53 protein-coding genes (1 of these 53 running past the window's edge) are annotated in these 55993 nt (G+C 66.2%); 24 read left to right on the forward strand and 29 right to left on the reverse strand.

Annotated features, from left to right (window positions below):
- Positions 1-440: 440 nt before the first annotated feature.
- The 3 genes from RT614_RS21830 to RT614_RS21840 all read right to left on the reverse strand — a co-directional run bounded on the left by RT614_RS21830 (position 441) and on the right by RT614_RS21840 (position 2322).
- Entirely contained in the window at positions 441-845 is a 405-nt protein-coding gene (locus RT614_RS21830) for a YchJ family protein (RefSeq protein WP_313624218.1), read from the reverse strand.
- Between the two features lie 103 nt (positions 846-948).
- Positions 949-1221: a GNAT family N-acetyltransferase gene (locus RT614_RS21835; RefSeq protein WP_313624219.1), complete on the reverse strand. Its 273-nt coding sequence runs from the start codon at positions 1219-1221 to the stop codon at positions 949-951.
- A 156-nt stretch (positions 1222-1377) separates the two neighbouring features.
- Entirely contained in the window at positions 1378-2322 is a 945-nt protein-coding gene (locus RT614_RS21840; protein WP_313624220.1) for a 3-hydroxyacyl-CoA dehydrogenase NAD-binding domain-containing protein, read from the reverse strand.
- Positions 2323-2434: 112 nt separating this feature from the next.
- On the opposite strand from RT614_RS21840, the gene RT614_RS21845 reads away from it, so the two are divergent.
- The gene (locus tag RT614_RS21845) at positions 2435-3058 is read left to right on the forward strand and encodes a hypothetical protein (RefSeq protein WP_313624221.1); all 624 of its coding nucleotides are present in this window, start codon (positions 2435-2437) and stop codon (positions 3056-3058) included.
- Positions 3059-3080: 22 nt separating this feature from the next.
- Here the strand turns inward: RT614_RS21845 and RT614_RS21850 are convergent, their stop codons facing one another.
- Positions 3081-4481 carry an MFS transporter gene (locus RT614_RS21850; protein ID WP_313624222.1) on the reverse strand — a complete coding sequence of 467 codons (1401 nt, stop codon included), beginning with the start codon at positions 4479-4481 and terminating at the stop codon, positions 3081-3083.
- A 111-nt stretch (positions 4482-4592) separates the two neighbouring features.
- On the opposite strand from RT614_RS21850, the gene RT614_RS21855 reads away from it, so the two are divergent.
- On the forward strand, positions 4593-5462 hold the full coding sequence (locus RT614_RS21855; RefSeq protein WP_313624223.1) for a LysR family transcriptional regulator: 870 nt from the start codon (positions 4593-4595) through the stop codon (positions 5460-5462).
- An 89-nt stretch (positions 5463-5551) separates the two neighbouring features.
- The gene (locus tag RT614_RS21860) at positions 5552-6967 is read left to right on the forward strand and encodes an amidase family protein (protein ID WP_313624224.1); all 1416 of its coding nucleotides are present in this window, start codon (positions 5552-5554) and stop codon (positions 6965-6967) included.
- A 36-nt stretch (positions 6968-7003) separates the two neighbouring features.
- Here RT614_RS21860 and RT614_RS21865 read toward each other — a convergent pair whose 3' ends face one another.
- The 9 genes from RT614_RS21865 to RT614_RS21905 all read right to left on the reverse strand — a co-directional run bounded on the left by RT614_RS21865 (position 7004) and on the right by RT614_RS21905 (position 16609).
- Complete coding sequence (locus RT614_RS21865) at positions 7004-7789, reverse strand: fumarylacetoacetate hydrolase family protein (protein ID WP_313624225.1); 786 nt, start codon at positions 7787-7789, stop codon at positions 7004-7006.
- 3 nt (positions 7790-7792) lie between these two features.
- A complete protein-coding gene (locus RT614_RS21870) occupies positions 7793-8173 on the reverse strand; it encodes a hypothetical protein (protein ID WP_313624226.1) in 381 nt (126 codons plus the stop codon).
- Positions 8174-8306: 133 nt separating this feature from the next.
- Positions 8307-9587, reverse strand: a complete 1281-nt coding sequence (locus RT614_RS21875) for a glutamate-5-semialdehyde dehydrogenase (RefSeq protein ID WP_409558505.1) — start codon at positions 9585-9587, stop codon at positions 8307-8309.
- 119 nt (positions 9588-9706) lie between these two features.
- Positions 9707-10762, reverse strand: a complete 1056-nt coding sequence (holA, locus tag RT614_RS21880; protein WP_313624228.1) for a DNA polymerase III subunit delta — start codon at positions 10760-10762, stop codon at positions 9707-9709.
- 3 nt (positions 10763-10765) lie between these two features.
- Positions 10766-11428, reverse strand: a complete 663-nt coding sequence (gene lptE / locus RT614_RS21885) for an LPS assembly lipoprotein LptE (RefSeq protein ID WP_313624229.1) — start codon at positions 11426-11428, stop codon at positions 10766-10768.
- Positions 11429-11439: 11 nt separating this feature from the next.
- A complete protein-coding gene (gene leuS / locus RT614_RS21890) occupies positions 11440-14097 on the reverse strand; it encodes a leucine--tRNA ligase (RefSeq protein WP_313624230.1) in 2658 nt (885 codons plus the stop codon).
- An 86-nt stretch (positions 14098-14183) separates the two neighbouring features.
- Positions 14184-15344: an MFS transporter gene (locus tag RT614_RS21895; RefSeq protein WP_313624366.1), complete on the reverse strand. Its 1161-nt coding sequence runs from the start codon at positions 15342-15344 to the stop codon at positions 14184-14186.
- A 122-nt stretch (positions 15345-15466) separates the two neighbouring features.
- Positions 15467-15979, reverse strand: coding sequence for a MarR family transcriptional regulator (locus RT614_RS21900; protein WP_313624231.1), 513 nt, complete (start codon positions 15977-15979; stop codon positions 15467-15469).
- Between the two features lie 171 nt (positions 15980-16150).
- On the reverse strand, positions 16151-16609 hold the full coding sequence (locus tag RT614_RS21905; RefSeq protein WP_057286831.1) for an HU family DNA-binding protein: 459 nt from the start codon (positions 16607-16609) through the stop codon (positions 16151-16153).
- Positions 16610-16962: 353 nt separating this feature from the next.
- Here RT614_RS21905 and RT614_RS21910 point away from each other — a divergent pair, with 353 nt between their 5' ends.
- The 3 genes from RT614_RS21910 (at position 16963) to RT614_RS21920 (ending at position 20583) form a co-directional block, all read left to right on the forward strand.
- Positions 16963-18123: a D-alanyl-D-alanine carboxypeptidase family protein gene (locus RT614_RS21910; protein ID WP_313624232.1), complete on the forward strand. Its 1161-nt coding sequence runs from the start codon at positions 16963-16965 to the stop codon at positions 18121-18123.
- 24 nt (positions 18124-18147) lie between these two features.
- Complete coding sequence (locus RT614_RS21915) at positions 18148-18696, forward strand: hemerythrin domain-containing protein (protein WP_313624233.1); 549 nt, start codon at positions 18148-18150, stop codon at positions 18694-18696.
- A gap of 102 nt (positions 18697-18798) precedes the next feature.
- On the forward strand, positions 18799-20583 hold the full coding sequence (locus tag RT614_RS21920) for a SulP family inorganic anion transporter (RefSeq protein WP_409558507.1): 1785 nt from the start codon (positions 18799-18801) through the stop codon (positions 20581-20583).
- A 15-nt stretch (positions 20584-20598) separates the two neighbouring features.
- On the opposite strand, the gene RT614_RS21925 is transcribed toward RT614_RS21920, so the two are convergent.
- From RT614_RS21925 to RT614_RS21950, 6 genes are all read right to left on the reverse strand, one after another.
- A complete protein-coding gene (locus RT614_RS21925) occupies positions 20599-21366 on the reverse strand; it encodes an ABC transporter ATP-binding protein (RefSeq protein WP_313624236.1) in 768 nt (255 codons plus the stop codon).
- The gene (locus RT614_RS21930; protein ID WP_313624237.1) at positions 21363-23240 is read right to left on the reverse strand and encodes an ABC transporter permease; all 1878 of its coding nucleotides are present in this window, start codon (positions 23238-23240) and stop codon (positions 21363-21365) included. Before RT614_RS21930 ends, RT614_RS21925 begins: the two co-directional genes overlap by 4 nt.
- Positions 23240-24469 (reverse strand): ABC transporter substrate-binding protein, encoded by a 1230-nt coding sequence (locus RT614_RS21935; protein ID WP_313624239.1) that lies wholly within the window; start codon positions 24467-24469, stop codon positions 23240-23242. Before RT614_RS21935 ends, RT614_RS21930 begins: the two co-directional genes overlap by 1 nt.
- A gap of 281 nt (positions 24470-24750) precedes the next feature.
- The gene (rpmG, locus tag RT614_RS21940; protein ID WP_003810296.1) at positions 24751-24918 is read right to left on the reverse strand and encodes a 50S ribosomal protein L33; all 168 of its coding nucleotides are present in this window, start codon (positions 24916-24918) and stop codon (positions 24751-24753) included.
- Between the two features lie 37 nt (positions 24919-24955).
- A complete protein-coding gene (gene rpmB / locus RT614_RS21945; RefSeq protein WP_006390601.1) occupies positions 24956-25192 on the reverse strand; it encodes a 50S ribosomal protein L28 in 237 nt (78 codons plus the stop codon).
- Positions 25193-25506: 314 nt separating this feature from the next.
- Entirely contained in the window at positions 25507-26706 is a 1200-nt protein-coding gene (locus tag RT614_RS21950) for a Bcr/CflA family multidrug efflux MFS transporter (protein ID WP_313624240.1), read from the reverse strand.
- A gap of 169 nt (positions 26707-26875) precedes the next feature.
- On the opposite strand from RT614_RS21950, the gene RT614_RS21955 reads away from it, so the two are divergent.
- The 10 genes from RT614_RS21955 to RT614_RS22000 all read left to right on the forward strand — a co-directional run bounded on the left by RT614_RS21955 (position 26876) and on the right by RT614_RS22000 (position 35904).
- Complete coding sequence (locus RT614_RS21955) at positions 26876-28138, forward strand: class I SAM-dependent methyltransferase (RefSeq protein WP_313624241.1); 1263 nt, start codon at positions 26876-26878, stop codon at positions 28136-28138.
- Between the two features lie 114 nt (positions 28139-28252).
- Positions 28253-29278, forward strand: a complete 1026-nt coding sequence (locus tag RT614_RS21960) for an ABC transporter substrate-binding protein (protein WP_313624243.1) — start codon at positions 28253-28255, stop codon at positions 29276-29278.
- Between the two features lie 450 nt (positions 29279-29728).
- The gene (locus tag RT614_RS21965) at positions 29729-30730 is read left to right on the forward strand and encodes an ABC transporter substrate-binding protein (RefSeq protein WP_313624245.1); all 1002 of its coding nucleotides are present in this window, start codon (positions 29729-29731) and stop codon (positions 30728-30730) included.
- A 289-nt stretch (positions 30731-31019) separates the two neighbouring features.
- Positions 31020-31877 carry a proline/glycine betaine ABC transporter permease gene (locus RT614_RS21970; RefSeq protein WP_313624247.1) on the forward strand — a complete coding sequence of 286 codons (858 nt, stop codon included), beginning with the start codon at positions 31020-31022 and terminating at the stop codon, positions 31875-31877.
- Positions 31874-33136, forward strand: coding sequence for a glycine betaine/L-proline ABC transporter ATP-binding protein (locus RT614_RS21975; RefSeq protein WP_313624249.1), 1263 nt, complete (start codon positions 31874-31876; stop codon positions 33134-33136). The genes RT614_RS21970 and RT614_RS21975 overlap by 4 nt, the downstream gene beginning before the upstream one ends.
- Before the next feature lie 126 nt (positions 33137-33262).
- Complete coding sequence (locus RT614_RS21980; protein WP_313624251.1) at positions 33263-33637, forward strand: tautomerase family protein; 375 nt, start codon at positions 33263-33265, stop codon at positions 33635-33637.
- 19 nt (positions 33638-33656) lie between these two features.
- Positions 33657-33893, forward strand: coding sequence for a hypothetical protein (locus RT614_RS21985; RefSeq protein ID WP_313624253.1), 237 nt, complete (start codon positions 33657-33659; stop codon positions 33891-33893).
- Positions 33894-34034: 141 nt separating this feature from the next.
- A complete protein-coding gene (locus RT614_RS21990; RefSeq protein ID WP_313624255.1) occupies positions 34035-34907 on the forward strand; it encodes a hypothetical protein in 873 nt (290 codons plus the stop codon).
- A gap of 11 nt (positions 34908-34918) precedes the next feature.
- Entirely contained in the window at positions 34919-35401 is a 483-nt protein-coding gene (locus tag RT614_RS21995; protein WP_313624257.1) for a hypothetical protein, read from the forward strand.
- Between the two features lie 20 nt (positions 35402-35421).
- Positions 35422-35904 carry a hypothetical protein gene (locus RT614_RS22000; protein ID WP_313624259.1) on the forward strand — a complete coding sequence of 161 codons (483 nt, stop codon included), beginning with the start codon at positions 35422-35424 and terminating at the stop codon, positions 35902-35904.
- Here the strand turns inward: RT614_RS22000 and RT614_RS22005 are convergent.
- The 3 genes from RT614_RS22005 to RT614_RS22015 all read right to left on the reverse strand — a co-directional run bounded on the left by RT614_RS22005 (position 35901) and on the right by RT614_RS22015 (position 38681).
- Complete coding sequence (locus tag RT614_RS22005) at positions 35901-36866, reverse strand: tripartite tricarboxylate transporter substrate binding protein (RefSeq protein WP_313624260.1); 966 nt, start codon at positions 36864-36866, stop codon at positions 35901-35903. The genes RT614_RS22000 and RT614_RS22005 overlap by 4 nt on opposite strands.
- A 91-nt stretch (positions 36867-36957) precedes the next feature.
- Entirely contained in the window at positions 36958-37437 is a 480-nt protein-coding gene (locus RT614_RS22010; RefSeq protein ID WP_313624261.1) for a MaoC family dehydratase, read from the reverse strand.
- Entirely contained in the window at positions 37434-38681 is a 1248-nt protein-coding gene (locus RT614_RS22015) for a CoA transferase (RefSeq protein WP_313624262.1), read from the reverse strand. Before RT614_RS22015 ends, RT614_RS22010 begins: the two co-directional genes overlap by 4 nt.
- Positions 38682-38752: 71 nt before the next feature.
- Between RT614_RS22015 and RT614_RS22020 the strand changes: the two genes are divergently transcribed.
- Complete coding sequence (locus tag RT614_RS22020) at positions 38753-39652, forward strand: LysR family transcriptional regulator (RefSeq protein ID WP_313624264.1); 900 nt, start codon at positions 38753-38755, stop codon at positions 39650-39652.
- A 6-nt stretch (positions 39653-39658) separates the two neighbouring features.
- Here RT614_RS22020 and RT614_RS22025 read toward each other — a convergent pair whose 3' ends face one another.
- From RT614_RS22025 to RT614_RS22035, 3 genes are all read right to left on the reverse strand, one after another.
- Positions 39659-40795, reverse strand: a complete 1137-nt coding sequence (locus tag RT614_RS22025) for an AAA family ATPase (protein WP_313624266.1) — start codon at positions 40793-40795, stop codon at positions 39659-39661.
- Positions 40792-41670 carry an RNA ligase family protein gene (locus RT614_RS22030; RefSeq protein WP_313624267.1) on the reverse strand — a complete coding sequence of 293 codons (879 nt, stop codon included), beginning with the start codon at positions 41668-41670 and terminating at the stop codon, positions 40792-40794. The genes RT614_RS22025 and RT614_RS22030 overlap by 4 nt, the downstream gene beginning before the upstream one ends.
- Before the next feature lie 308 nt (positions 41671-41978).
- The gene (locus RT614_RS22035) at positions 41979-43112 is read right to left on the reverse strand and encodes a metallophosphoesterase (RefSeq protein WP_313624268.1); all 1134 of its coding nucleotides are present in this window, start codon (positions 43110-43112) and stop codon (positions 41979-41981) included.
- Between the two features lie 193 nt (positions 43113-43305).
- On the opposite strand from RT614_RS22035, the gene RT614_RS22040 reads away from it, so the two are divergent.
- The 3 genes from RT614_RS22040 to RT614_RS22050 all read left to right on the forward strand — a co-directional run bounded on the left by RT614_RS22040 (position 43306) and on the right by RT614_RS22050 (position 46649).
- Positions 43306-43836, forward strand: a complete 531-nt coding sequence (locus RT614_RS22040; protein WP_313624269.1) for a GNAT family N-acetyltransferase — start codon at positions 43306-43308, stop codon at positions 43834-43836.
- Between the two features lie 182 nt (positions 43837-44018).
- Positions 44019-45599, forward strand: coding sequence for a sensor domain-containing diguanylate cyclase (locus RT614_RS22045; protein ID WP_313624270.1), 1581 nt, complete (start codon positions 44019-44021; stop codon positions 45597-45599).
- 66 nt (positions 45600-45665) lie between these two features.
- The gene (locus RT614_RS22050; RefSeq protein ID WP_313624272.1) at positions 45666-46649 is read left to right on the forward strand and encodes a hypothetical protein; all 984 of its coding nucleotides are present in this window, start codon (positions 45666-45668) and stop codon (positions 46647-46649) included.
- Between the two features lie 39 nt (positions 46650-46688).
- Here RT614_RS22050 and RT614_RS22055 read toward each other — a convergent pair whose 3' ends face one another.
- The gene (locus RT614_RS22055) at positions 46689-47708 is read right to left on the reverse strand and encodes a histone deacetylase family protein (protein WP_313624274.1); all 1020 of its coding nucleotides are present in this window, start codon (positions 47706-47708) and stop codon (positions 46689-46691) included.
- Between the two features lie 228 nt (positions 47709-47936).
- Here RT614_RS22055 and RT614_RS22060 point away from each other — a divergent pair, with 228 nt between their 5' ends.
- The 3 genes from RT614_RS22060 (at position 47937) to RT614_RS22070 (ending at position 52054) form a co-directional block, all read left to right on the forward strand.
- Entirely contained in the window at positions 47937-48452 is a 516-nt protein-coding gene (locus RT614_RS22060) for a sigma-70 family RNA polymerase sigma factor (protein WP_313624275.1), read from the forward strand.
- Positions 48449-49402, forward strand: a complete 954-nt coding sequence (locus RT614_RS22065; RefSeq protein ID WP_313624277.1) for a FecR family protein — start codon at positions 48449-48451, stop codon at positions 49400-49402. The genes RT614_RS22060 and RT614_RS22065 overlap by 4 nt, the downstream gene beginning before the upstream one ends.
- Positions 49403-49567: 165 nt before the next feature.
- Complete coding sequence (locus tag RT614_RS22070; protein ID WP_313624278.1) at positions 49568-52054, forward strand: TonB-dependent siderophore receptor; 2487 nt, start codon at positions 49568-49570, stop codon at positions 52052-52054.
- Between the two features lie 45 nt (positions 52055-52099).
- Here RT614_RS22070 and RT614_RS22075 read toward each other — a convergent pair whose 3' ends face one another.
- Genes RT614_RS22075 through RT614_RS22085 form a run of 3 tightly spaced genes read right to left on the reverse strand, consistent with a single transcriptional unit; the run spans position 52100 to position 55349 of the window.
- Positions 52100-53125: a tripartite tricarboxylate transporter substrate binding protein gene (locus tag RT614_RS22075; protein ID WP_313624279.1), complete on the reverse strand. Its 1026-nt coding sequence runs from the start codon at positions 53123-53125 to the stop codon at positions 52100-52102.
- Complete coding sequence (locus RT614_RS22080) at positions 53074-54138, reverse strand: NADPH:quinone oxidoreductase family protein (RefSeq protein ID WP_313624280.1); 1065 nt, start codon at positions 54136-54138, stop codon at positions 53074-53076. The genes RT614_RS22075 and RT614_RS22080 overlap by 52 nt, the downstream gene beginning before the upstream one ends.
- Positions 54138-55349, reverse strand: a complete 1212-nt coding sequence (locus RT614_RS22085; protein WP_313624281.1) for a CoA transferase — start codon at positions 55347-55349, stop codon at positions 54138-54140. Before RT614_RS22085 ends, RT614_RS22080 begins: the two co-directional genes overlap by 1 nt.
- A gap of 93 nt (positions 55350-55442) precedes the next feature.
- Here RT614_RS22085 and RT614_RS22090 point away from each other — a divergent pair, with 93 nt between their 5' ends.
- Positions 55443-55993 carry the 5' portion of a LysR family transcriptional regulator gene (locus RT614_RS22090; protein ID WP_313624282.1) on the forward strand. Its footprint extends 394 nt past the window's final position, so the window shows 551 of its 945 coding nt (coding positions 1-551); its start codon is at positions 55443-55445; the stop codon falls past the right edge of the window.

Consider the following 55993-nt stretch of genomic DNA (forward strand, 5'->3'; position numbering starts at 1 on the left):
TGTGCGGACTTTGACGGCGTTACGTCAGGCGACTGCATAGCGCGAGCCGCTGCGAATTCAATTTGATTGCACCGACTCTGCGGCAGCACCGAGGCAAGCCGTCCGCGCTGGTGTGCGGACTTTGACGGCGTTACGTCAGGCGACTGCATAGCGCGAGCCGCTGCGATTCAATTTGGTTGCACCAAATCTGCGGCCGCATCGAAGCTAGCCATCCACGACGGTGAGCGGACTTTGGCAACGTAGCGTTAGCCATCAAGGTGGATTCAATCGGTGCTGAATGGAACCGCTGGTATTCCAAGAGCGGGCTATGAGAGACGGCGACTGCCATATGACGGCGTGTCGTCTGCTATCAACGCGTCGCAGATCCCGCCGGAATCAGTTATCCGGTACACCGAAGCACGTCCGCGGAAGCCGAGGCTTCTGGCGTTCCGACACAACGATCAGCGCAGGTCGCCGTCGACGTAGAACCATTGTCCGCCTTCGCGGACGAAGCGGCTGGTTTCGTGCAGGCGGCTGGCTCGGCCGTCGAGGCGGCTTCGGGCGACAAATTCGACGGTGGCGTGGTCGGTGTCCTGATCGGCCGCGGCCTTTACGTCGAGGCCCAGCCATTTGAGGCCCGGCGGGTTCGGTCCAAACGAGGCCGGACGTGTGCTGGGATGCCAGGTGGCAAGCAGGTATGGCAGCTTGTCCAGAACGAAGGCGCTGTAGCGTGACCGCATGAGGGCTTCGGCGGTGGGCGCCTGCAACGCAAGCGCTCCGTCATGCCAGCGGCCGCAGCAGTCGGGGTAGGGACGGGGGATGCCGCAAGGGCAGGGCGATATAGAGGCAGGCTTTTGCTTCGACACGAGGATAAGCGGCGTGGTCAGGCGAACAGGTCGGTTTATTCGGGAGGATAAGCGGCGTGGTCAGGCCAACAAATCGGTTTATTCGGGAGGATAAGCGGTGCGGTCAGGCCAACAGATCGGTGTATTCGGGATGGCGCCGGATGTAGGCGTCGGCGTAGGAGCAATCGGGACGGACTTTCCAGCCATTGGCGCGTGCGGTGACCAACGCCTGGCGGGTGAGTTCGGCCGCGATGCCCCGTCCTCCGACCGCGCTGGGCACGCCGGTGTGCGTGATTGCCATGGCGCCGTTCTGCAATTGGTAGTCCAACACGCACAGCACGCCGTCGACGGTGGCGGTGAAACGGGAGCGTTCGGTGTCGTGAGTCACGGAGATCATCTGGGAACATTCCTTGGTTGTGGGGGCCCGAGCCGGGCTTTCCTGGTTTCCAGGATAACAGCCCTGCGGCGCGGACTCCGGGTTGCCAGCCCGGAGCCCCCAGCCCCGCGCCCCAGCCCCGCGCCCCGGCCCCCGGCCCCCGGCCCCTCCGCCCGTTCAGCGATGCAGGACCTTCAGCAGGGCCGTGAGCTGCGCGTCGCGCGCTTCGACAAGGTCGGCGATGCTGCGGTGGCCGGCTTCGGCGTTGACGCCCTCGATCAGGCGTTGCTGCAGTTCGGGCGTGACTTCGGGCGCGCCCAGGTCGTCCCACCAGGTTTGCACCGGTCCCAGAAGATGGTGCATGAAGTGCGCCATGCCGCCTTCGCCGCCTCCCAGGTTGAACGTCATGTGGGGGCCGAACAGGGCCCACCGCAGGCCGGGGCCTTGCGACACCGCGGCGTCGATGTCCGCCACGCTGGCCACGTTTTCCGCCGCCAAGTGAATGGCCTCGCGCCAGAGCGCGGCCTGCAGGCGGTTGGCGATATGGCCCGGCACCTCCTTGTTCAGGCGGATGGGATGCTTGCCCATGCTGCGATAGAAATCGATGGCGCGGTCGATGGTTTCGGCAGACGTCTGGTCACCGCCAACCACTTCGACCAGCGGGATCAGGTGTGGGGGATTGAAGGGGTGGCCGATGACAAACCGCCCGGGATGGCGGCAGCGGGACTGCAACCGGCTCATGATGAGGCCGGACGAGCTGGATGCGACGATCACGTGCGCAGGCAGGACCGCGTCGATGCGCGCGAACAGATCCGTCTTGAAGTCCTCGCGCTCGGGCGCGTTTTCCTGCACGAAGTCCACGCCGGCCAAGGCGGTTTCAAGGTCGGGCTCGAAGCGCAGGGTGTCGGGCGAGGCGCCATGCCGCACGTGGCCCAGTTCAGTCAACACGGGCCATGCGGCCTGGACGCGGGCGATGGTCTGAGCCTGCGCATGCGGACCGGGATCGCTGACGACGACTTCCAGTCCATGCGCCAGGAACAGCGCGGCCCAACTGGCGCCGATGGTGCCGGCGCCGACAATGGCGACGCGGCGGATGGGACTGGACGTGGCAGGACTGGACATGCGGATCTCCTTGTCATGGTTGTGGTTTCATTGTGAAGCAAACCCGGCGCCGTTGCCACGCGGCCTCCGCGGCGGCAACATATCGGACCTTTTCTGAATGTCTGGAGCCTGCATGAGCACGATGCCCGCCCGAGCAGCCGTACCGTATTTCTGCCAGTGGGAGTCCGCGCATCTGGCCGGCGAGATCATCCGCAAAGAGCTTGATCTGGCCGACGATCCGGCGTGGCGCGATTCCGGCGCGCGGCATCTGGAGGAATACGTGCGGTGGGCGAGCCACGTCTGTGGCATGGCGTGCCTGAAAATGGTGCTGGCCGCGCGCACGGGGCATGCGTATCCCACGTTGGAGCTGGCCCGTCGCAGCATCCCCTATGGCGCTTACGTCGAGGAGCCCGACGGCGGCATCAAAGGGCTGATCTACGCGCCGTTCGTCCGCTACGTCGCCGATGTCTTCGAGCTGCAGGCGCAGGTGCGCGTCGACCTGCCGGCGGCGGCGCTGCCGGCGCTGATGGGGCAAGCCGAGTACTTCATGGCGTCGGTCCACCCGTGGATACGCTGGCCCGACCGCGAACCGCCCAGGAAGGGCGGGCACCTGGTCCTGGTGACGCGGGCCACGGCCGATACCGTGACGTTCCACAATCCTTCGGGTGAGCCGGATACCCAGGCGGATGTCGAGTTGCCGTTGGCCGAGTTCGACAGGTTCTTTGCGCAACGCGGCGTGGCGATCATGCCGCGTTGATGCGGGGCCGTGGGCGGCCGGCTCAGCCGTTGCGGGCCCGGCGCAGATGGCGCCACGTGAGGACAACGGTTAGCGCATAGCTGGCGGTGATCACCCAATAGGCGACGGGCAAGCTGGCGCGCCAATCGGGCAACAGGTGCAGGATGGTTCCCATCACGGCGACGCCGACCAGTGCGCCGGATTGGCGGTTGGCGTTCAGGGCCGCCGCCGCGCTGTTGGCGTGGTGCTTGCCGGAGACCTGCATGACGATGCTGGTCATTGCCGGGACGGCGATCCCCACCCCCAGATTGGCCAGCGCGACGACCAACGCGAAAGGCCAGTAGGCCATGCCGGGTGCAAAGAAGAAGATACCGGCGGCGCTCATCACGGCGGCAAGCGACACGCCGCCGAGGAGCGATGCGGACACGTTCCAGCGCGCGGACACCCGGCTTGAAATGAGATTGCCGATGGAGAACACCGCCAGCATCGGCACCAGTTGGACCCCGGTCTGAAGCGCGTCGGCGCCGCGCGCATGCTGCAGGAAGAGGCTGAGCAGGAAAAGCTGCCCGTACGAGGCGAGATTGATGAGAAAGCCCACGCCGTTGGCGGCGGCGAACTGCGACGTTGCAAACAGCGCGCGGGGAATGATCGGCTCGGCGTTGCGCCGTTCACGCTGCACCAGCAACAGCGCGGCAGTCAAAAACAGCGCGATCGTCGCGGCGATGGGGGCCGATGTCCACCCGTAGGCATTGCCCTGGATCAGCACGAAACAAAGCGAGGACAGCGCTACGACGCCAAGCACGTGGCTTACGGGATTGAGCGCGCGGGGGCGGCGCGGCGCGACTGCGATGCGGCGCACGGCCAACCACAGGCCGGCCAGCCCAAGCGGAATGTTGATCAGGAAGATGGCTCGCCACCCGAACTGGTGGATCAGCACGCCGCCCAACAGCGGACCGGACGCGCCGGCGACCGCAACGATGGCCGACCATGCCGCCAGCATGCGATTGCGGATCTGCTCGTCGTCGTACGCGTGCGTCAGCAGACTGAGCGAACTGGGCATGAACAGGGCGGCGCCAACGCCCTGCAGCATGCGGGCGGCGATCAGCGTGGCGCCGTCCGGGGCCAGTCCGCACAGCAGGGATGCGCTGGTGAACACCCCCAGGCCGGCCAAATAGATGGTCTTGGCGCCGTAACGGTCCGCCAGAGCGCCGGCCACCAGCAGCAGGGCGGCGAAGGTGAGGGTGTACCCGTCCACGATCCAGACCAGGTCCGTCAGCGGCACCGTGAACTGCAGCGCGATGGATGGCAGCGCGACATTGACCACCGTGACGTCCAGCATGGCCATGACGAAGCCGATGGCCAGCGTGACCAGGGGCAGCAGGCCTGCGACGGCGGGTGGAGGGGTCAAGGCGGCGACGGACACGGGGCGGCAGGCGGAAGACATGATGAAGATTCACTTGGCGGCTAGCGAGGATGAAGCTTAGGCCTGATTCGTGATGCAAAAAAGCCGAATAATTGCTTTATAGTCATGCAAAATTGCATCGAGCGAGGCGCCATGGATTGGGACAATGCCAGGATATTTCTGGCGATCTACCGGATAGGCACGCTGCGTGGGGCCGCGTCGGTGCTGCAGATCGACCAGGCCACGGCGGGCCGGCGGCTGACGGCGCTGGAGGCGTCTCTCGATGCTCGGCTGTTCCTGCGCACGCCCGGCGGCTACGTTCCCACCGCGGCGGGCGAACTGGCGTTCGCCGCGGCCGAACGCATGGAACAGGCCGCCGACCAGCTTCAGCGCCAGATGCAGGGACTGGACCACCGCCTTTCGGGCGTCGTCCGCATTGCCACTTCCGAGACCGTGGCGCGGTACTTCATCATGGAAGCCGTCAGGCGGGTCCATGCCGAGCATCCCGACATCCGCGTCGTGCTGTCCACCGGCATCCAGATCAGCAATCTGACGCGGCGCGAAGCCGACCTGGCCATCCGCAACCTGCGGCCCGACAGTCCCGATCTGATCCACCGCCACCTGGCGCGCAAGGAGGTGGGGTTGTACGCGTCCCGCGCCTATCTGGCGGCGCGCGGCGAGCCCCGGCCCGGCACCGCGTTCGCCGGGCATTCGCTGGTCACCTATCAGCAGGCCGTGCTGCCGGGCTGGTCCGACAGCCTTTGCGGCGAGCCCACCAGCAACGGGCGGATCGGGATCGAGGTCAATTCCGGGATGATGCTCATCGAGGCGGTGGTGGCGGGACTGGGCATCGGCGAACTTCCCACGCACATGGCTCCGGACTTTCCCGATCTGGTGCGCATCTGGCCGAGCCGCGCCGAAGCCTACGACCTGTGGCTGGTGATGCACGGCGACCTGAACCGCACGGCGCGAGTGCGCGCCGTGACCGACGCCATCGTCGAGGTTTTCGAGGAAAGCGCGTAGAGGCGTGGGTAAGCGGCGGCTTGTGGGCCGGGACGGTAGGCGCTAAGGTTTGCTTGCCCTCAGGAAAACCACGATCCCAGGAGTTGCGCGTGTCCGAACTTTGGCGTTTGTCCGCAGTTGAGCTTGCCGGCCTGATCCGCAAGCGTGAAGTGTCCGCACTCGAAGCCGCGCAAAGCGCGTTGCAGCGCCTCGATGCCGTCAATCCTGCCATCAACGCGGTGGTTGACCACCGGCCTGAGAGCGTGCTGGCCCAGGCGGAAGAGGTGGACGCCGCCCTTGCCCGCGGGGAAGACCCGGGCGTGTTGGCGGGCGTGCCCGTCACCGTGAAGGTCAATGTGGACCAGGCGGGCTTTGCCACGACCAACGGCGTAAGCCTGCAAAAGGACCTGATCGCCCAGTACAACAGCCCGGTGGTCGACAACCTGCGCCGCGCGGGCGCCGTGATACTGGGCCGCACCAATACGCCGGCGTTTTCGTTGCGCTGGTTTACCGGCAACGCGCTGCATGGCGACACGCTCAATCCCCGCAACCCGGCGCTGACGCCCGGGGGATCATCGGGCGGCGCGGCTTCCTCTGTCGCCGCGGGCATCGGGCATCTGGCCCATGGCACGGACATCGCCGGTTCAATCCGCTATCCGGCCTATGCATGCGGCGTGCATGGACTGCGTCCGTCGCTGGGCCGGGTGGCGGCTTACAACGCCGCATTGCCGGAGCGTTCGATCGGCGGCCAGATCACGGCCGTATCCGGACCGCTGGGCCGCACTATTGCCGACGTGCGCCTTGGGCTGGCTGCGCTGTCGGCTGCTGACCCCCGGGATCCCTGGTGGGTGCCCGCGCCGCTCACCGGGCCGGAAGTGCCCAAGCGCGCCGCGCTGTGCCTGAATCCCGAAGGAATGGATACCGATCCCGCGGTTGTGAAAGCGTTGCAGGAGGCGGCGCGCCGGCTCAGCGAGGCGGGCTGGTCCGTGGACACGCTGGAAGCGATTCCGCCCATGCAGGAAGCCGCGGACCTGCAGATTCGCATGTGGATGGCGGACGGGTACGACGCCATGGTGGCGGCCGCCGAAAAGGAAGGCGACCGGGGTGCGCTGGTGGCGCTGGCCGGGCAGCGCGAAAGGGCCGCGAGTGCCGACCTGTCGAGCTTTTCGGCGGTGCTGACGCGCCGCGCGACGCTGACGCGCCTGTGGGAACTGTTCTTCGCCGAGTATCCCGTGCTGCTGTTGCCGGTATCGGCGGAGCTGCCGTTTCCCGACAACCTGGACCTGCAAGGCGACGCTGCCTACGCGAGGGTCTGGAAGGCGCAGCTCACGCAGATCGGCCTGCCGTTCATGGGCCTGCCCGGGCTGTCCGTCGCCATGGGCAGCGCGACGAGCAGTGCGGGTCCGAGCCCCGTCGGTGTGCAAGTGGTGGCGGGGCGCTTCCGCGAAGACCTGTGCCTGGCGGTCGGGGAAATCATCGAGGCGGGCGGCGAACCCGTGCGCATCGCCGAGCCCGCGCCGCGTTAGCGATACGCGATGAAGCGCCCGCGCAGTGGCGGGGCGCTACTTGCCGAAGCGTACCCGCAGCACGCCCAGGTCGCCGTACGTCAGCTCGATGTCCTTGTTGGCAGGCACGTCCAGGAAGCCGGCATAAGAACCGGTGATGACGTGCTGGCCAGCCACCAGACCCAGGCCTTGTTCGCGCAGGAAGTTGGCCAGCCAGTACAGGCCGGCCTTGGGGTGGTCGTTCGGATGGATGCCGGCATGCTGTTCGATTTCGGCGCCATCGACGGACAGCGTGAGCGTCATGCTGCCCGGCGCGGCGTCGGGCGAGGCAATGCGCGGGCCCAGAACCAGTCCCTGATTGAACATGTGGTCGGCCAGCAGCTCTGGCAGGCTGGCGTGTTCGGGGGATGCGTACCGACAGCCCAAGACCTCGAGCGCCAGTCGGGCTTCGCCAATGGCGGCATCGATTTCGGCGTCGGTGTAGGGGGTGTCGCGCGGGGGCAGGTCGCGGGCGATCTGGAACGCGATTTCGGGTTCGATGCGCACGACATCGGCGCTGGCGGCAACGGGGCCCGCCGAGGCGTCGGCTGTGCCGGATGCATAGATGGGAGCGACGACGGTCTTTTCAGGCGACGGCAACGCGCTCTTCCAGGCGGCGATGCCGTCATGCCGCGTGTTGCGCAGCAGTTCGGCGGTGCGCTGCTGGACGGCAAATGCCTGTCCCAGGGACTGGGGCCGGCAGGCGGCTGGCAGGCGCGGACCGGCGACGCCCGACTCCCGCGCGGCGATCAGGAAACGCGCCGCTTCGATGCTGCCGGGATAGTCTTCGAATCGGATCTGCATGGTTCAGATTCCCAGGAATAGCATGATCCAGAGCACGATCATGGCGATCAGGCCCAGCCAGCACGAACCCCAGAAGCCGACGATCGGCCATTTCAGCGCGAGCGGCGTCTTTTTGGGATCGACGTGCTCCAGAAGGTCGTTGGCATTGCCGATCAGCCAGAAACGGGTACCCGGAAACATCAGGCGAAAGAAATAGTCGAGCATGATCGCCGCCTGGATCGACAGCGGGTACTGCTTGAACGGCCGATGCTGCAGATAGGGGTGTTTCAGCGTTGCGTTGATCTGCTTGCTTTTGAAGAAGAACAGCACGATGCCGCTGAGGGTGCAGGTGATGAAGCACAGCACGAATAGGCTGAAGGCCATGGCCATGACAGGTGAATGCATGGGGGTCTCAAGAATGCGCGGAAGACCGCGTGGGATGAAAAGAAGCCAGGCGAAAAAAGCTGGCCCTATTGTAGAGGGCTTGGCGCGGCCCCGTGTTCAGGGCCGCGTCAGCGCCTGGGTTGCTGCCTGAAGGTCAGCCGCGGGTCTGGCCTTCGCCGTTCAGCACCCACTTCAGCGTGGTCAGGCCTTCCAGGCCCACGGGGCCGCGCGCGTGCAGGCGATTCGTGGAAATGCCGATCTCGGCGCCAAGGCCGTATTCAAAGCCATCGGCAAAGCACGTGGGCAGGTTGACGTAGACGGAACTGGAATCGACCTCGCGCTGGAAACGCTGCGCGGCCGACAAGTCTTCGGTGACGATCGCCTCGGTGTGGCCCGAACCCCAGCGCGCGATGTGCTCGATGGCATCGTCCAGCGAATCGACGATGCGCACGGCCAGGATGGGCCCCAGGTATTCGGTGGCCCAGTCCTCTTCGGTGGCGGCCTTGGCGTGCGGCAGCAGCGCCAGCGTGCGCGGGCAGCCGCGCAGTTCGACGCCGTGTTCGGTAAAGGCCGCGGCCAGGCTGGGCAGGATGGATACTGCCGCCACGGCGTCGATCAGCAGCGTTTCCATGGCGCCGCAGATGCCGTAGCGGTAAGTCTTGGCGTTGAAGGCAATGGCGTGTGCCTTGTCCGGGTCCGCGGCCGCATCGATGTAGATGTGGCAGTTGCCGTCCAGGTGCTTGATGAGCGGCACGCGGGCTTCCTGCGACAGGCGTGCGATCAGGCCCTTGCCGCCGCGCGGCACGATGACGTCGATGTGCTCTGTCATGGTGATGAGCGTGCCGACGGCCGCCCGATCCGCGGTGGCCACGACCTGTACCGCATCCTGCGGCAGGCCGGCGGCGGCCAGGCCGGCCTGCACGATGCGGCCCAGCGCGACGTTGGAGTGCAGCGCCTCGCTGCCGCCGCGCAGGATGGCGGCGTTGCCGGACTTCAGGCACAGGGCGGCGGCGTCGATGGTGACGTTGGGCCGGGATTCGTAAATGATGCCGATCACACCCAGCGGCACGCGCATCTGCGCAACGCGCATGCCATTGGGGCGCACGGTGGTGGCGGTGATGCTGCCGACGGGGTCGGGCAGGGCGGCGATCTGGCGCAGGCCTTCGGCCATGTGGGCCAGCGTCTTGTCCGAGAGCGTCAGGCGATCCAGCAGGGCAGGTTCCAGGCCATTGGCGCGCGCGGCGGCGACGTCTTTCTCGTTGGCGGCCTTGAGTTCGTCATGGCTGGCGGCCAGCGCATCGGCCATGGCCAGCAACGCCTGGTTCTTGGCGGCGCTATTGGCGCGCATCATGGCGCGCGAGGCGCGCCGGGCATTCTCGCCCAGGGCGAGCATGGCTTGTTCAATGGAGGACGAGGACATGGCGGCGTCGATCATGGAAGTGGGACGGCGCGGGCGCCGCCTGGAGAGTCAGTGTATATCCGGCTGCGAGGCCGGGCGAGATCCGGCGATGGGGGCCGGATGGGGGCGGGGTCAAGGCGGCGGCGAGGCCGCCTTCACGGTCGTCCGCCGGCGGCGGCCACGCGCAGCGCCAGTCGGGTCATTTCTTCCCAGGGGTCCGAGAGCCGTCCTGTCACCGATAAGCCTTTGATCAGGCGGTCGACTTCATGGGCGTGTTGGACGGCGGCAGGCCAGACACCGGGTTGCACCCGGTTGAGGGCCTGAAGCGCCAGGCGTTCGTGGGCGCCGAAGATGCGCAGGCGGCGCATCAGTCCGTTGACATCCTGGCCCAGCGCGCGCGCTTCAGCGATGCGGGCAAGCAGGCGGATTTCTTCGCCGACTGCCCACAGCACGAGCGGCAGCGCCTCGCCTTCGGCCCGCAGGCCGTCGATCATGCGGATGGTGCGGCCGATGTCGCCGGCGAGCATGGCGTCGCGCAGGCCGAAAACGTCGTAGCGGGCGACGTTCAGCACGGCGCGTTCCACGTCTTCGGCGGCAAGCTGGCCTTCGGGGTAGAGCAGGCCGAGCTTCTGGATTTCCTGGTGCGCCGCCAGCAGGTTGCCTTCGACTTTGTCGGCCATCCATTGCAGGGTGGCGCTGTCGGCGCGCTGGTTCTGTCGCGCCAGTCGCATCCCCACCCAGGCGGGCAGGCGGCCGCGTTCGATGTTGGCGATGTCCACCGACATGCCGGCGCGGGCCAGCGCCTGCATCCAGCGGCTTTCGCGGGTGGCTTTGTCCAGGCGGGGCAGGGCAATCAGGACCAGCGTGTCGGCATCCGGCTGCTTTTCGGCTTGTTCAGCCAGCTTGGCCAGGGTGTCGGCGCCGGATTTTCCGGGCTTGCCCGTGGGGATCTTGATTTCAAGGATGCGGCGGTCGCCGAAGAGCGACACGCTTTGCGTGGCGGCGATGACCGCGCTCCAGTCGCTGCGCGCGTCCATCACCATGGACAGGCGTTCGGTGTAGCCCGCGTTGCGCGCGGCGGCGCGCAGCGCGTCCACCGCCTCGGTCACCAGCAGCGGCTCGTCGCCAGAAACCGTGTACAGCGGCGCCAGCCGGTTGCCGGGCCGCTGCAGGTGTTCGGCCAGCCGATCCGCATCCAGGGGCTGTGCCATGGGTTAGCGCACGTTGGTCGGATCGGTGACGGACGGCGTCTGCCAGGGCGTGGGCACACGCTGCGGCTGCGGCTCGTTCGGGTTGAACAGCGGAGTGTCGGCGCCTTCTTCGCCTTGCTGCGCGGCTTCGAACGCCTTGTGGACGTCGGGCGCGGTGATACGGCGCAGCACACGCGACACCAGATCGCGCTGCATGGCCTTGAACAGGGTGTCGATCTGGCCCTGCTTGGCCTGCACGACCTGGTCGTCGTACGGCATTTCGCGATAGATGGAGAGCGTCGTGTCGGGAACCAGCGCGCGGCCCTGGGCGTCGATCAGGCGGAACGTGTAGTTGATGCCGAGTTCGTAGGATTCGACCCGGCCTTGCGCGTTCAGCGAGACCTCGCGCAAGGTGCGCGAGTCATTCACCTGCTGGAGAATGGCCTGGGCTTCCTTGGGCGTGTCCACCAGCTTGGTGTTGGGCGAGGCCGCGCGCAGGGCGCGGCGCACGTCGGCGCCGAACTGGGTCGTGTCGGGAATGCCCACGTACATTCTGTCGAACGGCATCGGGGTGACTCCCCGCAGCGTGAAGCCGCAAGCGGAGAGCAGCATGAACAGCGCCAGGCAGGCGCCGCGCAGCAGCCAGGTTTGGCGGGAAAGTTGCGTGTGTTGCCCGGCGAAGTACATGCTTGACCTCATCAGCCTACGACGTTGACCAGTTTGCCCGGCACCACGATGACGCGCTTGGGCGGACGGCCTTCCAGGAAGCGGGTGACCTCTTCCTGGCTGGCGGCCAGCTTTTCGATGTCTTCCTTGGCTGCCTTGGCCGCCACGCGGATCGAGCCGCGCAGCTTGCCGTTGACCTGGAGCATCAGCTCGATTTCGTCGGCGACGAGGGCGGCTTCGTCCACGTGCGGCCACGGCGCGTCGAGCAGGTCGCCAAGTTCCTTGGCGTAGCCCAGGTCCTGCCACAGATGCCAGGTGACGTGCGGCACGACCGGGTACAGCACGCGCAGCAGGATGCCGACGGTTTCGGCGTAAGCGGCGTCGGCCTCGGCGCCTTCCGGCAGCTTGGCGTCGTCGATGGCATTCAGCATCTTCATGCAGGCGGACACGACGGTGTTGTACTGGATGCGCTGGTAGTCGTAGTCGGCCTGCTTGAGCAAGCCGTAGACCTCGCGACGCAGATCCTTGACGGCGGCAGGCGCCTGCGCCCAGTCCGCGCCATGGGCCAGACCGCGCGCCACGGCGTCGCGGCGCGAATAGCTGATGGACCAGAGACGGCGCAGGAAGCGGTTGGAGCCTTCCACGCCGGAGTCGGACCATTCGAGCGTCTGCTCGGGCGGGCTGGCGAACATCACGAACAGGCGGGCCGTGTCGGCGCCCAGCGTGTCGATCAGCGATTGCGGATCGACGCCGTTGTTCTTGGACTTGGACATCGTGCCCACGCCGCCATAGTTGATGGCCGAGCCATCAGACTTCAGCTTGGCGCCGACGATGGCGCCGCGGTCGTCGTAGACGTTGTCGACGTCTTCGGGCCAGAAGTATTCGATGCCGCCCTGGGGCGTCTTGCGCGAATAGATGTGGTTCAGCACCATGCCCTGGCACAGCAGCTTGGTGAAGGGCTCGTCGAAATTGAGCAGGCCCATGTCGCGCATGACCTTGGTCCAGAAGCGCGCATACAGCAGGTGCAGCACGGCGTGCTCGATGCCGCCGATGTACTGGTCCATCGGCATCCAGTAGTCATTGCGCTGGTCGACCATGGCGTTGTCGTTGCCGGGCGAGGTGTAGCGCATGAAATACCAGGACGAGTCCACGAACGTGTCCATCGTGTCGGTTTCGCGACGCGCGGGCTTGCCGCACTTGGGGCACGAGCAGGACAGGAAGGCTTCGTTCTTGGCCAGGGGGTTGCCGCTGCCGTCGGGGATCAGGTCGTCCGGCAGGACCACGGGCAGGTCCTTTTCCGGCACCGGGACGGGGCCGCAGTCCGCGCAGTGGATGATGGGGATGGGGGTGCCCCAATAGCGCTGGCGCGAAATGCCCCAGTCGCGCAGGCGCCAGGTGGTCTGCTTTTCGCCCAGGTCCTTGGCGCCCAGGTCCGCCGCGATGGCGTCCACGGCTTCCTTGTAGGACAGGCCGTCGTACTTGCCCGAGTTGATGGTGCGGCCGGACTGCTTGTCGCCGTACCATTCCTGCCAGGCGTCGGTGGAGTATTCCTTGCCCGCCACGTCGATGACCTGCACGATGGGCAGGTTGTACTTCTTGGCGAAGGCGAAGTCGCGCTCGTCGTGCGACGGCACGCCCATGACGGCGCCGTCGCCGTAGGTCATGAGCACATAGTTGCCGACCCAGACCTCGACTTGTGCGCCGGTGACCGGGTGCGTGACGAACAGGCCCGTGGGCATGCCTTCTTTTTCGCGCGTGGCCATTTCGGCCTCGGTCGTGCCGCCCAGCTTGCATTGTTCAATGAACGCGGCCAGTTGCGGGTTGGACTGCGCGGCGTGCGTGGCCAGGGGGTGCTCCGGCGCGACGGCGCAGAAGGTCACGCCCATGATGGTGTCGGCGCGGGTGGTGAAGACGTACAGCTTGCCGTCCTGGATGAGCTGGCCGTCCTGGCCGGCGATCTGGTGCGGGAAGGCGAAGCGCAGGCCTTCGGACTTGCCGATCCAGTTTTCCTGCATCAGGCGCACACGCTCGGGCCAGCCGGGCAGGTCGTTCTGGACGGCGCCCAGCAGTTCGTCGGCGTAGTCGGTGATGCGCAGGTAATAGCCGGGGATCTCGCGCTTTTCGACAAGCGCGCCCGATCGCCAGCCGCGGCCGTCGATGACCTGTTCGTTGGCCAGCACGGTCTGGTCCACAGGATCCCAGTTGACGACCTGGGTCTTGCGGTAGGCGACGCCCTTTTCCAGCATCTTCAGGAACAGCCACTGGTTCCACTTGTAATACTGCGGATCGCAGGCGCACATTTCGCGCGTCCAGTCGATTGCCAGACCCATCGCCTTCATCTGCTTCTTCATGTAGGCGATGTTGTCGTAGGTCCACTTGGCGGGCGGCACCTTGGACTTGATGGCGGCGTTTTCAGCCGGCATGCCGAACGCGTCCCAGCCCATGGGCATGAGCACGTTGTAGCCACGCATGCGCAGCTGGCGCGCCATCATGTCGTTGATGGTGTAGTTGCGCACGTGACCCATGTGCAGTTTGCCGCTGGGATAGGGCAGCATGGAGCAGGCGTAGAACTTCGGCTTTTCGGAGCCGTCGGGGTTCTTGGCGTGTTCGTGGACCAGATAGACGTCGCGGGCCTGCCAGTCTTGTTGGGCGGCCGCTTCGACGGTAGTGGGGAGGTAGCGTTCCTGCATGGGCTCGTGCGCGGTGGCGAAAAAGGGTGAGCCGCCCCATCGCGCCGGGGCGCGGAGGCGGTCAAAACCCCTGATTATAGGAGGTGCTAGGCGCGGGCAGGGGGAGAGGCCGTTTCCGGGATCCGCGCGCTTGGCGCGAGTGCGCCGTAAGCCAGCGTTACAGCACCCAGGACGGCGCCTGCGGTGACCACGCCGGACCACCCGAAATGGGCGTACAGCCAGGACGATACCAGCGAACCGGACGCGCCGCCGATGAAGTAGCAGGTGACGTAGCCGGCGGTCAGGCGGCTGCGCGCCTCGGGCCGCAGGCGGTAGATGGAGCTGGTATTGGTGACATGCACGCCCTGGATTGCAAGGTCCTGCAGCAGAATGCCGGCCAGCAGGGCGACGACCGACACCTGGCCGAAGGCCATCAGCCCCCAAGAGCCCAGAAGCAGCAGCAGGCCCACGCGCGTGGCGAGGTTGCCCAGGCCCCGGTCGGCAAGGCGTCCGAAACGGTTGGCGGCGTAAGCCCCGGCCGCCCCGGCCAGGCCAAAGAGGCCGATCGTCGTGTTGCTGTATTCATAAGGCGGGCTTGCCAAGAGGAAGGTCAGCGGCGTCCACAGCATGCTGAAGGCGGCGAACAGCAGCCCGCCCAGCAGCGAGCGGGCGCGGAACAGGGGTTCCTCGACGAACATGCGCAGGATCGAGCCCAGCAGGCGCGGGTAGCTCATGGCGGTGGGGCTTTGGTAGCGGGGCAGCACGCGCCACAGGGCGCCGGCCATGCACACCATCAGGATGGCCGCCACCCAGTACACGGTGCGCCAGCTGCCCACGTCGGCCAGCGCGCCGGCGGCGGTGCGCGCCAGAAGGATGCCCAGCAGCAGTCCGCTCATGACGGTGCCGACGGCCTTGCCGCGTTCGTGGGGCGCCGCAAGCGTGGCTGCGAAGGGCACAAGAATCTGCGCCACCACGGACAGCATGCCGGTCAGGGCAGTGCCCACGATAAGGACTGCGAGGCTGGTGGCGAAGGCGGAAACCAGCAGCCCGCCCGCCGCCAGCAGGGTCATCAGCACGATCAGGGAGCGGCGTTCGAACATGTCGCCCAACGGCACCAGCAGCATCAGCCCGACTGCATAGCTGAGCTGCGCGGTGGTGACGATGGCGCCGGCCGCCGCATTGGAAATGGCGAATTGCTGGCTGATGGTGTGCAGCAGTGGCTGCGCGTAATAGTTGCTGGCGACTGCCAGGCCGGTGGCCACGGACATCAGCAGGATGATGGGCGCGGTCAGGGTGGGGGGCGATTGCGTCGGGGAAGTCACGGATCTGATGCGAGAAACGAATGATTGCGGGGGGCGATGGCGGACGGATCGGAGATTGGGCGGGTGAATCAGGCGCCCACGCTGCCCGGGGTGTCCTGGTCCTGCTTGATCAGCAGCTTTTTCAGCAGGCTGGCCAGTTGCCGGCGTTCGGCGGCCGACAGCGGTTCCAGCAGGTCGTTCAGGTCTTTCAGGTATTCCTTGAGCACGATCTTGATCAACCGCAGTCCGTCGGCGGTGAGCGACACGATGACGCCTCGTCGATCCTCCGGATTGGGATTGCGCACCAGCAGGCCGGCTTGTTCCAGGCGATCCAGTCGGTTGGTCATGGCGCCGGACGTCAGCAGCAGGGCCTCGACTAGCTTCTGTGGATTCATCGCGTGCGGCGCGCCCGTGCGGTACAGCGTGGCCAGCACGTCGAATTCGCCCTGATGCAGGTTGTGCTGGCGAAAACTGCGATTTACGTTGCGGGCGGCGAATGCGTTCAAACGGAACAGGCGGGCAACGACCGACATGGAGGCGAAGTCCTGGGCGGGACATTCCTTCGCCCATTGCGCAATGACTTGATCGACGAGGTCATTCATGGGGGCAGCCAAAATTGTTTTATCTGAAGTATCTTTACGTGAAGATAAAATTCTAGCAGCCCGCCCATCGCGATGCAAAGCGCCGGGCAAGAAAGGGCAGGAAAAAAAGAAGGGCCCGCCTCTTGCGAGGCGGGCCCTTCCCGGAGTGACCGGATACGGCGCGTAAACGAATTACTGCGCGGCGTCCTTCAGCTTCTTGAGCGGGCGAACCTTCACCTTGACCGAAGCCGGCTTGGCGGGGAACCAGCGCTCTTCGCCGGTGAACGGATCCTTGCCGAAGCGCTTGGCCTTGGCGGGAACCTTTTGCACGGCAACCTTGAACAGGCCGGGCAGCGTGAATTCGCCAGCGCCCTTCTTGTCCACGGAACCCAGCACCGAGGTTTCCAGGCTGGTCAGGACGGCCTTGACCGACTTGGCTTCGACGCCGGATTGCTCAACGATGTAGGCGATGAGCTGGGTCTTGTTCAGAGCAGCCTTGATTGCCTTGGGTGCAGCAGCGACCTTCTTGGCGGCGACGACCTTCTTTGCTGCCGGCTTCACAGCGGGCTTGGCGGCGGTTGCCTTCTTTGCGGGCGCCTTGACGGCGGGCTTGGTGACTTTCTTGGCAGGAGCTTTTGCTTTCGTGGCCATGGTCAAAATCCGTATGTTGAGGGCATGGAGCAGCGCGCGCCGGATATCGGCAATTGACGCTACGCGCCCGATGATAGCGGAAGAGTGGCGTTAAATGCGGCTTTCAAGCGGGTTTTCAGCCACTGTTTGTTGTTTTCGACGCAGAAAACCCCTTTGTACAAGCACTCTTGCAAGATGTCGTGACATTCGCGGGCAAATCCTGTGTGGGATCGGACCGGTGAACCTATGTTGCCGCGCGTGTTCAAATTGCGGGCGGCGCGCGGTTGCGGCGGTGGCCGAAACCCCCGGATTTCCGGCGTTTCAACGGTATTCCGCGCGCCCGTGATAACCAAGCATGGAAGTGAAGCAGCTATATGTTGATGAAGAAGTTGGCGGCGAGCCTGCTCGTTGCGACCGCGTGTATGTCCGGCGCCATGGCGCAATCGATGCCCGCGCCGGCGCTGTCGGCCAAGGCCTGGCTGCTGCTGGACGAAACCAGCGGACAGGTCATTGCGTCGCACGCGGCCACCTCGCGGATCGAACCCGCGTCCTTGACCAAGGTCATGACGGCGTACGTCGTGTTCGAAGCCCTGAACAAGAAAGAGCTGTCGGCCAGCCAGCTGGTCACGATTTCGACGCGAGCCTGGAAGGTGCCGGCGGGCAGCTCGAAGATGTTCCTGGAGCCGGGCTCGAAGGTGGCGGTGGACGATCTGCTGCGCGGCCTGATGATCCAGTCCGGCAATGACGCGGCCGTTGCGCTGGCCGAGGCCGTGTCCGGCAGCGTCGAGGCGTTTGTCGAGCGCATGAACGGCACCGCGGCTCGGTTGGGCCTGCACGCCACGCATTTCGCCAGCCCGCACGGGCTGCCGGATCCCCAGACCTATTCCACCGCGAGCGACCTGTCGATACTGGCCACGCGCATCATCCGGGACTTTCCACAGCTATATAAGACCTACGATTCGGCGAAGCAATTCACGTACAACAAGATCACCCAGCCCAATCGCAACCGCCTGCTGTGGCTGGACCCCAGCGTGGACGGCCTGAAGACGGGGCACACCGAAGCGGCCGGCTATTGCATCATCGCCACGGCGCGGCGGCCGAATGGCAGCGATCAGCGCCGGTTGATCACGGTGGTGGTCGGGACCGCTTCCGACAAGCTGCGCACGCAGGAAAGCCGCGAGTTGCTCGAATGGGGCTTCCAGGGGTTCAATACCATCAAGTTGTACGCGCGCGGACAGGCGGTGGCGACCCCCGAGGTCTGGAAGGGTGAAGCCGACAGCCTCAAGGCCGGATTCGCGCGTGATGCGTACGTGACGGTGCCGGCGGGCGCCAAGGTCGAATCCGTGTGGGCGCCGCAAGCGCCGCTGGTTGCGCCCATTGCGGCGCAGTCCACGGTCGGTGAGCTGCGCGTGATGGTGGACGGCAAGCCGGCCATGCAATTCCCGGTCGTGGCGCTGGAGCCGGTGGCCGAGGCAGGGATCGCCGGGCGCGCATGGGATTCCGTTCGCCTCTGGTGGCGCGGAACCGAGGGATAAGCAAGGCAATATCGGAGGCATGCGATGGCAGTGAGCTTTCCTGGCGGGCCGGCGCCCGCGCCGGGGCCGCATGATCCGCTGGCCCTGCTGTCCGCCTGTCACGGGCGAATTTCCCGTCAGTGCGCCACGCTCGCGCGGCTGGCGGCGCACCTGCCCGCGCATGGCAGCGATGCCACGGCGCAGACCGCAGCCGCCAGCGTGCGCCGCTACTTCGATACCGCGGCGGCGCACCATCACGAAGACGAAGAGGAAGACCTGTTCCCGGCCTTGATCGATTCCATGGCCGGATCGGACGCGGTGTGCCTGCATGCGCTGGTGGACGGCCTGATGGCGGACCATCGTCGCCTGGCCGGTTTGTGGGAGCCGCTGCGCTTCACGCTGTCCGAGATCGCAGCGGGACGGCCGGCAGAGCTGCCGCCGCAACAGGTCCAGGCCTTTGCCGAAGCCTATAGCGAACATATCCGCCGCGAAGAAGACGAGCTGTTGCCGATGGCCGCTCGGCTGATTTCCGACGACGCGCTGGCCGCGATCGGGCAGGCCATGAAGGCGCGTCGTGGCGGCGATGCCGGCTGATCACTCGCCGGCCGTACGGGCGCCTTCCGCGTTGCACGGCAGCAAGCGAGCGATTACGCTACGCGGACAGGCGCGATGCGCCGACGCCAGGGACAAGACAGGATGATGCAGGGGGGAAGGAACGTAGCGCGCCGGGTGTTCGGCGCGTGGGTGGACGATGTTGACAGGCTGACGCTGCGGGCTGATCTGGCCGCGGGCCTGCTTGGCGCACTGCTGGTGCTGCCGCAGGGCGTGGCCTTCGCCACGCTGGCGGGGTTGCCGCCTGAATACGGCCTGTATTCAGCCATCGTTCCCTGTATTTTCGCCGCCCTGTTCGGCTCCAGCCGCCATGTGATGTCCGGTCCCACCAACGCCAATTCGCTGGCGCTGTTCGCGGTGCTTGCGCCGCTGGCGGCGGCGGGCAGCCCGGCCTACATCCAGTTGGCGCTGGCCGTGACCGTGCTGGTCGGCGTGATGCAGTGGCTGGTGGGAGCGTTGCGGCTGGGCTCGCTTGCGCACTTCATTTCTCCGTCTGCATTGTTCGGCTTCATGAGCGGGGCGGCCGTGCTGATCGCCGTGCATGCATTGAAGGATGCCTTTGGGCTGCCGACGCCGGAGTCGCATGGCGCGGGCGCGGTGCTGGAAAGCGTCGCCACGCATATCGGCCAGGCGCATCCCGGCGCCGTGCTGGTGACGGTGGTCACCCTGGGCGCCGCGCTGCTGGCGCGCAAGCTGGATAAGCGCAAGCCCTATATGCTGCTGGGCCTGGCCGCGGGGACGCTTGCCGCGTGGGTCTTCAACGCGACGGTGGAGGCGCAAGGCGGCACGCCGGTGCCCGTGCTGGGCGCAATCAGCCAGCCTTGGCCGCCATTCCACGTGCCCAGCGTCGATTGGCGCGCACTGCCTGACCTGCTGAGTGTGGCGTTCGCGCTGACCATCGTGGCGCTGGCGCAATCGATCTCCATCGCCAAGGCGGTGGCGTCCCGTTCCGGACAGCGAATCGACGCGAATCGCGAATTCGTGGGGCAGGGCATTTCCAACATCGTTGGAGGTTTCTTTTCCTGCTATCTGTCCTGCGGATCGCTGAATCGCTCCATTCCCAACTACGAGGCCGGCGCAAAGACCCCGCTGGCGTCCGTGTTCTCGGCGCTATTGCTGATGCTGCTGGTGGCGGTGTCGGCGCCGCTGCTGGCGTTGATTCCCCTCGCCGCGATCGCCGGACTGCTGCTGCTGGTGGCATGGACCCTGCTGGACATTCCGCGCTGGCGCCTGCTGCTGCGCACGCAGCGCGGCGAATGCGCCATCGCCGGCGCCACGCTGGCCGCCACGATCGCCATTCGCATGGAAGTGGCGATCCTGCTGGGCACGGTGCTGTCGCTCATGGTCTATCTGCACCGCACGTCGCGGCCGGCGATGCGCACGATGGGCTTCGATTCGCGCGGTTTGGACCGGCGATTCATCGTCCTGGAGCATCAGCAGGATGCGCTGCCGGAATGCCCGCAACTGAAGCTGTTGCGCATGGAAGGTTCGGTCTATTTCGGCGCGGCCGCGCATGTGGCGCAGCGGTTGCACGATCTGCGCTCGGCGCCCGGCGCCCCTCGCCATCTGCTGGTGATGGCCAAGAGCATGAACTTCATCGACCTGGCCGGCGCGCAGGTTTGGGACGACGAGCTTGCCGCAAGGCGCGCCATGGGCGGTGACCTGTACTTCCACCGGCCTCGGCCCGAGGTCATGGACATGTGGCGGCGCACGGGTTTCCTGGAGCGCTTGGGCGAAGACCACATCTTTCCGGACAAGGCGACGGCGCTGCACGCCATTTATGCCAAGCTGGACCGGGGCATCTGCGCGGGCTGCTCGGCCCGGATATTCTGGGAATGCCAGCAAGACAGTCCGCAACGCGACGGTTGATGGCGCTTGCGCGGTTCAGGCGCCTTGGGGCGTCTCGGTGCCCAGATAGGCGGCCTTGACCCGTTCGTCGGCAGCGATCGCCGCGGGCGGGCCTTCGGCCAGCAGACTGCCGCGCACCAGCACGGCGATGCGATCCGCATGCTTGAACACGACGTCCAGGCTGTGTTCCGTGAACAGGACGGCGATGCGCTGCGTGTCGGCCAAGTGGCGAGTCAGCCGCATCAGCGCATGGCGTTCGTTGGTGGCCATGCCGGCGGTGGGCTCGTCCATGAGCAGAAGGCGCGGCTGGTGCGCCAGCGCCATCGCCAGTTCCACGCGCTTGACGTCGCCGTAGGCCAGCGTGCCGCAGGCCTCGAGCGCCTTGTTGGCCATCTGCACCTGGGACAGCAGCGTCATGGCTTCGTCCTGGGCGTGCCGCGTGGCGCGGCGCCAGGGGTTGAACAGCAGCCTGTCGCGCGACAGCAGGGCGGTCTGCACGTTTTCCACGACAGTCATCGACCGGAACGTGGCCGCGGTCTGGAAGCTGCGGCCCACGCCCAGCCGGCATATCCTGCCGGCGGACAGGCCGACCAGTTCCTGGTCTTGCAGCAGAACCGAGCCCGAGTCCGGGCGCAACTGGCCGCCCAGCACGTTGAAGCACGTCGATTTGCCGGCGCCGTTTGGGCCGATCAAGGCCAGCATCTGGCCGGCGTCCAGCGTGAACGAGACATCCGCCAGCGCGTCGATGCCACCGAAGGATTTGCGCAGATTGCGCACTTGCAGCAAGGGGGCGGATGCGGTCATGCGGACCTCCTGCGCAAGCGCGCGGCGGCGCCAGCAAGGCCTTCGGGGAAGGCCATGACCAGCGCCAGGATGGCCACGCCCAGGACGGCATGCCAGTATTCGGTGCTGCGCGCGGCCACATCCTGCAGCCAGGTGTAGGACGCCGCGCCGACAAGCGGGCCGGCCAGCGTCTGGATGCCGCCCAGCAGCACCATGACCAGGCCGTCGACCGACCGGCTGACCGCCAGCACGTCGGGCGCGATGCTGCCTTTGGAAAATGCGTAGAGGGAACCCGCCAGGCCGGCGGCGAACGAGGCGGCCACGAAACCGGCCCACTGGACGCGCCGCGTGTCCATGCCCAGCGCCTCGGCGCGCAAGGCGGAATCGCGCACCCCGCGCAAGGCGTAGCCCAGCGGCGAAAACGCGAGCCGGCGCAACCACCAGACGCCCGCGGTGCACAGCGCGAGCGTGACGTAGTAGAACCAGGGTCCTTGCGACAGCCAGGCCGATGGCCACAAGCCGGTCAGCCCGTTGCTGCCGCCCGTCACGTCGTCCCACTGATAGGTGAGCGCCCAGAGAATCTGGGCAACCGCCAGCGTCAGCATCGCCAGGTAGACCCCGGACAGGCGCACGCAGAACCAGCCGAACACCAGCGCGCCGATCGCGGCGGCAAAGGGCCCGAGCAACAGGGCGGCTTCCATGGGAACCGAGGCCAGTTTCAGAAGCAGCGCGGCGCCATAGGCGCCAAGGCCGAACCAGGCCGCATGGCCGAACGACGTCATGCCCGCGAGTCCCGTGAGGAAGTGCAGGCTGGCGGCAAACAGCGCGGCGATCAGGATCTCGGTCATCAGGATGCTGAGATAGGGCCAGTACAGGGTGGCGACCGGCACCAGGGCCAGCAAGGCCAGCAGCACGCCATAGGCAATCCGCAAGCGCGGGCCGGCCGGCGCGATGGGGCGTTCTGGCATCCCGGCGTGGGAAGTCGGCGCGGGCGGCTTGCCCAGCAGGCCCCACGGGCGCACCACCAGCACCACGGCCATCACCGCGAATTCCGCCAGCAGCGTCAGTTTGGACAGGTTGAAGACCCAGGGGCCGATGGCCACCTGGCCGAGGAATACGAAAAGCGCCTTCACCGAGCAGATCAGCAGGGCGGCCAGGAAGGCGCCCGGAACCGATCCCAGCCCTCCCACGACCACCACCACAAACGCGCTGGCGATGATTTCCAGGTCCAGGCCCAACGTGGCGGGCACGCGCGGCGCCGCCAGCGCGCCGCCCAGGCCGGCGAGAAAAGCGCCCAGGGTGAAGGCCGAGGTGAACAGCCAGGCCTGGTTCACGCCCAGCGCGGCCAGCATCGTGCGGTTTTCGGCCGCGGCGCGCAGCAGCCTACCCCAGCGAGTGCGCATGAGCAGCAGCCACAGCAGCCCCAGCACGATGGGGCCGGCGGCGATCAGCAGAAGGTCGTATTCGGGATAGCGGCGGCCCAGGATCTGGACCGCGCCGGACAGGCCGGGGGCGCGGGGGGCGAAGAGGTCTTCGGGCCCCCAGATCGCCAACGCCGCGTCGCCGATGATGAGCACCAGCGCGAAAGTGGCCAGCAGCTGAAAAAGTTCGGGCGCGCGGTACAGGCGCTTGAGCACCAGCAGTTCCGCCGCGGCGCCGATGAGGCCCGTGGCCAGTGCGGCCAGCAGCAGGCCGGCCCAGTAGCCCGCGCCGCTGCCGAAATAGCTGGTGAACGTCCACGCCAGGTAAATGCCCAGCATGTAGAACGAGCCATGCGCGAAGTTCACGACGCGCGTCACGCCGAAGATCAGCGACAGACCCGCGGCGACCAGGAACAGCGCGCTGGCGTCCGCCAGGCCATTGAGCAGCTGCAGCAGCAGCCCGGAGAAACTCATCAGTGAGCCGGGCGCATCTTGCGCACCTGCTCATCGGGCGGCTGCAGGCGCGCCCCGTCGATGTAGGTGAAGTCCTTCATGATGCCTTTGCCGTCTTCCACCGCGGTGACGCCCACGTATACGCCCATCGTGGACTGGTGGTCGATCTTGCGGTACTGGATGGGGCCGTAGGGCGTGTCCACCTTCAGGCCGGCAAAGGCGTCGACGAGCTTTTCGGTGTCGGAAGATCCGGCCGCCTTCAGGCCTTCGGCGATGGACATCAGCGACGCATAGCCGACCACCGATCCCACCTTGGGCGTCTCGTTGTAGCGCTTCTTGTATACCTCGACGAAGGTCTTGTTGGCCGGCGTGTCGATGGCGTACCAGGGGTAGCCGGTGACGATCCAGCCCGTGGGCGTATCGGCGCCCAGCGGTTCCAGGTATTCGGGTTCGCCGGACAGCAGCGACACGACGGGCCGGTTTTCGAACAGGCCGCGCGTGTTGCCTTCGCGCACGAAGCGGGTCAGGTCAGCGGCGAACAGCACGTTGAAAATGGCGTCCGGCTTGGCGTCGGCCAGGGCTTGGACGACAGCTCCGGCATCCACCTTGCCCAGCGGCACGGCCTGTTCGACCACAAATTCGACGTCGGACTGGAAGGACTGCATCATGGCCTTGAACGTGGCCACGGCGGACTGGCCGTATTCGTAGTTGGGATAGACGATGGCCCAGCGCTTCTTGCGCAGGGCGAGCGCCTTGGGCGCCAGCGCCGCGACGTGCATCCACGTGGAGGGACGCAGGCGATACGTGTAGCGGTTTCCTTCCTGCCAGGTGATCTTGTCCGTCAGGGGCTCTGCCGCCAGGAAGAACACCTGTTGCTGCTTGGCGAAATCCGTCAGCGCCAGGCCGGTGTTGGACAGGAAGCCGCCGAACAGCAGCTCGACTTTTTCGCGCGCGATCAATTCCTGCGCGGCGCGCACCGAGTCCCCGGGATTGCCGTTGTCGTCGCGGGAGACGACCTCGAGTTTCCGGCCCAGCACGCCGCCGGCGGCATTGACCTCTTCCAGCGCGAGCTGCCAGCCCTTCTTGTAGGGGCCCAGGAAGGCAGGAATCGCCTTGTAGCTGTTGATCTCGCCGATGCGGATCGGCGGTTCCTTGTCTTTCGCGACGGCGGGCGCGGCCGGGGCCAGCGCAAGGGCCAGGATGGCGGGCGCCAGCGCGCGGCGCAACAGGGTAAGGCAGGGACGGATCATGGCGAGGTATCGCAGGCTGTAGATGAGTCGGGCCTCTGCATGCGCCGGAGAGCGCCGCGGGTGCGGCCCAATTGAAACATGCGCTTTGGCGGCGGGGCAAATGAAAATGCCCCTGCCGCGCCTTGCGCAGGGCAGGCCGTGCCGCTGATGGATGTAGTGACGCAGCAGAACGCGGCGTTGGCCGCCGACGCCGTCCACGAATCGCCGCGCCAAACGAAAAAGGCCCTGCTGTGCAGGGCCTTTCTTGTGCGCAGGATTCTGCGCTCGGAATACCGGCTGAATTACTTCAGCTTGGTTTCCTTGTAGTCAACGTGCTTGCGAGCGACCGGATCAAACTTCTTGATCAGCATCTTCTCGGGCATGTTGCGCTTGTTCTTGGTCGTCGTGTAGAAATGACCCGTGCCGGCAGTCGACTCGAGCTTGATCTTTTCGCGGATACCTTTGGCCATGTCGTGCTCCTAGTATGTAGATTGGCGGGAAGGCCGATTAAGCCAGTTCGCCGCGGGCACGCATGTCGGCCAGCACGGCGTCGATGCCGTTCTTGTCGATCGTGCGGATGGCCTTGGCCGAAACACGCAGGCGAACCCAGCGGTTTTCGCTTTCAACCCAGAACCGGCGCGATTGCAGGTTGGGCAGGAAGCGGCGCTTGGTCTTGTTGTTCGCGTGCGAAACATTGTTGCCCACCATCGGGCCTTTGCCGGTCACTTGGCATACGCGTGCCATGGATGCACCTCTTTAGTGTCGTTCTTGCCGCGCATCGTTGGGGTGTAGAGACGGAGGGTAGACGGGGGTTTTAGCCGCCGGGCTGTTGAGGCTGCGCTGTGCGCTGCCTTGGCCGGCCACCCAGTCTTAGTGGATGAGGGGGAAAGTGATTTCGCCCCAGTGCTTATACCCGCTGCCTGCCACCCGCTTAAATTCACAACACGCGGTTGGGGGTCAGAGTGCTGAACTACAAAGCATAGTAGTCCCGCACGGGAAACTTCATGTGAAGACCGCGATTCTAATACGAAAAACGCAATTAAATCAAGCCTGGAAGGTTATGCCGTGTGCGAACGCGCCACACGGCCAGCCGTCCAGGAGAGGCAGGCGCATGCCGCAAGGGTAGTCGTGAGGGGCAGGGCGGTGTCCGCCTGCCAGGCGCTGACTGCAAAACCCGCCAGTGCGCCACACGAGAGTTGAAGTGTCCCCAATAGCGCGGAGGCCGCGCCCAGGCGTTTGCCCTGATCCGCCAGCGCGAGCGCGGCGGAATTGGGGTTCACGAAGCCCTGGCTGCCCATGTAGCAGATGAGGCACAGCATCAAAAGCGGCAGCGTCAGCAGACCGCCCAGCGTCAGCGCAACCGCGGCCAGGCTGGCGCAGGCCAGCGTGGTCAGGGCGCGGCGTTGCAGTTGCCGGGGCGTGTAGGTGCGCAGCAGGCGGGCGCTGATCTGCGAACAAACGATGAGCGACGCCGCATTGGTGCCGAAAAGCAGGCCGTAATACTGGGGCGGCACGCCGTAGAGTTCGATGAAGACACGGGGCGAACCGATGATGTAGGCGAACATGCCGGCTTGGCCGAAGCCGCCGGCCAGGCTGTGCGACATGAAGCCGCGGTGCGCGAAAAGCGCGCGGTAGTTGTGCAGGATGGTGCTCCAGCGCAGGGGCACCACGCGCTCGGGTGTCAGCGATTCCTTCATGATCAGGATGACCGCCGCCATCAGCATGGCGCCGCCCGCCAGCATGATCCAGAACAGGCTGCGCCACGAGGTAATGGTCAGCATCTGGCCGCCGATCAGCGGCGCCAGGATCGGGGCCAGACCCATGATGAGCATCAGCAGCGACATGGCGCGCGCGGCTTCGTGGGTCTCGTAGTGATCGCGGATGACCGCCCGCGGGATCACGATGCCGGCGGCGCCGCCCATGGCCTGAACCACGCGCCAGCCGGTCAGCGCTTCGACCGAGCCCGACAGCGCGCACCCTAGCGACGCCACCATGAACAGCGTCAGGCCCACCAGCAGCGGCGGCTTGCGGCCGTAGCGGTCGGCCATGGGGCCGTAGAACACCTGCGCCAGCGCCAGTCCGATCAGGTACGCCGCCAGGGTGCGTTCGACGTCGCCGCGCGTTACACCCAGGTTCGCCGCGATCGTGGGGAACGCGGGCAGGTACATATCAATGGCGAACGGACCGATGGCCGTCAGCGCGCCCATGAGAATGAGCCAACCGGGCAGGCTGCTGCGGGATGTTTGTGTTGGGGGCATGTAGATCGCGGTAAAACGCAGGGACAGGGCGCGGGCAAGTGCAAGCGGAGCCACACTGTTCGCGCCAAGCCGGGGACTTTATCATGGGCAGGCTTACAGGAAGGTTGCTTCGGTTTTCCGATAGAGTTTGTGGCGTCCTTACGCATCCGACGAATCCGGAGGAAGAGCCGTGAATCCTTTGCTATCTATAGTGGAACGCAAACTTCAGGCGCTGCCTGTCCCGGTCCAGCTGGTGCTGCCTGACGGCGCCGTGCTGGGTGCGCAAGATCCGCGAGTCCGGTTCGTGACGCACGACAAGACTGCGCTCGCCCACCTGGCCGAGGGCGCCGTCGGTGTGTTGGGCCAGGACTACGTCGAAGGCCGCATCGATATCGAAGGCAGCATGCGCGATGTCATGGCGGCCGCCGCTGCGCTGCTGCCGGGTTCGCCCATGGACGCGGCGCGGGGCGGCTGGCTGACCGACCTGGTGCGCAACGTGATGTCGGTGTGGCGGCATTCGGTGGAACGCGACGCCAGGCAGATCGAATTCCACTACGACCTGTCCGACGACTTTTACGCGCTCTGGCTGGACCCGCGTCGTGTGTATTCCTGCGCCTACTATCGCCAACCGGACATGACGCTGGCGCAGGCCCAGGAAGCCAAGCTGGACCACATCTGCCGCAAGCTTCGCCTTCAGGCCGGCGAGCACTTTCTGGATGTCGGCGCAGGGTGGGGCGGCCTGTTGCTGTGGGCCGCCGAAAACTACGGCGTCGACGCCACGGGCATCACGCTGTCGCGCAACCAGCATGCGCATGTGACGCGGCTGATCCAGGAAAAAGGGCTGGGCGGACGCGTCCGCATGGAATTGCTGGATTACCGCAAGCTGGACGAATCCCGGCCGTACGACAAGATCGCCTCGGTCGGCATGTTCGAACACGTGGGGCGCTCGCAGCTTGAAAGCTATTTCGCCAAGCTGCGGCGGCTGCTCAAGCCGGGCGGTTTGATCATGAACCACGGCATCACCGCCGCCGGCGTGGACAACCCCGAGCTGGGCAACGGCATGGGCGAATTCATCGAAAAGTACATCTTCCCGGGCGGCGAGCTGACCCACGTCAGCGTGGTGATGCAGACGCTGGCCAATGGCGGCCTGGAAGACCTGGACGTTGAGAACCTGCGCCCGCACTATGCCCGCACCTTGTGGGCATGGAGCGACGGCCTTGAAGCGCGGCTGCCCGACGCGGCCCGGATCCTGGGCGGCGACCAGGGCGAACATTCGCTGCGCGCCTACCGGCTATACCTGGCCGGCTGCGCGATGGCCTTCGAGCATGGCTGGATCGCGCTGCACCAGATCCTGGCGCAGCACCCGGCGACGGGCCGCTCGGACGAGCTGGACCATCCCGTCGACCTGTCGTATCCCTGGAGGCGGGACTATATGTACGAGGGACGCAATTGACCCATCCGCTATTTGATTAGCAGAAATTGATCGTTCCGCCCGGAGGCGCACGATTGCTAGGATCGCCCGCACACCTTAAGTGCGAACCAACCGGTCCAAGGAACTTGCCTCTCCATGTTTTCTAATATCTTCCGCTCGCGGCGCAACGCCGCATCCGCCGCCCTGGTCGTCTTTGCCCTGGGCTTTGCTGCGACCCCGGCCCATGGCGAGGGCACGCTGCGCGTAGCGCAGCAGTTCGGCATCGCCTATCTGATCCTTGATGTGGTGAAGGACCAGAAGCTGATCGAAAAGCACGGCAAGCAAGCCGGCGTGGACATCAAGGTGGAGTGGGCGCAGATCTCGGGCGCGTCAGCCATGAACGAGGCGTTGCTTGCCGGCGCGCTGGACATGGTGTCGGCGGGAGTTCCGCCGGCTCTGGTGCTGTGGGACCGCACGCGCGGCAAGCAGAACGTGAAGCTGGTGGCCGCGTTGGGCTCGTTGCCCAACTACCTGTTGAGCAACAACCCGGCGGTGAAGACGCTGGACGATTTTTCGTCCAAAGATCGCATTGCCGTGCCGGCGGCCGGCGTCGGATTCCAGTCGCGCACGTTGCAGATCGAAGCCGCGAAGCGTTACGGCAAAGACAACTTCAAGCGCTTCGACGACATCTCGATCAGCCTGCCGCACCCCGACGCGACGACGGCGCTGATTTCGGGCGGACTGGAGGTGAACGCGCATTTTTCCAGCGCCCCGTTCTACTACCAGGCGCTGGAGCGCAATCCGGCGGTGCACAAGGTGATCAGTTCGTACGACATCCTGGGCGGACCAGCGACTTTCAACGTGCTGTACACCACGCAGAAATTCCACGACGCCAATCCCAAGACGTACAAGGCGTTCTATGCGGCGCTGGCCGAAGCCGCTGCGTGGATACCCGCGCATAAAGAAGAGGCCGCCGCGATCTTCATCCGCCAGCAGAATTCCAAGCTGCCGCCGGCGTTCGTGAAGCAGATCATCGACGATCCCGAGAACCAGTTCACGATAAACCCGCAGCAGACGCAGGTATATGCGGACAAGCTGCGCGAGATCGGCGTGTTGCAGTCCAGGGCCGAATCATGGAAGGATTATTTCTTCGATGAGGCCCATGCGAATCCGGGAAGTTGAAAAAAAAGCGGCCCGAAACAGGGTTTTCCGGGCCGTTTGGAACGCTCTGTATGTATTAATAGGAACAAAATATTAACTGAATGTATCGCTGTTTCAAGCCCGATTTTTCCCTGGGGAAAATGCGCGACGACCCCCTGGCGAGCGGGGGTTTACCCTTACTGATTTTGACTCGGATGTATCTGTTTCATTCACTCTTGGGGTTGGTCTGCTCATCAATTTCGTTTAAGATGCTGCCTTCTTCGTTCAGTTTGTTCCCTTTCTGTGGGCATTCAGACGCTCCTGTCTGAAGGTCCCTGTCTTGCAAGACATCGCGTCCCTCGCGACCCGTCTTGTTGCTAGTGTCGGTTTGTATTGGCGGTTCAGCCCGTCTTCCGCACAACCCCCTTAGCTCCACGGTGCCTCCCGGGCCTGGCCCGGCGTGTGTGCCTGAACCTATGGAGGCAAAAGCCAATGCGTTTTACCCCTGTCAAGACCCTGGCCGCCGCGGCCGTGTTGTTCGCCTTCGCCGGAGCGGCCCAAGCCGCCGACGCGCCCCAATGCGAAATCAAGCGCCCGGTCACCTTCGGCGCCATGAACTGGGAATCCAACCTGGTCCTGGTCGACGTCGAACGTTTCATCATGGAAAAGGGCTACGGTTGCAAGACCGAAACCCTGCCCACCGAGACGTTGCCCGCCCTGGCCGCGCTTGAGCGCGGCGACCTGGATATCAATACCGAAATCTGGCTGAACAGCGTGGCCGATCCCTGGGCCCGCGCCGAGAAGACCGGCAAGGTCAAGCGCATCGGCGACCTGTACATGGGCGCCGAGGGCTGGTACATCCCCCGCTACACGGCCGAGCGTCTGCCCGAGCTGAAGTCCGCTGCCGACCTGCCCAAGTTCAAGGACGAATTCAAGGATCCGGAAGAGCCCGGCAAGGGCCGTTTCTACGGCTGCCCGGCAGGCTGGGGTTGCGAAGTCACCAGCAACAACCTGTTCCACGCGCTGAAGCTGGACGACAGCTACACGCTGTATTCGCCCGGCACGGGCGCGGCGCAGAAGGCGGCCCTGATGTCGGCCTACAAGCGCAAGCAGAACGTGGTGTTCTACTACTGGTCGCCCACGCCGCTCGTCGGCGCCATGGATCTGGTCAAGCTGGACCTGCCGGCCTATGACGCGGAAAAGCACAAGTGCCTGACGTCGCCCAAGTGCGCCAAGCCCGAGCCCAGCGCGTATCCCGACAATCCCGTCTTCACCGCCGTGAACACCAAGTTCTCGGAAGAGGCGCCCAAGCTGACGGACTTCCTGTCCAAGGTTTCGGTCCCGCTGCCGGTCATCAATGAAACCCTGGCCCACATGGAAGAGTCCGGCGATGAGTCCAACGCCGTGGCCAAGTGGTTCCTCAAGAACAAACCCGACGTCTGGACCAAGTGGGTCCCCGCCGACGTCGCCGGGCGCGTCCAAAGCGCGCTGTAAAGCACTGTGATCCTGGCTGCGCGCCGCGGTGGCGCGTACCGGTTCTTCAAGGGACCGGACCTCTTTGCCGGGATGGCCGCCGGCCGGGCGCAAGCGCCCGGCCCGGCAAGCGTGCTTGTGCCGCCACCTGCGGTGGCAGTGATTCCGGTGCCGGGCACCGATGTGGGAAGGACCTTCGCTGCACGTCCTTCCAGGTGCCTGGCGCCAGTCTCAGTCTCGTTGTTTTCCGCTGCGCCGGCGTGCCCGGTGGCGACACGGGCGGCGAGCGCGCCAGAATGGAGTCGTATGCATGTTTCCTGAACTTATTCCCGCCCGTCAGGTACGGGGGGCGATCGACGGCTTCGTCGATCACCTGGTCACCAATTACGCGGATACGCTGGAGAAGCTCTCCCAGCCCGTCCTGCACGCATTGGTGTGGTTGGAGCAACTGCTGCGCAGCTCGCCCTGGTGGGCGGTTGTCGCGGTCACCGTCGCGATCGCCTACGGCGTCAGCCGTCGCGTGGGCCTGAGCCTGGCGATGGGCGCGCTGCTGTGCGTGATCGGCGTGCTGGGCCTGTGGGACGCCGGCATGCAGACGCTGGCGCTGATGATCATGGCGGCCGGCCTGTCGGTGCTGATCGGCATCCCGCTGGGCGTGCTGATGGCTCGCGTCAACTGGCTGCGTTCCGGCATGCTGCCGGTGCTGGACGTGATGCAGACCATGCCCAGCTTCGTGTATCTCATTCCCGTGGTCATGCTGTTCGGCCTGGGCAAGATCCCGGCCATCATCGCGACCGTCATCTACGCCGTGCCGCCGCTGATCCGCCTGACCGACCTGGGCATCCGCCTGGTGGACCGCGAAGTGCTGGAAGCGTCGCGCGCCTTCGGCGCCAACCCGCGCCAGCAGCTCTTCGGCGTGCAACTGCCGCTGGCGTTGCCCAACATCATGGCTGGCATCAACCAGACGACGATGATGGCGCTGTCGATGGTGGTGATCGCATCGATGATCGGCGCGCGCGGCCTGGGTTATGAAGTGCTTCTGGGCATCAACCGCCTGGAAGTGGGCCGTGGCCTGTTGGCCGGCCTGGGTATCGTGGTGCTGGCCGTGCTGTTCGACCGGATCACGCAATCGTATGGACAGCGCATGCGCATGGGAGGCCAGCGATGAGCAAGATCGAAGTCAAGAACATCTACAAGGTTTTCGGAGCGCATCCGAAGAAATGGCTGGCGGCCGCCCAGGGCGGCATGAGCAAGGAACAGCTGCTGGCCGAAAGCGGCCACACGCTGGGCCTGCGCGACATCAGCCTGTCCATCGAAGAAGGCAGCATCTACGTCATCATGGGCCTGTCCGGTTCGGGCAAGTCCACGCTGATCCGCCACTTCAACCGCCTGATCGAGCCCAGCTCGGGCCACATCCTGGTCGACGGCGTGGACGTGGTCAGCCTGAACAAGCGCGACCTGGAAGTCTTCCGCCAAAAGAAGATGAGCATGGTGTTCCAGCGCTTCGGGCTGTTCCCGCACCGCACGGTGCTGGACAACGCCGCGTACGGGCTGACCGTGCAGGGCGTGGCCAAGGCCGAGCGCGAGCAGCGCGCCCGCGAATGGCTGGAGCAGGTGGGCCTGTCGGGTTTCGAGAACCAGTATCCGCATCAGCTCTCGGGCGGCATGCAGCAGCGTGTCGGCCTGGCGCGCGCGCTGGCCACCGACGCCGAGATCCTGCTGATGGACGAAGCGTTCTCGGCGCTGGACCCGTTGATCCGCCGCGAGATGCAGGACCAGCTTCTGCAACTGCAGGCCAAGCTCAACAAGACCATCGTCTTCATCACGCATGACCTGGACGAAGCGCTGCGCCTGGGCAACCGCATCGCCATCCTGAAGGACGGCGAACTGGTGCAGGAAGGCACGCCGGAAGACATCCTGCTGAACCCGGCCAACGATTACGTGCAGTCGTTCCTGCAGGACGTGAACCGCACCAAGGTGCTGAACGCCACGCACGCCGTGAACCCGGCGCGCCTGACGCTGACGATGCGCTCGCGTCCCGCGCACGCCGTGGATCGCATGAACGCGCTGAACTACGAGTACGCGCCGGTGCTGGACGGCAAGCGTCTTGCCGGCGTGCTGACCGCCGAGTCCGCCGCCAAGGCGATGCAGGAAGGCGCGCGCGACGTCTCGCGCTTTGTCGAGGACCTGGCCTCCGTGCCGGCCACGGCGGGCCTGGGCGAAGTGCTGGCCCAGCTTGTGCACAGCGATCAGCCGGTCGCCGTGACGGGCGAGGATGACGAGTTCCTGGGCATGCTGTCCCGCAAGAAGGTGGTCGAGCTGGTGACGCCGGCGCTGACCGACAGCGCGGCTCCGGCCGAAGCGGCCGAACTGCTGGCTGAACCCGGATCTGAACCCGAGCTGGAGCGCCACGACAAGGCCGCCTGACCGACGTTCATTCAGTAAGACCGACTGCGCCCGCGTGCATGCCCTTGCACGCGGGCGCAGTCACGATATGATGGCTTGCCGGTCGGCCAGGCCGGTCTTCCCCTACTTGGAAAATCGGATCCCGTCATGCCCATCTTGAATGTCCAGATCATGCAAGGCCATTCGGCCGAGCAAAAGGCCGCCCTGCTGAAGGCCGCATCCAACGCCGTCGTCGAGAGCATCGCCGCGCCGCTGCCCAGCGTGCGGATCGTGCTGCAGGAAGTACCCGCGGAACACGTGATCGTGGCGGGCGAGATCGGCAAGCGCATGGCGCGCGTCGACGTCGATCTGATCGAAGGCCGCGACGAAGCCAAGAAAGCCGCCCTGATCGCGGCCCTGAACCAGGCCGTATGCGCCAGCATCGACATCTCCGGCGAAGACGTCCGCGTCCTGCTGCGCGACGTGCCCAAGACGGACATGGGCGTGGCGAACGGGCTGACCGCCAAGGCAGCCGGAAGGTAACGGCGAAGCAGGGGCGTATTTGGAATGCGCCATCGTTGAGACGACGCTGATTGCCCGGATTCAACCAACGCAGGTACACCAAGAAGCGGCCGATCCGGCCGCTTTTTTTATGCGCAAGGTGACGCTGAATGGCTGCTTCGAATCGTCACGGCCGCTCGGTGGGAAAGCCCTGGCGTGCGACGGCATTGCTGGTCTGTCCCGTGCTGGCATTGGCTGGCCATATGCCCGACAGGTCATTTCGCACCCCGCCCGATGAGCGCTTCGTCGTATCCGCCCTTATTTCCATCAGCCCGAATGCGCCATTTAGGACGATCCTGATAGCCGATTTAGAACCAGCACGAGTACACCACCAGAGGCGGCGCTCCGCCGCTCACTGTATGCGCGAGGTGGCTCAATTATGGCAACGCTGTTTCGTAACGACCGATCGACGGTTCCCCCCGAAATCACGATGGTTCAGGGCAACGCGCTTCTTCTCAAGGTCCTTGGCCTGGGGCCCAACAAGAAGCACCTTGTGTTCAAGGGAAACCAGCCTTCCTTGCTTCGAGTCGAGGCAATCAATCCCAACCACAGGAATAAGGAACAGTCGATCAGACTGGTCTCCATCGCCACAAATTCACAATTGGAGAACGTGGTCGAAGTAGCCGCGTATGTGGACGAAGATCCGTTGATGAGGATTGACGGAAACACGCGACGGCTTAGGATAAAGATACTGCCGGGGCTTCAACTGCCGCATGAAAATACTGAAGCTGGCTTGCTTGCGAGAGTCTTTCTTGCGGAAACAGTGGGCCCCGATGATTCACGCTATGGCGGCCGGGCAGAGTCCGTGGAAAGCATGCGGTGGATCAAGCGGGTCCTGCAAAACAGGTTGGATGCCGGCGCGCACCACTTTTCTCTTAACCCCGGATCCGTCGACGCACGTTCCATTCGGACCCTGCAAGACGTCGTCAAAGCACGGGGGCAGGTCGAGTCGTTCGAGATGTATCCGGTCTTGAGGTCACGGTTGAAGGACCGAATCGATAGCACCACAGCCATCGCCAACGACGCCTCCGATAAGCGACACCGTTTCTTTCGGCAGTACGTCAATGACGTGATCTCAGTTGCGCAGAGCGTCGACGTAATCGCAGACCCTTGTCCGACCGGCTTGTACGCATGGCGGACACATGAAGCCGACAGCCCAGGGCCAAACTTCGCTTTCTTTCGAACGATGGGCGGGCAAGACTTCTACACTTTGACGCCGGCCTACAGGGCAAACGTGCTCAAGATCCGGTGATGGGGATTTCAATGAAACTACTGATTGCGACGCTCTTACTCGCGATTCCCATCCTGGCAGCCGCCAACGACATGCCCGACGCGCCATTCCGCACGCCGCCAGACGAGCGCTTCGTGGTGTCTACCAGCCCTTACTTCCATCAGCCCGAACGCGCAATCGCGAACCGCTTGGAATACTTGGGCAAAAGCGAGCAGACCAATCACTTCTGCCTGGTGGGATACCGTTGGAAGGGGGGCGCCGAAACAGCCTGGCTGCATTGGAAGGAAGAGGAAAGTTTGATTCCGTGGTACGGCAATCGAGATAAGAGAATCCGAGAATCAAGCCTGATGGACGATAGCGACGCTGTGAAATGGGGCAGGGATACCTTCGAGGAAGGCGAACTAGTTGAGGTGTTCCGTCATAACCTGAGCACTCGAGCGTGGAAGCAGTTGGCAGCGGATTGCGAGCGGTATGGCAAGAAGTACGTATTCAAGCCATTTGTCCGTCATCGCTAGTTCAGCTTCACGGTTCCCCAATGAACTCACTGCTTGCGACGCTTTTCCTTGCTTTACCCATGCTGGCAGCCGCCGGGGACTTGCCCGACGCGCCTTTCCGCACACCACCGGACGGGCGTTTCGTGGTGTCTGCCAGCCCTTACTTCCATCAGCCTGAAGTCGCCATCGCGAACCGGTTGGCGTACTTGGGCAAGGACGGGCAGACCAATCACTTCTGTGTGGTCGGTTACCGGTGGAACGACGGAGGGGGAATGGTCTGGCTGCATTGGACGGAGGAGGAAAGCTTGATTCGGTGGCGCGGCAATCGGGATAAGGAAATCCGCGAATCAAGCCTCATGGCCGAAACCGACGCCGTGAAATGGGGCAGGAACACGTACGAAGAAGGCGATCGCGCTGCCATGTTCCCGCATACCCTTAGCACCCGGGCATGGCAGCAACTGGCTGCCGATTGCGAAGAACATGGCGAAAAGTACGTGTTCGAGCCTGTCGCCGGCGGCCGCTAATCCAGCTTCACGTTCGCCGCCTTCACCACCTCACCCCAACGCTGGATTTCGCTCTTGATGTAGGCCGCATATTCCTGCGGCGTCGATCCCAGCGCCTGGGCGCCCTGCGCCTTGAGCTGCTTCTGCATTTCCGGCGACTTCAGCGCACGCAGGATTTCGGCGTTCAGCTTTTCGATCACGGGGGCGGGCGTGCCGGCGGGCGCTACCACGCCTTGCCAGGCGCCCATGCCAAAGCCCGGGGCCACGGTTTCGGCCACCGTCGGCACGTCGGGCAGCTGGTCGCTGCGGGCCTCGCTGGTCACGGCCAGCGCGCGCAGCTTGCCTTCGCGGATGAAGCCCAGCGAATCGTTCAGCGTGTTGGTCATCACTTGCACCTGTCCGCCGACCAGATCCGTCATGGCGGGCGCGCTGCCGCGGTAAGGCACGTGCACCGCGTCGATGTCCAGCGACCGCCACAGCAGCAGGGCGCCCAGGTGCGTCACGTTGCCGGCGCCGGCGGATCCGTACGACAGTTTGCCGGGATGCTTGCGAGCGTAGTCGACAAAGGCCGGCGCGCTGTCGGCGGGCACGGACGGGTGCACCAGCAGCACCAGCGGGATGACCGCGGTGCTTGATACCGGCGCAAAGTCCTTGACCGGGTCGAACGCCAGCGAGCGATACAGGTTGGGGCTCAGTGCGATTGACGATGTGTTGTACAGCACGGTGTAGCCGTCCGGCTTGGCGGCCGCGGCGTACTGCATGCCGATGTTGCCGTTGGCGCCGCCCTTGTTTTCGACGACGACGGTCTGTCCCAGCTGGTCGGTCAGCTGTTTGGCCAGGACGCGCGCCACCAGGTCGGTCGGGCCGCCCGGCGGGAAGGGCACGACCATCGTGATGGGGCGCTCGGGCCACGCGGCGTGTGCGGCGGACGCGCTTCCCAGCGCCAGGGCGGCCAGGCTTGCAGCCAGCAATGCTTTTTTCATGGTTTTGTCTCCTTGTGCTTTTATGGGTGCTGCGGAACGCAGGCCGCCGGTGTCGCCCTCTGCGCGGGGCGCTTTGCCGGCGTGTGCGGGGTCAGTCCGGCCTGCCGGCCAGCATGCGCACGGCCGTGTAGGCCATCACCGGCTTGCCGTGCTGGTTGCGGACTTCGATGGCGGACGTGACGACCGCGCGATTGTGTTGCGAGGTCGGGCGCACGCCGGTCACTTCGATTTCGGCCCAGATGGTGTCGCCGGCGACCACGGGCGCCAGCATCTTCTTGTGCACTTCCAGCAGGGCCAGTCCGGTGCCCTGCACCATGCCCTGCATGATCAGTCCTTCGATCAGGCCGTAGGTCAGCGCGCCGGGGGCGGGGCGCCCCTGTATGGCGCCATGGGCATAGGTGGCGTCGATGAAAATCGTTTCCAGCATGCCCGTGACGCTGATGAAGTTCACGATGTCGGTTTCCGTGACCGTGCGTCGGAACGTGTGGAAGCGCTGGCCCACGGCGAGGTCCTGCCAGTAGTAGCCCTGGCCTAGCTGCGCGATGCCGGAGGGGGTGCGATCTTGGGTCATGCGGGGTCCTTGCAGTGGTCGGAAGTGGGGGCGGGCGCCTGCCGGGCGGCGCCCGATTCCAGCAGGGCGGCGATGTCGGCGGCGGGCAGGCCCGCCTGGCGCAGCACGTCCATCGTGTGTTCTCCCAGACGTGGCGGCATGGCGGGCGGGACATGCGATTGCTGCAGACGAACCGGATTGCGGGGAAAGCGGTAGCGGCTGCCAGTGGCGCTTTCCAGCGGCACGAAGAAGTCGACGCTTTGCAGGTGGGGGTCGGTCTCCAGGTCTTGCAGCCGGTTCACCGGCGCGGCGGGAATCTGCAGCCGTTCGCACAGCGCCAGCCAGTAGGCGGTGTCGTGCGCGGCGACGATGCCTGCCTGCAGTTCGTAGAGCGTTTCAATGTGCCGCGTGCGGGCGGAAATGTCGGTGAAACGCGGGTCTTCGGCCAGGTCGGCGCGGCCTGCAGCGTTGAAGAAATCGCGCCAGTGGGCGTCGGTGTAGGGCATCAGACAGACATGGCCGTCGGCCGTCTGGCACGGCCGGCGCCACGGGGTCAGCACACGGGGGTAGCCAGCCTCGCCGGGATCGTCGGCCAGGTGCCGGCCGTAGTAGTGCTCCACCAGCGCAAACGACGCCATGCTCTCGAACATCGGCACTTCCAGCTGTTGCCCGGCGCCGGTGCGCTCGCGCTGGAACAGCGCGGCCAGGATGGCGTGGGCGGCCACCAGGCCGCAGGTCTTGTCCGCGGCCACGGTGGGCAGATAGCGCGGCGCGCCGGTCTGGCGGCCGACCAGGTCCGCAAAGCCGGACAGGCCCTGGATGATGTCGTCGTAGGCAGGCCGGCCGTCGTACGCGCCGCCCTCGCCAAAGCCATACAGGCCCGCATACACCAGCCGGGGGTTGCGCGCGCAGAGTGTGGCGGGGTCCAGCCCCAGGGCGGCCATCTTGGCGGGGCGCATGCTGTGCATCAGCACGTCGGCCTGGTCCACCATCGCCAGCAGGGCCTGCCGCGCGACCGGCTGCTTCAAGTCCAGCACGATGCTGCGCTTGTTGCGGTTCAGGCCCAGGAAGATCGCCGCCAGGCCGGGCTCCTGCGACGGCCCGGTGCGGCGGGTGGAGTCGCCCGCCGGGGCTTCGACCTTGATCACGTCGGCGCCGTAGTCGGCAAGGATCTGCGAGGCATAGGGGCCGAACACCACGGACGTCAGGTCCAGCACGCGGACGCCATCCAGCGCGCTCGCGCGGGGTGAGGGAGAGGTTGTCATGGCGGAAATCCTATCGGCGCTGCACATACCCGTCTAATATGGCTTCGGTATTGCTTGATATGGATTTTGTTATGGCTATAGATTTACGGCAGCTTCGGCAGTTCGTGACCATTGCCGAGCTGGGCAGTTACCGGCGCGCAGCCGACGCGTTGCATATCGCGCAACCGGCGCTGTCGGTGTCGATCCAGAAGCTGGAGCACGCGGTGGGCGTGCCGCTGCTGGTGCGCGGCGCCAAGGGCGTGACCACGACGCCGGCGGGGGACGCCTTGATGGCTGACGCGCGCCGCGCGCTGTTTCATACCGATCAGGCCCGTCAGGCCGCCCGCCGGGTTGCCCTGGGCGAATGGGGCACGCTGCGGCTCGGATTCGTCGGCTCGGCCACCTATATGCTGCTGCCGCGTTGCCTGCCGGCGTTCCGCGCGCAGTACCCGGATGTGCAGCTCGACCTGCGCGAGGACAGCACGGTCGGGCTGGTGGCCATGCTGCGCGCCAATGAGATCGACGCCGGCCTGGTGCGCGGGCCGCTGGCCGAGGACAGCGAACTGGATTCCTGGGTGGTGGAGCGCGACGATCTGATCCTTGCCGTGCCCGCCGCGCACCCGCTGGCCGCCAACGGCCCCATCGCGCTGGAGCGCATGCGGTCCGAAGGCTTCGTGCTGTATTCGCCGGCCAAGGTGCCCGGCCTGAACGGCGTGACGCTGGCCCTGTGCCACAAGGCGGGCTTCTCGCCGCGAATCAGCCAGGAGGCGATCCAGGTGCAGACGCTGGTCAGCCTGGTGGCCAGCGGCCTGGGCGTCGCGCTGGTGCCGGGCGTGACGCGCGCGTATTCCACGCCCCACGTCGCCTTTGTGTCATTGACCGACCCCGATGCGCAAGGCGCGCTGTCCCTGTCGCTGGTGACGCACCGCGATACGTCGTGTGCTTCGGTGCTGAGGCTGCGCGACAGCATGCTCGCGCCGGTCGAGGCCTGAGCGACGCTACACCGCGTAGGTGACCCGGTGCGCCTCGGTGGGCAGCGGCAGATCCCAGCGGTGCAGCATGCCGGTCAGTGTCTTGTTCGACAGCGACGTGTCGCGCCGGGAATTGCGACGCAGCAGTTCGGCGCGCGGCTTTTCCAGGTAGACCAGTTCCACGTCGGCCTGATAGGCATACAGCAGGTCCAGCGTCTTCTTGCGCATCAGCTCGCTGAGGTTGGTCGCATTCCACACGAATGACGCCTTTGCGCGCAGCAGGGCCTTGGCGCGGTTGATGGCCAGGTGCGCGACCATGCCTTCGTTCTTGCCGTGCCGCAGCCCCAGTTCTTCACGCGCGTCGTCGAAAGAGATCACCGGCAAGTCTGGATGATGGGCGGCGACCCACGTGTTCTTGCCGGACGCCGGCAAGCCTGACATGACGATCACCCGCGATCCCGGCTCCTGGAACAGCGCGTAGTCGGGGTGCACGTCGGCGCCGCGGAAATAGCTGATGGCCGTGTGGGCGTCGGCGAACGCGCGCGGCTGGCCGAAGCATCCTTCGTCGCGCGCCAGTTCGCAAAAGAGGGCGATGTTGTCCAGCACGCGCCCGGCGTCCTGGCAGATGCGGCCACGCATGTCCGCTTCCGCCAGCATGGCCAGCAGCGGGATGTTCAGTTGCCACGACAGCTCCCGCACGATGAACTCGGGCGACTTGCCGCGGCGCGAGCCTTCCAGCGCAAAGAAGGGCACCTGGTGCGTGGCGATCAGCCTGCATATCGTTTCGCGCTGGGCGAAGGGTGCGCCGGCGTCCCACAGCGCGATGCGCGCGTCGATGGCCCCTTTGCGCGAATGGCCCGGCTGGCCGATGGCGCCCGTCACCGGGTCCACGACCGTGGTGCTGTGCTTGGCCACGTCGTGCAACAGGGCGGCCAGGAACACGATCTCCTGGTCGGCGCGAGGCGCCGCCTGGTATTGCGGCAGCGCCAGCAGCGCGTCCACCACCATGCGCGTGTGTGTCCACACGTCGCCTTCGCCGTGATAGCGCGGGTCCTGCGGCGTGGTCTTGGCCAGCTCCAACGCGGGAAAGGCCGCCAGGCAGGCGGCGTAATCCGGGTCCTGCCCCGGCGCGGGCGTCAGCGCCCGCATGTGTTCGTAATTCATGATGGCTCCTCGTTCCTGCGGGCGTCGCGCAGCGTGTCCCAATCCACCGCCAGGCGGGGCGAATACAGGTCCACGCCGCCCGCCAGCAGATTGGGCACGTAGGGCTGCTCGGAATGGTGCATGTCCGAATCCAGGATGGCCTGCACGAAGTCGCGGCGCACCCACTTGTAGCGGCCGAGCGTCTTGCCGTCCGCTTCGGCCTTGATGTACAGACCCTCCGACAGGTCCGACTTGTCGCACTGTTTCCAGGCGCGGTCCAGGTCATGGCCTTCGCGCAGCACGGTGGCTTCGAAGGCGCGGCGCCAATCGGGCGTCTTGGCCAGAGACGGCTTGAGCAACGCTTTCATGTCCGCCAGCCGGGCAGGCGCCACGCCTTCGTACAGCACGGGCACCGACAACACGGGGCCGTCCGCCAGCAGCGCACGGCGCGCGTCCGTCGACAGGAAATCGCCCGTGCGGCGGTCCAGCACGTCGAACTCGAAAAAGTGATGGGGCAGCGCGTCGTAGAACACGGAGTGCTTCTTCGACAGCGTCTCGCCGTACATCACGTAGCGGTCTTCCAGCCGTTCAAGCAGCCAGTCCGCATGCGCGGCGGCCCAGGCCTTGATGAAGCTGAACTGCCGCTCGCGGCCGCCGCCGACGAGATAGTGGCCGCGGGATTGCAGCAGCAGTTCGCCCGACGGGCTGAAACTGATGCCGGTGTTCGCGCCGTCCAGCTTCTCTTCGACGACCAGCGTCAGGCCCGCCAGCTTGCGGTAGGGCACGTGGCCATGGCCCTCGTCCCCGTCCTGCAGGCGCGAGCCTTCCAGGTGGGGCGTTCGGGGATATCGGTAAAGGTCCAGCGATTGCGCGTAGGCGCAGAAATCCAGCGTCATGAGTCTTCTCCAGCAGATGGGAAAAGCCGACGACGCAGTCTTACGGGGAGGGAAGCGGGAAGGGGGTGGTGTTGCGCTTCCTGGAACCGCGCCTGTCGTTCATTGCATGCTCAAGACCCAGGGTCGAGCAACGGAGACGAACAGGCTGACCGCGGTACCAGGACGGTACTCGTCGGCGTTCAGGCGAATTGACGAATGGCAGACACGGTTGCACCCAAAAGAGAAGGGGTTGAAAAAAGCAGGGCCGAATCCTAAGGCAACGCGGCGGCGCTTGTCAATGCGCCGCCGTTGCGAATGCGCACGCGCCTTCAGGCCGGCGGGGCGGCGCGCAGCACGAACTGCGTGATTTCGGAAGGACGGCCAAGGCGGATCGGGAAGCCGGGCCACAGGCCGGCGCCATTGCTGACGTAGAGCTTCATGTTGCCCACCTGGTACATCCCCGACACGAAGCCTTCATTGGCCCATTGCGTCAGCAGGTGCGGACCCAGGATCTGTCCGCCATGTGTGTGGCCGGACAGTTGCAGGCTGGCCCCGGCCTGCGCATGCCGCACCGCGCCGACGGGCCGATGGCTGAGCAGGATGACCGTTGCGGAAGGCGGCACGCCGTTCATGGCCGCGGCGATGTCGGGCAGCGGCTGGTCGACGCGAGCCGCCGCGCTGTCCGTGATGCCGGCCAGCACCAGCGTCTGGCCATCGCGCTCGATGGCCATGTTCTCGTTCTTCAGCATGCGCAGGCCCAGTTTCTCGAAGGCCTGCATCCAGCCCAGGTACTCGGCGTAGTACTCGTGGTTGCCCGGGATCGCGACGACACCATGCGGCGCGCGCAGGTCGCGCAGCGGCTGCACGTCGGCGGCGCGCGCCGCGGTCGTGCCATCGACCAGGTCGCCGGTGATCAGCGTAAGGTCGGGGTCAAGCGCATTGGTGCGCGCCACGACGGCCTGCATCCAGTCGGCCTGCAGCAGGCGGCTGGCGTGCAGGTCGGTCAGGTGGGCGATGCGAAAGCCGTCGTACGCTTGCGGCAGGCCGGGCAGGGCGACTTCAATCGTCTTGACGTCTGGCAAGCGGACCGCCTGCCAGACACCCAGCGCGGACAGCACCAGAGAAGCTGCCGCGAGCCCGGCGCGCAGGCGCGTGCACGACAGCAGCGCGCGGCCCCGGCTGCGCGAAAACATCGACAGCGCCAATCCGGCGACGTCCTTGATGAACAGGAACAGGGCAAGCAGGATGAGCGCGCCGAACGCCCAGCCCAGCACCATCAGGACGGCGGCGGGCACTTCGGGCGAGGCCATCGTGCCGAAGAAGGTCCGGGTGACGAGATGATGTTCGGCAGCCAGGAAGATGGCTGCCGCCAGCAGCGCCTTTGCCTTGGCGGGCCAGGCAAGGGGCCACACGAAGCGCCAGGTGACATAGAGCGCGATGAGGGCGGTGATGACATGAAACACGTGGGAAATCCTGAGGGTTTGTTGTTCGGCCCGGTTCCGCGTTGTGCGCGTCGCAACGTTCACCGGGTATCCCGCGAGGGAGCGCTGATTAGACAACGGAATGCGTGCATGTTCCGTGACATGCGCCGCGGATCGGACGGTCCGCCGGCGCGGCGTAGAATCCGGCCGTTGTAATTCCCTGTCCGTTCAAATCATGCTGATTCGTCCCGCCCACCCGGCAGACGCCGCGCTGCTGCCCGCCATCGAAACGTCCGCGGGCGTCCTTTTTCGCTCGGTCCCGGGGCTGGAATGGATTGCGGACGACGACGTGTTGCCGGAAGCCACGCACTTGCGGTTGATCGCCCAGCAGACGGTGTGGGTGGCGCAATCGGAGTCGGGGCGCCTGTGCGGCTTCCTGGATGCCGAGCGGTTCGGCGATGAACTGCACATATGGGAGCTGGCCGTGGACGCCGGCCATCAAAGAATGGGTATCGGCAAACAACTGGTTGGCGCGGCGTGCCAGCATGCCGTGGCCTTGAATCTGTCCGGGGTTACCCTGACGACCTTCCGCGATCTGCCTTGGAACGCGCCCTGGTATGCGGGGCTGGGGTTCCTGCCTGAAGACGTATTGCCGGATTCCCGGCTGGCCGGTGTGCTGCAAGACGAGGCCGGTCATGGACTGCCGGCGCAACGCCGCGTCGCGATGCGCTGGCCGGCCCCCGGTGTCGCGCGGCAGGCGAAATAAGCGAAGATCGGCGGACGGGGAAAGCGTGGCAAGAAACGCCGACCCTATCCGCCGCGGCGGGGAAGCGCTGGCAAACCAAAAGATTGTTCGGTATTCTGGGTTCCTCCCGCGCCAGCCCGACCCGCGACGGCAGGCGTCCCGGAACCGGCGTGCGTACCGGACGGCGGCCGCCCCGGAGAATCATGGCAAGAGAACGCAAAGTGCGCTTGTTGACCGTATTGATTTCGCTGGCGGTGTTCAGCGTGGCGGTCGGCTTTTTCAACGCCATGGTTGCGGGCTATCAGGCGCAGAAGACGCAAGTCGTCAAGAACACGCTGGAATCCAACCTGGCCTACGCACAGAAGCTGGCCGACATCATCAACCTGTACATCCGCGCCGCCGACCGGCAATTGCTGGCCAGCGCCGACCGCATCGTCGCGGCGGCGCAAGCGCGCGACGCGCTCAATGGTGAACTGTCGGCGGTCACCGCCCGAATCGAGGGCGTGACGGCGGTCCTGTATGCCGACGGCAATGGCAACGTCACCGGGCAGTCCAGCGGCGGTCCAGAGCCGCTTGCCGCCATCGAAAAGCTCAGCGACCTGGGCGTGCGCGAACTGCGCGCGGGACAGTGGGTCAGCCCCTGCTGCCTGCTGGGCGCAGGGCTTTCCACGCTGACCTTGGTGGAACCCATTGCGGGCAAGCAGGGCGCGCCTGCCGGCTATCTGGCGGCCGTCGTGGTGCTAGAGCGCGGCAGCGGCCTGGATCGGCTGATCGGACAGCACGCCTATGCCGACGGCACATCCATCTACCTCGTCAACGTCGCGGGCCAGATGCTGTACCGCCATAGCGCCAGTGGCGCGCAGGCGGACGTGGTCAGTTCGGTCAAGGCCAACCTGTCGCTGGCATCCGGCCCGGGTGCGGCGCAAGTGCTGGGCTCGTCTGGCGAGCCGGTCCTTGCGGGCTACGTGCCGCTCGCCAAGGGGAACTGGGCGGTTGTGGTGGAGCGGCCGCTGGACCAGGCCTTGTCGCCTTTGAAGGACCTGCTGGGCGAGTCGCTGCGGTTCGCCATCCCCGCCGTGGCCTTGACGCTGCTGCTGGTATGCGCCTGCGCGTACGCCATCGCGCGGCCGTTGACCCGGCTGACCGGCGCGTTGGCCAGCCCGCGCGCGGCCGGCGCGCAGGCGCTCAAGGCCACCACCCTGAAGACCTGGTACGACGAGGCCGAAAAGCTGCGGCAGGCGCTGGCCGCCACCCTGGCGCAGCACCGCGACGAGGTCGGACGCCTGAACACCGAGTCCATGACGGATCCGATGACGGGCCTGCTTAACCGTCGCGCCTTGCACGAGCGCATCGACGGACTCGTGGCGGCCGGCGATCCGTTCGCGGTCATCGCGCTGGACCTGGACCACTTCAAGCAGGTCAATGACGTGCACGGCCATCCCACCGGAGACAAGGTCCTGGTGACGCTGACAAAGACGTTGCAGGACTGCGTGAGGGCGGACGACAAGCCCTTCCGCATTGGCGGAGAGGAGTTCGTCGTCATGGTGCCGGCGGCGACGTCCGAAAGGGCCGTGCAAACCGCCGAGCGGATTCGCGCGGCGGTCGCGGCCCGGCCGATGCCGGATGGCGTGGGCGCGGTGACGGTGTCGGTGGGTGTGGCGCTGTGGCCGCGGGATGGGGAATCACCTCAGGCCGTCGTCAAATGCGCCGACCAGGCGCTGTACGCGTCCAAACAGGCGGGGCGGAACAGGGTGACGTTGTGGAATGGGGGCGCCGGCGCCTGAATCGGGTGTCCGGCGTGCGGCGGCGTTTCAGGCCCTTGTGCGGGGCGTACAGATCTGGGGGTTGGCATGCGGGACGGGAAGGGGACGGCCGGGCGGCAGGCCAGAGCCATATCGGCAAAGCTGATCGCGGCATGCGCATGCGCCGCGACAGCGGGGGCGCACGCGCAATCGACCGTGCGCCTGACGGAAGACGATCTGCAGAAGCGCGCCAACGGCGTCCTGGCGCTGATGTCGTATTCCATCGTGCCGGACATCACGACCAGTTCCCTGAACATCCGTGGCGGCAGCGGCTCGACCTCGGGATCGACGGGCTTCTACATGACGCAGTTGGGGGGCGGAGACACGGTGTCGAAGTCGGTGCCCATCTACCTTGAGGGCGTCATCGCCGCCAGCCGCTACGACCCGACCTTTGTCGCCACGCAGGGCGCCGAGTCCCGCAGCATCCCCACCAAATGGAACAGCGTGTCGGCCACGGGCGGCGTAGGCTGGGACTTCAAACTGACCGACGAACTGAAGCTGCGACCGATCTTCAATTTCGCGCTGGGCAATGTCACCAGCGACCTGCGCGCCGCAAGCTGGTATGTGGGGCAGCGGACCGGCCGCGAGATCGACTTCCTGGATCGAGGATCCCTGAACGCCTACGGCCTGGGCGGATCCCTGATGCTGGACTACGAGCACTACCGTCCCGGCTATGAAGTGGATGTGGAACTGCGATATTCCGACATCCGGCTCCAGAGTTTCGACAGCTCGTCGGCCGTCAAGGGGAACGCCGTGGCGCAGTCGGCCAATCTTTGGGCGCGCTACCGGGCGCCCACGGGCATCACGATGCTGCAGCGGCCGCTGCGCTACGTGCTTGAGCTGACGCACTCCGAGTTCCTGGGCGACCAGCGCGGCGCCCTGGGCTTTGACCGCCTGACCGCGCTGGGCGCGGGCCTGGAACTGGACTCCAGCGCGTACGACATGATCATCACGCGCACGCGCCTGGTGGGCCGCTACGTCTTCGGCAACAACGTGTCGGGCTTTTCGGTGGGTCTGGCCGTGAGCTTTTGAGGCTCTCCGGCCGCACCCTTGGCGTTGCGCTCCGCGCGCTCAGGCGCCGGCCAGTCCCTTGAAAAAGCGCGTCGCGTTGGATTCCAGGCCTTCGATGTAATAGCCGCCTTCCTGCACGATCAGGGTGGGCAGATCCAGGCCGCCGACCTCGCGGCCAAGCCGTTCGAAGCCGTCCTCCGTCACGCTGACCATGGCTTGCGGGTCTTTTTCGAAGATGTCGAATCCCAGCGACAGCACCAGGGCATCCGGCTGGAACAACGCAATCGCACGGCGGGCCTGCGCCAGCCGGTCGAAGAACACGGACTCCGGCGAGCCGTGCGGCATGGGCAGGTTGATGTTGAACCCGTAACCGTCGCCCACGCCGCGCTCGTCCTCGAAGCCGGCGACCACCGGATAGAAGTTCTCGGGATCGCCGTGGATCGACACGTAGAGCACGTCGCTGCGGTCGTAGAAGATTTCCTGGATGCCCTGGCCGTGATGCATGTCGGTGTCCAGGATGGCCACTCGCGGATAACGCGACGTCAGCCGCTGCGCGGCGATCGCCGCGTTGTTCAGGTAGCAGAAGCCGCCCGCGGCGTCGCGCCGCGCATGGTGGCCCGGCGGGCGGCAGATGGCGTAGGCGCGGCGGTCGCCGGCCAGCAGCGCCTCGGCGCCGGCGATGGCGCACTGGGCCGACCAGTATGCGGAATGCCAGGTCTTGGGACCGACCGGGCAACTGCCGTCGGCCAGATACCGGCCGGCCTTGGCCAGCACCCCGCGCAGCGCGTTGGGCTCGCGCACGAACACGTTCGAAACCACTTCGCCGCCCCAGTCTCCCGGCAGCTTCATCCAGTCCTCGTGGGCGTCTTCGAGGAATCGCAGGTAGTCCAGCGAATGCACGGCCGACAGCGCGCCGGCCCCATGGTCGGCCGGCGCCTGCACGTCGAACCCCAGCCCGCGGGCGGCTTGCACCAGGCCGTCCAGGCGCGACGGCACCTCCTGCGGCGTGCGCATCTTGCCGCGCGAGAAGTAAGTCCGCGGGTGGTGGAGCTTTTGATCGTCGTGGAAGAAAGCCTTCATGCCTGGGATCCTCGGGGTTGGACGTCCGCGATACGCGCGGCGGCTGCACATAAGAAACCATGAATTCTTATCCAGCGGAGAGTGGCTGCTTATGGGGGATAACCCTGCCGGTCGCGGCTGAAAGCGAACGGGCCGCTTGCGCGCTTGCGCGTGCGGCGTTGTCACGAGGGCGGTTAATCGGGATAATTGCGACTGCTTCCTATTTAGATCATTCGCCTGCCCTCATTCATGCCCACCTCCGAGCAATCTTCAGACATCGCCGTGCAGCGACTCTACGATGCGCATCACGGCTGGCTGTTTGGGTGGCTGCGGCGCCGCCTGGGCAACAGCGCCGACGCGGCGGACCTGGCGCAGGACACGTTCGCGGGACTGCTCGGCGCCTGCCGGCGGCGGGCCATGCCGGATTTGCGGGAGCCCCGGGCTTATCTGACGACCATCGCCAAGCGCCTGATCGTGGACCTTTATCGGCGGCTTGCGCTGGAACAGGCCTATCTCGAGGTCCTGGCGGCGTTGCCGCAGCAGCACGCACCCTCTGAAGAGCAGCGCATGGTGGTGCTGCAGACGCTGCGTGAGGTGGACGCCTTGCTGGCGGCGCTGCCCGACAAGGTCAGGGTGGCGTTCCTGCTGTCGCAACTGGACGGTCTGACGTACGAGCAGATCGGTGTCGAAATGGGCGTCAGCGTACGTACGGTCAAACGCTACATGGCTGACGCCTTTACCCATTGCATCCTGGCGGCGGCATGAGCGCCGCTTCCGCGCCGATCGACCCGCGGATCGCCGGCGAGGCCGCCGACTGGCTGGTGCGCCTGCATTCCGGGCGCTTTACAGAGGCCGACCGCGTGGCGTGCGAACGCTGGCGCCAGCGCAGCGCCGAACATGACCGGGCCTGGACACGGGCCCAGGCCGTGCTGGCCAAGCTGGGCGGCCTGCCGCCGGGCCTGGGACGCGCCACGATGGATGCGACGGCGTCGCGGCGCGCCGGGCTGAGGGTGCTGGCCGGCCTGATCGTGGCCACGCCCGTCGGGTGGCTGGCGTCGCGTGCGGCGCCTCCGCAATGGACCTCCGATTACGCCACGCGCAGCGGCGAGCGTCGCCGCATCGAATTGCCGGACGGCAGCCTGCTGGTGCTGAACACTGCAAGCGCCGTGGACCTGGAATATGACGGTGAGCAGCGCCAGGTGCGGCTGAAGGAAGGCGAGATACTGCTGCGGTCGGCGCATGCCGTGCCCCCGGACCCGAGGCCCCTGCTGGTGCGCACCGCCGAAGGCAGCGCCCAGGCGCTGGGAGCCTATTTTTCGGTCAGGCAGCTTCCGGCGCGCAGCCGCGTGGCGGTCATCGAGGGGCGCGTACGGGTGCGGCCGCTGTCGGGGACGGCGGATGTGGTCGTCGAGCCCGGGCAGAGCATGGATTTTTCCGCGGTGGCTGCGCTGCCGCCGGTTGCCAGCCCGCATCCGCCCCAAGCCTGGCTGGACGGCGTGCTGTATGCGGACAATTCGCGGCTGGCGGATTTCCTGCAGGATCTGGCCCGCTACCGTCCCGGCGTGCTGCGCTGCGATCCGGAAATCGCCGATCTGCGGATCTCCGGCGGATTCCAGGCGGAGGATACCGATGCGGCGTTGTTGGCGGTATCGCGCAGCTTGCCGGTGCGGGTGGTGTATCGCACCCGGTACTGGGTCAGCGTCGTGCCCGCCTGACAGGACAAGACGCGCTTCCAAAAGCGCCGCGTTGAAGGCATTGCGCTTTCAGCGGCGGCGGTCCGGACCGGACGCAAGACGACGGTTCCACGATTTTTGTCCCCTTTTCGGCGCTCGTCCGACAAGTCCATAGAGCACCTTCGCTTGCACTCTGTCGGAATCAGCATGCCCTCAAGAATCAATCCTTTCGCGGCCGGGCCGCAGCGCCGCGCAGCCGCGGGCGCGTTATGCGCGGCGTTGGCGTTGGCGTCTCCGGTGTCGCTGGCGCAATCTGGCGCGCAAGCGCCGCCTGCCGCGGCCGCACTGACCCGGTTCGACATCCCGGCCGGGCCGCTGGGGCCGGCGCTCACCGCTTTCGCTGGCGCGGCGCGCATCAATCTGTCGTTCGATCCCGCCCTGACCGAAGGCCGCGCGACGGCGGGCCTGCAAGGCGCTTGGCCGGTGGACGAAGGCCTGGCCCGCCTGCTGGCCGGCACGCCACTGGCCGCGCGGCGCGATGGGGCCAACGTCTACACACTGCGGCTGCTGCCGACGGCAGCCACGGCCCTGCTGCCCGCCGTTCGGGTCGAGGGCGCGGGCGAGTCCGCGTATGGCCCGGTTGCGGGCATCGTGGCGCTGCGCAGCGCCACCGGCACCAAGACCGATACGCCCATCCTGGAGATCCCGCAGACGGTCAACGTGGTCACGCGTGACGAGTTCGCATCCCGCGGGGCGCGCAGCGTCGTCGAGGCGCTGGCCTACACGCCGGGCGTCTACGCACCGGGGGGCAGCACCGACCTGCGCTACGACAACATCTATCTGCGCGGCGGGTTCGGCGCGCGCAACAACCTGGACGGCGCCCGCCTGCCATTCGGCTCATACAGCTTCGGCATGTTGCAGATCGAGCCGTACGGACTGGAGCGGATCGAGGTGCTGAAAGGGCCATCGTCGGTGCTTTACGGCCAGAACAATCCAGGCGGCCTGATCAACATGGTCAGCAAGCTGCCGACCGCCACGCCCAGGCGCGAGGTCGAGCTGCAGACCGGCAGCTACGGCCGGGCGCAGGCGGCAATGGACCTGAGCGGGCCGGTCGACGAGGCCGGCGTGTGGAGCTATCGGCTGGTGGCGCTGGCGCGCGACGCGGCCCAGTCCTCGCGCTATACGGAGGACGACCGGACATTCGTCGCCCCGGCGCTGACGTGGCGGCCTTCCGCTGCGACGTCGCTGAGCCTGCTGGGCTTCTACCAGGACGACCACCAGGTGCCTCTGTATGGCAACCTGCCCGCGGCGGGCACGCTCTACTCCAATCCCAACGGGCGAATCCCGCGCGACCGATTTCCGGGCGAGCCCGGCTGGGATCTCTACGATCGCGAGCAATATTCGGCCGGCTACCTGTTCACGCACGCGTTCAACGACACCTGGACCGTCAAGCAGCAATTGCGCTACAGCCACATGCGTGGCGAAGCGCGCACGGGGGTCGGTTACCTGCTCAACCCCGTCGACATGCGGACGTGGTCGCGCACCATGACGCGCGGGCAGGGCACCGGCGCGACGCTGAACGTCGACACGCAGGCGATCGCGCGGTTCGGCACGGGGCCGGTCGGCCACGAGTTCCTGGTGGGCTTCGACTACCTGGACATGCGCGACACGTACAAGTTCGCCAACGTCATCGCCGGCGTGCCATCGCTTGATCTTTTCGATCCGGTCTATGGCCGGCCGCGCCCCGGCCTGCAAGACCTGATTCCGCGTATCGACGCGCGCCAGGACACTGAACAGACGGGCGTGTACGCGCAGGATCAGATCTCTTATGGCCGCTGGCTGCTGACGCTGGGCGGGCGTTACGACATGGCGCGCAGCACCACGCGCAACCTGCTGACCGCAGGCAAGGTGTCGCAGAACGACTCCGCGTTTACGGGTCGGGCCGGCCTGACCTACCTGATGGATAACGGACTGGCGCCCTATGTGGCGTATTCGACGTCGTTCGCGCCCACGGGCGGCACCGATTTTGAATCGAATCCGTTCCGGCCAACCGAAGGCAGGCAGATCGAAGCCGGGCTGAAGTATCAGCCGCCGGGCAGCGACAGCCTGGTGACGCTGTCCGCCTACCAGCTCACGCAGGACAACGTGCTGACCAGCGACACAACCCCCAACCGGCCGCCAGGCTTCCAGACGCAGACCGGCCAGATCCGCGCACGCGGAATCGAACTGGAAGGCAAGGCGAACCTGGCGCGGGGGTGGGACCTGATCGCGTCGTACGCGTACGTCGATGCCGTGGTGACCCGAAGCGCCAACACCGACATCGTCAACGGCGTCCCGGAGTCGCGCCAGGGCAAGAAGCAGTATTACGCGCCGGCGCATCAGGCGGCGGCGTGGCTGGGATACAAGGTGCAGGGCGGGCCTCTGCAGAGGCTGGGCCTGGGCGCGGGCGTGCGGTACATCGGCGCCGACTGGGGCGATCCGGCCAATACCTTGAGGATTCCAGCCGTGACGCTGGTCGATGCCGCCCTGACCTACGACTTCGGGCAGATGCAGCCGGCGATGCGCGGGCTGACGCTGGCCTTGAACGCCAGCAATCTGTTTGACCGGACCTACGTGGGCACGTGCGTGACGGCCACCGCATGCACCTATGGCGCGGGGCGCCTGGTGCTGGCCACGATGAAGTACGCGTGGTGAGAAGACATGCTGGGGCGCGGACCCGCCGGCGCCCCGCGGATCCCACTATTGCGGCGTGATCTGCGCCGCCTTGACGATATCCCGCCACTTTTCTCCCTCGGACACATTGAACCGGGCGAACGCGGCAGGGTCCGATCCCACCGGCTTGGCGCCCAGGCCCGCATATTGCGTCACGACGTTCGGCTGCTTGAGCGCGCGCGCGGCGTGCTCCGCCAGCTTGGCGACGATGGCCGCAGGCGTGCCTTTCGGCGCCCACAGGCCGTACCAGGTGCTGATGTCGAAACCGGGGAAGCCCGATTCCGCCATGGTCGGCACGTCGGGCAGTTCATTCACTCGCCGCGCTGTCGTGACCGCCACCGCCCGCAGCTTGCCGGACTTGATGAAGGGCATGGCCGACGGCATCGAGTCGAACATGAGCTGGATCTGTCCGCCTACCAGGTCCGTCAAGGCGGGCGCGCTGCCCTTGTAGGGCACGTGCTGCATCGGCAGTCCGGACCGCACCTTGAACGATTCACCGGCAAGCTGCTGCGCCGACGCTGATCCCGCCGAGCCGAAGTTCAGCGATTGCGTCCGGCCTTGCGCCACCAGGTCCTGCACGGTGCGCACCTTCGAGGTCTCCGGCACCACCAGCACCAGGGGCACGTCCGCCAGCTGCGTGATGGGCGCGAAGTCCTTGAACGCGTCGTAGCGCATGGACGCGTAGATGTACGGGTTGATGACGTGCAGCGATGCGTTGGCCAGGAAGGTGTAGCCATCCGGCGCGGCGCGCGCCACCAGATCGGCCCCGATCATGCCGCTGGCGCCCGGCTTGTTGTCCACGACGATGTTCTGCCCGATGGTTTTGGACATTTCGGCCGCCACCAGCCGCGCGACGATATCGGTGGGGCCGCCCGGCGGGTACGGGACGACCATGGTGATGGGCTTGGTTGGGAAGGCCGCATCGGCTGCTTGGGCCGCGAACGGCGCGCAGCAAAGGCTTGCCGCCAGCGCCAGGGCGGCCAGTTTGCCGAGACGCGGCGCTATGCGGGAGCGGCGCGGCCAGGCGGCGCGCCGGGGGTCGGGGGTAAGCATGGGTTTGTCTCCGTCGTTATCGTGATCGCCACCTTGCCGACGACTTGTCGGCTTTCCAGGGCGGCGAGTGCTGCGGCAAGACCGGTGATCGGATAGACCGCCGTTACAGCCGGCCGGATCCGCTTGTTGCGGGCCCAGTCGAACAAGGTGGACAGGGTCCGCTGCATCATCGGCGCGTGGACGTTGCGTTCGTCCACCGGCGTCCAGCCGATGTAGCGGCCGAAGAAAAACCCATGCAGGGCGATGTTCTTTACAAGCAGCAGGTTCAGCGGCACATCGGGTACGCGGCCGCTGGCGAACCCCACCGACACGATCCGGGCGTTGGCCGCCGCCGCGCGCACGCTGCGCTCGAACGCGTCGCCGCCCACGGCGTCCAGCACCACGTCTGCGCCTCGCCCGCCGCTGGCCGCCTTCACCGCCCGCGCCATGCCGTCGTCGGCCGGAAACGCGTGCATTGCGCCTGCAGCCAATGCCGCCTCTCGCTTTGCGTCCGAGCTGGCGCAGGCCAGCACCTTGGCGCCCAGCGCCGAGGCGATCTCCACCGCCGCCAGGCCCACGCCGGAGCCGGCGCCAAGGACGAGCACAACCTCGCCCGGTTGCAGGGCGGCGCGCCACAACAGTGCGCCCCAAGCGGTGCCGTACGAAATCGGGATGGGCAGGGCCGTCAGGAGGGGTAGATCGTGGGGCACGGGATAGACCGTGGCTTCAGGCACGGTCAGTCGTTCCGCGTAGCAACCCCAACGCGCCAGCGCGACCACCTTGTCGCCCGGCTTTATCCGTGTGACATTCGCGCCGCAGGCGACGACCCGGCCGGCCGCTTCCGTGCCCGGCGCGAAAGGCAGGGGCGGGCGGCTTTGGTAGCTGCCTTCGATCAACAGCTTGGTCGCGTGGCTGACGCTGGCGTGTTCGACGGCGATGGTGACTTCGTCGGGGCCCGGCGGGGGCGCATCGGGAAGCTCTCCGGGCCGGACGTCTTCGACCGGGCCGTGGCGGTGGCAGACCAGGGCGCGCATCAGCGAAACTCCTTGCTCGCGGGCGCCTGACGCAGCACGCCGGCTTGCAGCATGGCCTGGATGTCGGCCTGGGACACGCCCCATTCAGCCAGCACTTCAACCGTATGCTCGCCGATTCCGGGAGCGGCCCGCAGCGGCCGGCGCACGGCGGCGCCGGGTGCGCGGGCGTACGGCAGGGGAGCGCCTCCGGGCTGCGCCAGGGGTTCCAGCAGATCTATATGCGCCGCCTGCGGATGCGCGGCCAGATCGTCATAGTTCCGGACCCGCGCGTGCAACACGTCTTCGCCGGTCAGGCGTTCCTCCCAGTGCGCCGCTGGCCGCGACGCCAGCTGATCCGCCAGTTCGCGATGCAGGCGTTCGCGCTGCTCCATGCGCCCCGCGTTGCTGGACAGCGTTGGGTCGGCCAGCCACTCGGGCCGCTCGAGCGCGCGGCACAGGCGGGCAAATTGCTCATTGTTCAGCGCCAGGACGGACAGGCGCGCGTCGGCGGTGTCGAACACGCCGTTGGGCGCGCTGACCGCGCCTGCCTGGCGTTTACCTGCGATGCCGTGGGCCAGGATGTCGTTCACCTGCAAGGCGGCGCAGGCCTGGAACAGGTTCAGCCGCACGTGCTGTCCGCGGCCGCTGCGCGCTTGCTGGTACAAGGCTGCGCTGGTGGCCTGCGCTGCGTATAGCGCGGTGGCGATGTCCGCCATCAGCAGGCCGATGCGACGGGGCTCGCCGCCGGGCGCCTGGTTGGCGTACATCAGGCCGCTGTCGGCCTGCATGACCGAGTCCGAGGCCGGTGCGTTCGCATAGGGGCCATCCTGCCCATAGCCGCTGATGGACACGTACACCAGGCCCGGGCAGCGTTCGGCCAGGCTGTCGTAGCCCACGCCCATGCGTTCGGCGACGCCGGGCCGGAAATTCTGGATCACGATGTCGGCGCGCTGCGCCATGTCCGCCAGCAGGGCCTTGCCTTGCGGCTGGCGCGCATCCACGCAGACGCCGCGCTTGCCCACGTTGTAGGCGATGGACAAGGCGCTCTGGTCATCGCGCACGACGCCCACATGCCGGCCCCAATCGCCGTCCGGCGGCTCCACCTTCACGACGTCCGCGCCTTGCTGCCACAGGATCTGGGCGCAGTACGGGCCCGCGATCCCCTGGCTCAGGTCCAGCACGCGCAACCCGTCGTAGGGGCCGGTGGAAAGCTCGGGGGGCGTTGTCGGCATGGGGCTGCACAAAGGGAAGTGAGCAATGTGGACGATGCTAGACTCGGCCGACGCATTGGACAATCCACGTGTTTGTGCCTGGAATGGTGAACCATGATTGACAATATGCCGGACCTGAATCTCGTCAGGCTGTTCGTGGCAATGGTGGAGTCGCGCAATCTCAGCGCGGCCGCGCAGCGTTGCGGCATGACGCGGTCGAACATGTCTCATCGCCTGAAGCGGCTGGAACTGGACCTGGGCTCGCAGCTCTTTCGGCGCACCACGCGCCACGTCGAACTGACCCAGGCCGGTCAGTTGCTGTACCAGCATGGCATCCGGCTGCTGGACGAAATGCGCGCGGCGCAGGCAGCGATCGACAGCCTGGACGGCGTCGTGCGCGGTGACGTGCGCATCCGCCTGCCCACGGGCCTGGGCCACCTGTATCTGGCGCCGGTGCTTCTGGACTTTGCGCGGGCCCATCCGGACATCGCGTTGCGCGTGCACATCAACGACGGCATTGGCGACCTGATCTCGGCCGAGGTCGACATCGCGTTGAAGATCACGTCGTCGCCGCCCGAAGACCACGTGGCGCGCCGCCTGTGCGGCATCCAGTGGTGCCTGTGCGCGGCGCCGGCGTTCCTGGACCGGAACGGCCCGGTGGACAG

This window comes from Achromobacter sp., from assembly GCF_032102605.1.
Lineage (GTDB): Bacteria > Pseudomonadota > Gammaproteobacteria > Burkholderiales > Burkholderiaceae_B > Achromobacter.

Coding starts and splice junctions, on each gene's coding strand:
- RT614_RS21990 (WP_313624255.1), top strand. CDS start 34,035: ATGGCAACGCTGTTTCGTAACGACCGATCGACGGTTCCCCCCGAAATC.
- RT614_RS22000 (WP_313624259.1), top strand. CDS start 35,422: ATGAACTCACTGCTTGCGACGCTTTTCCTTGCTTTACCCATGCTGGCA.
- RT614_RS21850 (WP_313624222.1), bottom strand. CDS start 4,481: ATGTCTTCCGCCTGCCGCCCCGTGTCCGTCGCCGCCTTGACCCCTCCA.
- RT614_RS21840 (WP_313624220.1), bottom strand. CDS start 2,322: ATGTCCAGTCCTGCCACGTCCAGTCCCATCCGCCGCGTCGCCATTGTC.
- RT614_RS21970 (WP_313624247.1), top strand. CDS start 31,020: ATGTTTCCTGAACTTATTCCCGCCCGTCAGGTACGGGGGGCGATCGAC.
- RT614_RS22010 (WP_313624261.1), bottom strand. CDS start 37,437: ATGACCCAAGATCGCACCCCCTCCGGCATCGCGCAGCTAGGCCAGGGC.
- RT614_RS22070 (WP_313624278.1), top strand. CDS start 49,568: ATGCCCTCAAGAATCAATCCTTTCGCGGCCGGGCCGCAGCGCCGCGCA.
- RT614_RS21905 (WP_057286831.1), bottom strand. CDS start 16,609: ATGGCCACGAAAGCAAAAGCTCCTGCCAAGAAAGTCACCAAGCCCGCC.
- RT614_RS21870 (WP_313624226.1), bottom strand. CDS start 8,173: ATGCATTCACCTGTCATGGCCATGGCCTTCAGCCTATTCGTGCTGTGC.
- RT614_RS22020 (WP_313624264.1), top strand. CDS start 38,753: ATGGCTATAGATTTACGGCAGCTTCGGCAGTTCGTGACCATTGCCGAG.
- RT614_RS21975 (WP_313624249.1), top strand. CDS start 31,874: ATGAGCAAGATCGAAGTCAAGAACATCTACAAGGTTTTCGGAGCGCAT.
- RT614_RS21915 (WP_313624233.1), top strand. CDS start 18,148: ATGGCAGTGAGCTTTCCTGGCGGGCCGGCGCCCGCGCCGGGGCCGCAT.
- RT614_RS22060 (WP_313624275.1), top strand. CDS start 47,937: ATGCCCACCTCCGAGCAATCTTCAGACATCGCCGTGCAGCGACTCTAC.
- RT614_RS21980 (WP_313624251.1), top strand. CDS start 33,263: ATGCCCATCTTGAATGTCCAGATCATGCAAGGCCATTCGGCCGAGCAA.
- rpmG (WP_003810296.1), bottom strand. CDS start 24,918: ATGGCCAAAGGTATCCGCGAAAAGATCAAGCTCGAGTCGACTGCCGGC.
- RT614_RS22085 (WP_313624281.1), bottom strand. CDS start 55,349: ATGCCGACAACGCCCCCCGAGCTTTCCACCGGCCCCTACGACGGGTTG.
- RT614_RS21875 (WP_409558505.1), bottom strand. CDS start 9,587: ATGATCGACGCCGCCATGTCCTCGTCCTCCATTGAACAAGCCATGCTC.
- holA (WP_313624228.1), bottom strand. CDS start 10,762: ATGGCACAGCCCCTGGATGCGGATCGGCTGGCCGAACACCTGCAGCGG.
- RT614_RS21835 (WP_313624219.1), bottom strand. CDS start 1,221: ATGATCTCCGTGACTCACGACACCGAACGCTCCCGTTTCACCGCCACC.
- RT614_RS22050 (WP_313624272.1), top strand. CDS start 45,666: ATGCGGGACGGGAAGGGGACGGCCGGGCGGCAGGCCAGAGCCATATCG.
- RT614_RS21865 (WP_313624225.1), bottom strand. CDS start 7,789: ATGCAGATCCGATTCGAAGACTATCCCGGCAGCATCGAAGCGGCGCGT.
- rpmB (WP_006390601.1), bottom strand. CDS start 25,192: ATGGCACGCGTATGCCAAGTGACCGGCAAAGGCCCGATGGTGGGCAAC.
- RT614_RS21965 (WP_313624245.1), top strand. CDS start 29,729: ATGCGTTTTACCCCTGTCAAGACCCTGGCCGCCGCGGCCGTGTTGTTC.
- RT614_RS21910 (WP_313624232.1), top strand. CDS start 16,963: ATGTTGATGAAGAAGTTGGCGGCGAGCCTGCTCGTTGCGACCGCGTGT.
- RT614_RS21900 (WP_313624231.1), bottom strand. CDS start 15,979: ATGAATGACCTCGTCGATCAAGTCATTGCGCAATGGGCGAAGGAATGT.
- RT614_RS22015 (WP_313624262.1), bottom strand. CDS start 38,681: ATGACAACCTCTCCCTCACCCCGCGCGAGCGCGCTGGATGGCGTCCGC.
- RT614_RS21855 (WP_313624223.1), top strand. CDS start 4,593: ATGGATTGGGACAATGCCAGGATATTTCTGGCGATCTACCGGATAGGC.
- lptE (WP_313624229.1), bottom strand. CDS start 11,428: ATGTACTTCGCCGGGCAACACACGCAACTTTCCCGCCAAACCTGGCTG.
- RT614_RS22075 (WP_313624279.1), bottom strand. CDS start 53,125: ATGCTTACCCCCGACCCCCGGCGCGCCGCCTGGCCGCGCCGCTCCCGC.
- RT614_RS22005 (WP_313624260.1), bottom strand. CDS start 36,866: ATGAAAAAAGCATTGCTGGCTGCAAGCCTGGCCGCCCTGGCGCTGGGA.
- RT614_RS22030 (WP_313624267.1), bottom strand. CDS start 41,670: ATGACGCTGGATTTCTGCGCCTACGCGCAATCGCTGGACCTTTACCGA.
- RT614_RS22025 (WP_313624266.1), bottom strand. CDS start 40,795: ATGAATTACGAACACATGCGGGCGCTGACGCCCGCGCCGGGGCAGGAC.
- RT614_RS21895 (WP_313624366.1), bottom strand. CDS start 15,344: ATGTCCGTGGCCACCGGCCTGGCAGTCGCCAGCAACTATTACGCGCAG.
- RT614_RS21995 (WP_313624257.1), top strand. CDS start 34,919: ATGAAACTACTGATTGCGACGCTCTTACTCGCGATTCCCATCCTGGCA.
- RT614_RS22080 (WP_313624280.1), bottom strand. CDS start 54,138: ATGCGCGCCCTGGTCTGCCACCGCCACGGCCCGGTCGAAGACGTCCGG.
- leuS (WP_313624230.1), bottom strand. CDS start 14,097: ATGCAGGAACGCTACCTCCCCACTACCGTCGAAGCGGCCGCCCAACAA.
- RT614_RS21930 (WP_313624237.1), bottom strand. CDS start 23,240: ATGAGTTTCTCCGGGCTGCTGCTGCAGCTGCTCAATGGCCTGGCGGAC.
- RT614_RS22065 (WP_313624277.1), top strand. CDS start 48,449: ATGAGCGCCGCTTCCGCGCCGATCGACCCGCGGATCGCCGGCGAGGCC.
- RT614_RS21950 (WP_313624240.1), bottom strand. CDS start 26,706: ATGCCCCCAACACAAACATCCCGCAGCAGCCTGCCCGGTTGGCTCATT.
- RT614_RS21960 (WP_313624243.1), top strand. CDS start 28,253: ATGTTTTCTAATATCTTCCGCTCGCGGCGCAACGCCGCATCCGCCGCC.
- RT614_RS22055 (WP_313624274.1), bottom strand. CDS start 47,708: ATGAAGGCTTTCTTCCACGACGATCAAAAGCTCCACCACCCGCGGACT.
- RT614_RS21845 (WP_313624221.1), top strand. CDS start 2,435: ATGAGCACGATGCCCGCCCGAGCAGCCGTACCGTATTTCTGCCAGTGG.
- RT614_RS21920 (WP_409558507.1), top strand. CDS start 18,799: ATGATGCAGGGGGGAAGGAACGTAGCGCGCCGGGTGTTCGGCGCGTGG.
- RT614_RS22045 (WP_313624270.1), top strand. CDS start 44,019: ATGGCAAGAGAACGCAAAGTGCGCTTGTTGACCGTATTGATTTCGCTG.
- RT614_RS21925 (WP_313624236.1), bottom strand. CDS start 21,366: ATGACCGCATCCGCCCCCTTGCTGCAAGTGCGCAATCTGCGCAAATCC.
- RT614_RS21935 (WP_313624239.1), bottom strand. CDS start 24,469: ATGATCCGTCCCTGCCTTACCCTGTTGCGCCGCGCGCTGGCGCCCGCC.
- RT614_RS22040 (WP_313624269.1), top strand. CDS start 43,306: ATGCTGATTCGTCCCGCCCACCCGGCAGACGCCGCGCTGCTGCCCGCC.